Raw genomic sequence first — 45,525 nt, 5'->3', positions numbered from 1 at the left:
GGAGCGGGCGGCGGTTGCGCGACCGCCTCGGCCGGCCGCGCGGCCTTGGGCAGACTGAAGAAGCGCTCGAACATCTCGTCGAACAGCGGCAGATCGCGCACGTCCTTGATCAGGGTGCTGCGCAGCACGGTTTGCACCACGTCCCGGTCGTCCAGCGCGACCCAGGCCAGCGCCCGCATCGCGTCCAGCGATTCGGCCGGCGAAATCCGCACGCCCTGCTTTTTCAGCAGGAAGACGAACCGGTTGATGACGGCGTCCATGAGGTTTAGCTGGCCCGGCCGTCGGTGCGGCCGCGATAGCTGGTGAAATACTGCGCGCTGTGCTCTTGGCGGCGCTGTTCCAGGGCGCTCGCGTCGGTCTCGACCGGTTTCGGCGGCGGCCGCAACGGCAGTTCGGCGACTGGGGCCGTCGCCGGCGCTTCCCTGGACTGGAGCGGTTCGGCGATCCAGGTGAGTTGGTCGTTGACCTGCTGGGCGTCGCGCTCGTATTTGATGAGCAGATGCAGGGTTTCCTCCAGCAGCGCCGGGGTCAGGGTCTCGGCGTTGAGCAGCACCAGGGCCTGCGCCCAGTCCAAGGTTTCGCTGATGCTGGGGGCCTTGCGCAAATCCAGCGCCCGCAACCGGCGGATCACCGCCACCACCTGCGCCGCCAGGGTCTCCTGGAGCGCCGGCACCTTCATCCGCACGATTTCCAGCTCGCGTTGCTCGTCGGGGTAGCCGATGAACAGGTGCAGACAGCGGCGCTTGAGGGCGTCGCTCAGATCGCGGGTGTTGTTGCTGGTGATGATGACGTAGGGGATAGTCTTGGCTTTGACGGTGCCCAATTCCGGCACCGTGACCTGAAAATCGCTCAGCACTTCCAGCAGGAAGGCTTCGAACTGCTCCTCGGCGCGGTCCAGTTCGTCGATCAACAACACCACCGGCGTCGGGGAGTCGATGGCCTGCAGGATCGGGCGGCGCACCACGAAATGCTCGGAGAAGAACACGTCCTCGTGCAGGTGCAGCTGCTCGACCGCCGCGTGCAGATCCTCGGTCCCCTCGAACAGGCGGCCGATCTTGTCGCGCAGGATCTGGGTGTAGAGCAGTTGCTTGCCGTATTCCCACTCGTACAGCGCCCGCGCTTCGTCCAAGCCGCCATAGCATTGCAGCCGGATCAGGGAACGCCCCAGGGCGGCGGCCACCACCTTCGCCAGTTCGGTCTTGCCCACGCCGGCCGGGCCTTCGATCAGGATCGGCTTTTGCATTTGCAGGGCCAGAAAGGCCACGGTGGCCAGCTTGCGGTCGCAGAGGTATTGCTGCTCGCGCAACTGCGCGATGGTCTGCTCGATCGATGCGAACATGCGCCACTCCAGACCCGGACCCGCCAGCCGTCGGCCGGGGGTCCGGGTCAGTCAGGGAACTGCCCGGTGATTCAACTATAGCCGGTGCAAGCCGGACTAGTAGCTGCCGACCAGGGAATGGCGAACGACGGGCGCGACCGACTCGTAGGTGCATTCGCGGCCGTTGCCCGGCGTCGAGGCGTCGCCCAGCACGTGCTTGGTGATGCGGTCCACGTCGCGATCGACGTTTTCGGCGGCGATCTTGGTGCTGCCGATCTCGGCGTAACGGCCGGTGCCCATCCGCGACTTGGTGTAGGGGCCGATGCTGGTAAAGTTGGCCGGGATGTTGAGGTCCTTGCTCAACCGAATGGCGGCTTCCACCGCGCGCTCGGCGGCGGACACGTCCGACAGGCCGTCCACGTTTTCGCCCATCGCCTTGGCCAGATCGCGGAACCGCTTGTAGTTGGCGGTCATGTTGAACTCCCAGACCCGGGGTAGGCCGATGGCGTTGTTCAGGCCGTGGTGCGAGTCGTAAAAGGCGCTGACCGCGTGGGAGATGGAGTGGATGATGCCGAGGCCGCCGCTGTTGAACGCCTGCGCCGAGATGTAGGAGGCGTACATCATGTTGGTGCGCGCTTCGTAGTTCAGCGGCTCGTACACCGCGCGGCGCAGGTTTTGCGCCACCAGCTTGACGCCCAGCAGCGCGCTGCCCATGCTCGGCAGGAAGTCGATGCGGGAGACATAGGGTTCGGAGGCGTGGGCCAGCACGTCGAAGCCGCAGAAGGCGGTCAGATCCGCCGGCATGGAGAAATGCAGGACCGGATCGTTGATGCTCAGGCTAACCGGCACGTTCTCGTCCAGGCCCAGCCATTTGTACGGCGCTTTTTCCGAAACGGTGTCGGTGATGACGTAGGCGAAACTGGTTTCGGAGCCGGTGCCGGCGGTGGTGTTGATGGCGATGTGCGGCGGGTTGTTGGGGTTCTCGGACTTGTTGTAGCCGTCGAACTCGTTGATGTTGCGGCCGTCGTGGGAGACCACGACCCGCGCGCCCTTGGTGGCGTCGGTCACGCTGCCGCCGCCGACCGAGACGAAGCTGTCGCACTTCTCGCGCTTGTACAGGTCGGCGATGTCCATGACGTTGTAGTCCTTGGGGTTGGACTCGATCTGGTCGTAGACCACGACATCGACGTTACGGTACTTGAGCTTGCCGACGATATCCTCGACCAAGCCGGTGCCGCGCAAGCCGGAGGTGGCGAGCACGCAGCGCTTGAAGCCAAGCTTGTTGGCTTCCAGTCCGACCATTTCGTAAGCGCCAGGGCCGAGCAGCCCGCGCGGGATGCGATGAAATTCCTTGATCGGGAACTGCCAAAGTTTATGAGCTTCCACGGTTGAACCCTCTGCCTTTGATGACTATGAGCGGATCACGCATCCGCATTATTTTTCTCCGGCAAGCAGGGAACTACTTACCGGGATGTTCAGGCCACACCTGAATGTCCCTGTTTGAGCAAAGAAAGTGCCATGTTTAATGTGAATATTATTTTTTTATAACATGTTATTTTTTATAGTTAATTAAATTATTAGGAAAGCGATGTAGTCGGTTGGATCAGAAATTGCGCAAGGTGGCCGTGCAAAAACGTGACATGCATTGTGCCAAAAATGACGCACTTTGGCGCATTGTTCTTAGAGGTTACGTTACATTCATTGCTGACAAGTAAGCGCTTCGATAGGTAGGCGATCAATGACTGCGGCCGCTTGGCGGCGAATTTCATCACGACGGAGACGGGCTTCTTCCAAAGAAACGCCTGGGTAAGCGCCCAGCGCTAGCAGTTGCTCACGATTGGCAAACCGATACCGCGCTCGCCACAGCTTGGCGCCACTGGCAGTGATCAGCAAAAACAAGCCCTTCTCATCAGCCAGCTTGACCGTTGAGGGGGTGGAATTCCGAAAAGACTTTATAGCTGAATCAGTTAGGGCCATTTTGCGGGTACGCTATTCTGGCGTTGGAGGTCATACCCTCAAATGTACCCGCACGCTTGCGATGTGGCCAGTGCCATCCGAAGGCGTCCGATACGTTCCGATAGGCAACAAAAAACCCGCTAAATCGCGGGCTTAGATTTTTATTCTGGACTTCCTTAGACATCCTCGGAACCTCATATGGTGGAGGCGGGGGGAATCGAACCCCCGTCCGCAAATCCTCCGCCCTTGGCACTACATGCTTAGCCTAGTCTTTGCTTTAACCTTTCGCAATCCGACCGGCAGGACGGCGAACGACGGTTCCGGTTAGTTTTAGCGCCTCTCCCCCGGACAAGTTCGGCGCGAGCTTATGTTAGGTCGACCCCTGAAGCGTCCCGAAGGACTCCGGACCTCACAAGCAAGTTCCGGTCAGAGGCTAGCAGCCCTCAGGCCGCCAGTGCGTAGCTATCGTCGTTGGCGACTATAGTTTGCAGCCAGTTTAACGAGGTGAGCTGCATCCTCGACATGCGCCTCAGGTTTTGCAATCCACGTCGAAACCGGATCGCCCCCATGAACTAAATATGATAGCGCGATGACGTGAAAGTTCCCAGCCGTTCAGCGTTCCCGCATCAGGCGCTGCTTGTCCCGCTCCCAATCACGATCTTTTTCGGTCGCCCGTTTATCGTGCTCTTTCTTGCCGCGCGCCAAACCGAGTTCCAGCTTGGCGCGATTGTGCTTCCAATACATCGCCAGCGGAATCAATGTATAGCCCTTGCGTTCCACCGATCCGATCAGCCGGCCAATCTCTTCTTTGTGCAGCAGCAGTTTTCGGGTACGAGTCGGGTCGGCTTCGACATGGGTGGAGGCCGAGACCAGCGGTGAGATATGGCAGCCGAACAGGAACGCCTCACCGCTACGTAACAGCACGTAGCTTTCCTTGAGGTGGGCGCGGCTGGCACGCAGGCTTTTAACTTCCCAACCCTGCAAGGCCAAGCCGGCTTCATAGCGTTCTTCGATGAAATATTCGTGATACGCTTTCTTGTTGCTGGCGATCTGATGGTTTGTGGTTGTTTTCTTGCTCATGGTCTGATTTTTTTGGCTGACCCGACGCGGGTGGCGCGGTATGCCATTCTTGAGGATAGATGCGGATTCCACCACACTTAGCCGGCTGGAGCCTAATAACAAATCGATAACGTCGCACCGGAGAACAATAGGTCGTGGCGAACGTCAAAAAAAGCGCCCTGGTGCTCTATTCGGCGGCAGACATGTATGCCCTGGTCGCCGATATCGAAGCGTATCCGCAATTTTTGCCCTGGTGTCGGTCGACGTCTATCCTAAGTCGTGGCGAGGACGAAGTGCGAGCGACCATCGAAATGGTGAAAGGCGGCGTTCATAAATCTTTTACCACCTGCAACCGGATGCAGAAGCATAAAATGATCGACATTCGCCTGTTGGAAGGCCCCTTCAAACACCTGGAAGGTTATTGGCGCTTCGAGCCGCTGCGCGCGGATGCCTCCAAGGTTTCTCTGGATATGGAATTTGAGTTTGCCAATCCCCTGGTGCGGATGGCTATAGAACCGATTTTCAAACAAATCGCCAACTCGCTGGTAGACGCCTTTTGTAAGCGGGCTATGGACTTATATGGCACACGCTCCCTCTGAGCCAGTAGTCATCCGGGTGGAAATCGCCTACGCGCGTCCTGATGAGCAAGTCATTCTCCCGGTTGATGTGCCGGAAGGTACCACCCTGGAGCAGGCCATCTGCCAATCACGTATCCAGGAACGATTTCCAGAGATTCAACTTCAGACCGCTAAGGTGGGCATATTCGGCAAGCTCGGCAAACTCTCAGCCACGGTTCGGCCCGGCGACCGGGTAGAAATCTACCGGCCCCTGCTGGCCGATCCCAAAGAGGTGCGCAAAAAACGAGCCGCAGAAGGCAAGCGCACCCGCAAGGGCGGCGGCGATTTGGAGCCGGATGCGACCTAGTTTTTGGCACTGTCGCTGTTTTGCGGGCTATCGTCGATCCGTTCGAGCGTGTCGCCAGCAAAAAATAAGGTAACTCGACGCTGTTCGGTGATTTTGGTGCCCTTGCCGTATTGGTAGTAATAATCCCAGCGGCTCTGATGGAACGGGTCGGTGACCAGTGGCGTACCCAAGGTGCGCTGTATTTGTTGTTTGCTCATACCGGGATGCAATTGGGCGACGAGCGCGGCATCAATGTAGTTGCCCTGACGGACAGGTGGCGTGTAGAAGCTGGGAATGACGCTTTGGCAGCCGGCCGTCAGGACCAACGACAGGATGCCGGCGGCACGCAGGAACATATAAGACATGGAAGGGAGGTCCGGGTTGCTGGTTGGTCTGCGTCACATCATAGCGTACAACCGCAGTCTGTGGGTAAGCGCAACACCTTTTGGAGAGCGCCGCGTGGGTTCCAAACAACTCAAGCAAGCCGGTTTGAAAGTGACCTTGCCGCGCATGAAGATCCTCGACATGCTTCAGCAGCAGGATAGTGGCGGACATTTGACCGCTGAAGCCATCTACCGATCCCTGGTCGATTCCGGTGAAGAGGTAGGATTGGCGACGGTTTACCGGGTGCTGACCCAGTTCGAAGCCGCCGGCTTGGTCAAGCGCCATCATTTCGAGAGTGGCCAGTCGGTGTTTGAACTGGATCAAGGTGAGCACCACGACCATATCCTCTGCTTGGAATGTGGGCGCATTGAGGAGTTTTGCGATGAGGAAATTGAGCGACGCCAATCGGCCATCGCCGAACAGCGAGGATTCGAATTGGCACAACATTGTCTAATCTTATACGGGCATTGCAGCCGTGCCGATTGTCCCCATCGCCTGGTAGAGGTTGGAGACGCGGATCGGTAGCCGATTTTGGGCGGGGGTTAGGATGAGAGTCTGTACGGAAACTGATCCCCTTTCTGTAGCAGAGGGGTCAGCGGTGAGGGGAGAGATATATGGCATCGATAAAACCACAAACAATAGCGGTGCTCAGCGTATCGGCGGGCGCAGGCCATGTCCGCGCGGCACAGGCCCTGCAAGCGGCGGCTGAGCGTTGCTATGAAGGCGTCCGGCTGATCCATATTGATGTGATGGAACTGGTGTCGGGGCTTTTCCGCAAGCTCTACGCCGAAACCTATATCGATATCGTGGAACACCATCCGGCCTTCTGGGGCTATCTCTATACCCTGACGGATCGGGAGAAGGCCAATTCACCGATGAGTCGCTTGCGAGCGGCCATTGAGCGCCTGAATACCCGTAAGCTGGATCGGGTACTGCGCGATATTGCCCCCGATCAAGTGATTTGTACCCATTTTTTGCCGGCACAACTCTTATCCCGCGAACTGGGCAAAGGCGATTTTCAGCAGCCAGTGTGGGTCCAGGTCACTGATTTCGATATTCATGCGCTGTGGGTTCAGCCGCATCTCGCCGGTTATTTCGCCGCCAGCGACGAGGTGGCATGGCGCATGATTGAGCGCGGTATCCCCCGATCTGCCATTCATGTCACCGGCATTCCGATCATGCCAGCCTTTGCGGAGCGCCAATCGCGTAGCCATTGCGCCGCTGAGTTGGGGATCGATCCCAGCCGAACTACTTTGTTGATGATGTCGGGCGGGGCGGGAGTTGGCGGCATTGAGCGATTGGCTGAACGCCTGCTGGGGCTGGAGCTGGATTTTCAAATCGTGGCGCTAGCCGGGCGCAACGAGATGCTGTTAGCGGAACTACAGGCCATTGCCGCGCGCTATCCCGGCCGACTTTATCCGCTGGGTTTTACGCGCACTATCGAGCGGGTGATGGCAGTAGCTGATCTGGCGATTACCAAACCCGGCGGCTTGACGACTTCAGAATGCCTGGCGGTTGGTTTGCCGATGCTGGTCATTTCCCCGATCCCAGGCCAGGAGGAGCGCAATGCTGATTACTTGCTGGAGAATGGCGCCGCGCTCAAAGCCTGTGACGAGGGCGCGCTGACCTATCGGGTCAATCGATTGTTGTCAGAACCGAGCTTACTGGATCGCTTGCGCACCAACGCCGCCGCGCTGGGGAAACCGGATGCAGCGCGGACAGTGTTGGATATCGTGCTGGGAACTGCAACGCACTGGCCCTCATGAGTCGGGCTGGCCGCGTCGGCCGACGGATGGCCTGGCTGCTTTTATGGGTGATCGTGCTGGCCGGTTTCTTCGCCATGGTGGAAATTCAGATCGAAGGCGGGCAAGGCTGGGCGGCCGGATTGCCGACTTGGCGAATTGAGCAGCATTGGCTGTTGGATCTGTTTTGGGGCGGTCGTCCGATGACCGGCTATCACGCCTGGGTCTTTTCGTTCATGTTTCTGGCCTTTCATCTACCGCTGGCGATGTTGGGCCGCTTTTCATGGCGGTTGGAGGCCCGCTGCTTGGGTGGGGTGATGGTGTTTTGGGTGCTGGAGGATGGCTTTTGGTTTGTCTTGAATCCGGCCTACGGGTTAGCCGGTCTAACACCCGGGCGGGTTGCTTGGCACAAGCATTGGTGGCTGGGGTGGCCGAGCGATTATTACCTGTTCGGCGCGGTCGGTTTGCTGCTGATTGGTCTTTCCTATCAGCGGGGTATCCGCAGCGCCTGCTGAAATCTGGCAGATTTAAGCAGAGGCCGGCGTTGTGGTAGCCGCCTTCTCGACCATTTCCTGGGCGTGGGCGAGGGTATTGGCGGTCAATTCCAACCCGCCGAGCATTCGGGCGATTTCAGTCACCCGTTCCTCCATCGCCAACCAGCGCACTTCGGTGTGGGTATTTGCGCCGTCGGTCTGCTTTTCAACCTTGAGTTGCTGATGGGCTTGCGCGGCGACTTGCGGCAGGTGGGTAACGCACAGCACTTGTCGGCCCTGACCGAGCGCCCGTAATTGCCGGCCAACCACTTCCGCCACCCCACCGCCGATACCCGTGTCCACTTCATCGAAAATCAACGTCGGAATCCGCGCAGCGTGTGCGGCAATGACTTGGATGGCCAGGCTGATGCGCGATAACTCCCCGCCGGAGGCGACTTTGGCCAACGGCCGCAGCGGCTGGCCAGGATTGGCACTCACCTGAAATTCCACATTTTCGGCGCCGGTGGCGGTTGGTTTATCGAGCACGGTCAACACGGTGGCAAAGCGTCCGCCGGGCATTCCCAGCCCTGCCAGTGTTTGCGAAATCCGCTCATCCAGTTCATGCGCTGCGACCATCCGCCGTTCACTCAACTCCCTGGCGTGGTGCCGATAAGCGGCGAGGGCGTCTTTTACCGCCTGCTCCAGGGTTTCCAGGCGCGTTTCGCTGTGTTGCAACGTGTCCAGTTCTGTTTCGAAACGCACCCGCAACGCCGGTAATTCTTCGGGCGTGATCCGGTGTTTGCGAGCCAGTTGATGGGCGGCGGTCAGGCGTTGCTCGACCCGTGCCAGATGCGCGGGATCGAGGTCAAGATCCTGCACGTAACCGCGTAGTTCACCGGCCGCTTCCTGAATCTGAATCACAGCGGCGTTGAGCAATTCGCCGATGGGTCCGAGCCGAGGGTCTAGGCGTTTTAACGATTCCAGATCGTGCAGGCTGTGGTTCAGCCGATCCGTGAGCGTATCGCCGTCGCCGTCCGTTAGGGTCGTCAACAGCCGTTGGCCGGTTTCCAGGAGCTGACTGGCGTTGGCTAGCCGCCGCTGATCGGCTGCCAGTTCCGCTACTTCACCTTCGGCCAGATTAAGAGCTGTTAACTCCCGCAAGTGATAACCCAAGATGTCGCTGCGTGCGTCGCGTTCGGTACTGGCTTGCCTTAACGCTTGTAGCTCCTGTCGGCGCTCGCTCCAGGTTTGGAAGGCGCGAGCCAGTTCGCTGACCAGCGCTAGATGGCCGGCGTGATGGTCTAGCAGTTGCCGTTGACTGTCGCGGCGCAACAGTGACTGGTGTTCGTGCTGGCCGTGGATGTCCACCAGCAGTTCCCCCAGGTCTCGCAGCGCTTGCGCCGGCTGGGGGACGCCGTTGATGTAGTTGCGCGAGCGGCCGTTGCTGGCGATCACCCGGCGCAAGTGACATTCCCGCTCCGTATCGAGATCGCGCTCGGCCAGCCAGGCGCGCGCGGTCGGCAATTGTTCAAGATCGAATACAGCACTGATATCGGCCCGTTCCGCCCCTTGGCGCACCGTGCCGCTGTCCGCTCGGTCACCCAGCAGCAAGCCAATGGCATCGACCAGGATGGATTTGCCGGCACCGGTCTCACCGGTTACCGCCGTCATGCCGGTTGCCAATTCCAGTTCCAGGTCTTCGACGATGGCGAAATCGCGGATGCGCAGTTGGATGAGCATAGGCGGCTTAAGGGAAGGTCGATGCGTCTGGGCCAAGGCCCCAGCGCAACTTAGCCCGTAGCAATTTGAAATAATCGTGGTTGACGGGATGGATCAGCCGCACTTTACGATCCTTTTTTCGGATCACGATGCGGTCACCCGGCTCAATGGCCAAGCTGACTTGGCCATCGCAGGTAATCTGGGTTTGTGTGCTGTTGGCAGCGTTTAGCACGACTTCGATGACACAATCGGCTTTGACCACGATGGGCCGGTGGGTCAGGGTGTGAGGGCAGATCGGTACTAAGACCACCGCCTCCAAGCCCGGATGGATGATCGGCCCACCGCCAGCCAGTGCGTAGGCGGTCGAGCCGGTCGGTGTGGAGATGATCAAGCCATCGGCCCGGTAGGTGTTGACGAAGCGGCCGTCGAGAAAGGTATCGACCTCAATCATCCGAGCCACCTCGCGCTTGTGGACCACCACGTCGTTGAGGGCATCGGTCTCACTGGCAATGCGGCCTTCGTGAATCACTTGCGCGTGCAGTAAGGAGCGGTGAGCCTCGCGGAATTGGCCGGCTAATACGCGATCCAGGCTATGGGGGATTTCACCAGGCGAGACGTCAGCCAAAAAGCCCAAACGACCGAGGTTAACTCCGAGGATAGGGACTTCATAATTGACCAGCGAGCGAGCGGCGTTGAGCATAGTGCCGTCACCGCCCATAATGATCGCTAAGTCACACTGCTCGCCGATGGTGGTGCGGCTGGCGACTTCCAGGCCGTTATCTGGGATCAGGCGAGCCGAGCTTTCATCAAGCAGGACCCGCAGCTCGCGCTGGCGTAGATGAGCGGCGATCTGGTTGAGGGTTTCTGCGACATGAGGATCGCCGAACTTACCGATAAGACCGATGGTATGGAAAACCGGGCTGGGCATCGTTTCGCGCTGGCTGGTTGATATCGGCAACTTATCATTTTCCGACAGATGGCGCCAAGCGGAAAGCCGCATTGGATTCCGTTCAAATCCAACCTGTCAGATCCTAGAACGAGGGATGAGAGCAGTCTGTACACACCCTCAAATTAATTGATTTTTTTCACAATTTTGATTATTATTTTATACATAGATAATTTATTTTTGACAGTTAATGAGGGTGGATTAAAAGAATTAACCTCTTAAACTGCTTTCATATTAAGCAAGCTCTTGTAGTAGGAGATGGAGCGAAATGAAGCCCATACGTCGACTTGAGTGGCATGAGGTCGCCGGGGTCCCTCACGGTACTTTCAAAATTGTCTTATTATACATAGGACTAGCGGCTTCATGGCTACTCGTGGCTAACGGGTTGGCCGGTTGGCTGTTGGGCGGTTCGGGGCTTGGCGCCGGCCGTATTTTTTGGGGCGGTTTCTTACTCATCGCTGGCGTTGCATTGTGGTTCGCGTGGAGCCGACGGCGCTTGGCGCGCAAAAGAGCAGCCGTTAGCGACCTGCCATCGGCCGTCACCCTAGAGCGGCCGGCGATCTCTCCCCCGGTTGGGATGACTATAGGGGAGGGCGTGTGGGCGGACATCATCAATCAGGCAAGTCGGCCGCTGTTAACTTTGCCGTTTCTGGTTTTGACTGTGGTTATCACGGCGCTGGTCATCATCGGTATCTCTTACACCGCGCATTATGGCCGCCAAAAAGAAGGGCTACGACTACAAGCGATTGCTGACCTGAAAATCGACCGGATTGCGACGTGGCTTTGGGAGCGTGAGAAAGACGCGCAATTTATCCGTAGTAACCGACTTTTTGCCGAACTTTACGGACGTTGGCACGATAGCGGTGACATGGCGAGTCTGGATCAATTACGGAAACAGTTGCGTAATTACCAAAGAACCTATGCCTGTCAGAGCATTTTGGTACTGGATGAAAACGGCCAGGAGATGCTGAGCACCGAGCCGGTGTTGCCACGCATCTCTACACATTTGCGTGATACCGCTCGGCTGGCAATGGCCCAAGGCCAAGTGTTGGTCACCGACTTGTATCACGATGCTCATGATCTGTCGGCTACCCATTTAGACTATGTAGTGCCGATGCAGGTGTCCAGTAATTCCGTCGGCGGAGCGATTATCCTGCGGATCGACCCAAGCACGACCCTCTACCAGATGACCCAATCCTGGCCGTTTCCCAATGCGAGCGGAGAGGCATTGATCTTTCGGCGGGATGGCGACCAAGCCCTCTATCTTAGCGAGCTACGACGTCGGCCCGGCGATAAAGCGCAATTGCGAATCCCTGTCACCGATAAGTATACGCTAGGGCCGCGGCTGCTGCGGGGCGAACTGAAGTTGGGTGCCATTGTGGATGCGCGCGATTACCAAGGCGTGCCGATCATTGGGGTGGTCAAAGCGATTCCGCTCACCGACTGGTTTCTTATCGTCAAGTTGGATCGGGAGGAGATGTACGGGCCAGTCCGTGAAGATGCCACCTGGGTTACCCTGCTTGGGGCGATGGGATTGCTCATCGCCGCCATCACGGTCTTTCTGGTGGACCAGACCCGGTCGCTACGGTTGTCCGTACTGGAACATCGCCAGCAGGGGGAAAAGCTGCAAGCCCTGCAACAACTCGCCGAGCAGCGCAGCCGCTTGCAGACCTTGTTTGAGCACTCGCGCGATGGAATCGTCATCTTGGACGGAAGCGGTCGGGTCAGCGAAGCCAATGGCCACCATGCCGAAATGTTGGGCTATTCGCTGGCGGAAATGCGAGATCTATCGGTCGCCGATTGGGATAGCGGTTGGAGATCGGAACAAGGCGCCGGGCCGACTGCTGAGGCTAGTCGTACCGATGGTCACTTTGAAACCCGCTATCGCCGCAAGGATGGCAGCGTATTTGATGTTGAGGTGGTTGCTACCAGCGTCGAATGGGCCGGGCAAAAGCTGATGTTTTGGGTATGCCGGGATATCAGCGAACGCAAACGGATCGAAGCACAACTGCGCAAGCTGTCCTTGGCGGTCGAACAAAGCCCCAACAGCATCGTGATTATGGATGTGAACGGGCGGATCGAATATGTCAATGCTGCCTTTACGGTAATTTCCGGCTATGCCCCCGAGGAAGCCCCAGACCACAATCCCTATCTTATTGGCCCTGACGGGACGGCCACATCAACCCATGTCGCCCTTTGGCAGCGGTTAGCCCAGGGAGAAACCTGGCAAGGACAGTTTCAGAACCGGCGCAAGACCGGGGAGGAATACGACGAATTTGCCCGGCTTAGCCCAATCCGTCAGCCCGGTGGACGGCTGACCCACTACTTGGCCATTGGTGAGGACATTACCGATAAGAAGCGCTTAGCAATAGAGTTAGATCGGCATCGGCATCATCTGGAAGAACTGGTGCATCAGCGCACGTTGGAATTGGCCGCCGCCCGGGATGTGGCCGAGTCCGCCAACCGAGCGAAGAGCCTGTTCCTGGCCAACATGAGCCACGAGATCCGCACCCCGATGAACGCGATCATGGGGTTAACCCACCTGCTACAGCGCAGCGCGCGCGATCCGGACCAGCGTGAGAAGCTGAAAAAGGTCGGAGATACCGCACACCATTTGCTGCAAATCTTGAACGATATACTGGACTTATCCAAGATCGAAGCTGGAAAGCTGGTGTTGGAACGAATCGAATTCGAACTCGACACCGTGTTGAACAACGTCTGTTCCCTGGTTGCTGAGAGAGCAAAAGCCAAGGAACTGGAGTTGGTGGTCGAGATCGATCCACACCTGTCGTGCGCACGGGTTCTGCGTGGTGATCCCACCCGATTGACCCAACTGTTGCTGAATTATCTGGGCAATGCCGTCAAGTTCACCGAACGGGGTTCGGTGACGCTACGTGGCCGAATCCAGGAGGAAAACGCCGCTGAGTTACTGCTGCGCTTCGAGGTCGAAGACACCGGACCTGGCATCGCCCCTGATGTGCTGTCACGATTGTTCGCTATGTTTGAACAGGCGGACGGTTCCACAACGCGCCGCCATGGCGGAACCGGCCTGGGGCTGGCCATCAACCAGCGGCTGGCCCGGTTGATGGGTGGCGAGGCTGGCGCTACCAGCGTCTTCGGTGTCGGCAGCACGTTTTGGTGCACGGTACGAATCGGCAAGAGTTCTCGACCGCCGACGCGGCGCCTGATGAGCGCCAACCTGCGAGAGCGCCGAGTGTTGGTAGTCGATGATCTGCCCGAAGCGCGTTTGGCTTTGAGCGACATGCTACAGGCGATGGGGATGCGAGCTGATATTGCGCAATCGGGGGTCGTCGCTCTCTCGGTGATTGCCGCCGCCGACGCGCGCGGTGAACCGTTCGATGTGGTGTTGCTGGACTGGCGGATGCCTGAACTGGATGGTTTGGCGACAGCCCAGCGTTTAGCGGAACTGACGTTAGCCCGCCCGCCGCTCCTGTTACTGGTCACTGCCTACGATGATATGGAGTTGCGCGAAGTTGCCCGGCAGGCTGGGCTGCGCGCCGTCCTGGCAAAACCCATCACTCCTTCAGCCTTACACAATGCCTTGTTACAAGTGGTATCCGAACTGCCACCGGCTGTGATAGCTGCTCATTCGATTCCAGTAGCCGGGCTGGCGGTTGGACCTGCGACTGTGGTTGCAGATACGCCGCCCGCTGCAATCAGCCAGCCATCCCAACAATCTCCCCGCCTCTTGTTAGCGGAAGATAACCCCCTCAATCAGGAAGTGGCATTGGAACTGTTGCGTGGCGAGGGTTTTGTGGTGGATTTGGCTGAAAATGGCCTTCAAGCGGTGGAGAAAGCGCGAGAGACCGCCTATGCGTTGATTTTGATGGATGTTCAGATGCCGGAGCTTGATGGTTTGGCGGCGGCGCGGGCTATTCGCCAGTTACCGGGGTGTGAGCGAGTCCCCATTTTAGCGATGACCGCCAACGCATTCAGTGAGGATCGTGCCCGTTGTTTGGCCGCCGGTATGAACGAACACCTCGCTAAACCGGTCGAACCCGATATGCTGCTGGCCACGGTTCGGCACTGGTTATTCGGCGAGGATAAGCGGCCAATTTCGGCCACTCGCGCGCCAGTCGTTGCCGATAGTGCTGCTCAGCCGCTTGCGCAACTAGCCGCTATCCCCGGCTTGGAGCCGCGTTCGGGTCTTAGGCGGGTCAATAGTCGGCTTGATGCCTATTTGCGCGTCTTGCGGCATTTTACGGCTGCGCACGCGACGGATCTGGCCGAGCTGCACCGGCACTTGGTGGCGGGTGATCTGAGTGAAGCCCGGCGGTTGGCGCATACCTTGAAAGGGGTTGCGGGCACGCTGGGTGCTGTTCATCTGCAAGGATTGGTGGCAGAACTGGAAGCCGCCATTGGCGGTGGCCAGCCGCTGCAGGCGTTGGAGCCGCTGATCGAGCGGGCCAGCACGACTCAGAACAGCTTGACCGCTGCCTTGGGCGACGTGTTAGGGACATCGGCGCCGGAGGTGCTAGAGGTAGAGACGGTGGATTGGCGGCAAGTTGGGCCGATCCTGGTTCGGCTGGAGGCACTGCTGGTCGAAGATGATGTTCGCGCCAACCAAGTGTTCCGAGAAGCCGCGCCGCTACTGCATACTGCTTTGGGCGCCGTCGCAAGCAAGCTGGAACAGCAGCTTGAAGGCTTTGAGTATCAGCTCGCTCTGGAGATTCTACGGGGTTGGATGGCTGCCCATCCACAGGTAGGTGACGGGCCAGATGATGAATAACTGATTGATTTTAATGTCTTGATTGTGCATTATGGCACGCTGGATCGAAATTCTCCCATGGGTTTGACTTTTTTGGTGGACTGACGGATGAGTCAACGAGTACCTGGACTTAAGCTGATAAATTCGTGATACCAGGAGAAGCGCTGCGCTCATCTGGCGGATTGGGTTGTCGAATAAGCCGGCAATGATGGATTTTTAGAGGTTTTTGTTGATGCGTCTGGCCGCTGTTTTTGCCTGTTGCTCGCGTCTTTGCACTGTCTTGGAGTGCTTCAGCGGTATTCGGATCGTCTCACCTTGGGGGAAATTGTCGGTATGTATAACAACAAGGAATCCGTTGTAGGACCTCATCCCAATCTTAATGATCGCACCCAGCATTTGCTGAAAGTGCTGGTGGAACGTTATATCCGTGACGGCCAGCCGGTCGGGTCTCGCACGCTGGCGCGTGACGCCGGGTTGGATTTGAGTCCCGCGACGATCCGTAACGTCATGGCCGATCTGGAAGATCTTGGCTATCTCCATTCCCCGCACACCTCGGCCGGTCGGGTGCCAACCGCGCGCGGTTATCGCTTGTTTATCGACGCATTGCTCCACGTCCGACCCTTAGATGATCGGGAGGTGGACGTTTTACGACAGCAGATCGACCAACCCGCCCGTAATGGTGTCGAATTGGCTCGCTCGGTGTCTGATCTGCTCTCTGGGGTGACTCGGTTAGCCGGCATCGTTATGTTGCCGCGCCGAAAGGTCGTCACCCTGCGCCATGTGGAATTTTTGCCGCTGTCGGAGGGTCGGGTCCTGGTCATTCTGGTGTTGAACACCCAAGAGGTGCAAAACCGTATTATTCAGACCCGGCGACCTTACAGCGCTGTCGAGTTGCAGCAGGCGGCCCATTACTTGAATGAGCAGTTCGCCGGTCGGGATATTCAGCAGGCTCGGCAAGCCTTGCTGCGAGATTTGCGGGAAACGCGCGACCGCCTTGATCATTTAATGCAAACCGTCGTCGAGATTGCCGAACAGACCTTCGAAGCGGAGGCCGAAGATTATGTCGTCGCTGGCCAGACGCATCTCATGCGCTGCACCGACTTATCCGATCTGGACAAACTGCGTCTCCTGTTTGAAGCATTCAACCATAAACGAGATTTACTCCATCTATTCGACCAATGTTTACACGCTGAGGGTGTGCAGATCTTTATCGGCGATGAGGCAGGTTTCGAAGTGCTGGAAGGGTGTAGCGTGGTGACTGCTCCCTATACCGTGGAAGGACAGGTATTAGGGGTTCTTGGCGTCATCGGCCCGACACGGATGGCCTATGATCGGGTGATTCCGGTGGTTGACGCGACGGCCAAGCTGCTGGCGGCGGCACTCAACGAGCAGGGAAATTAGAACAGGCATCAGCACTTCCTGTTCCGCCGACCATTCCTTCTGCAATCGCCTGACGAGCGTTTAATCCCAATCCATGATCATTGGCTGATTAGCTGTGGTCAGAACCCTTGAATTTCCATCCTCACATCCCCACTTCTCCGCTATCAGGGGTGGCAACGGCTGCCCCGACCGATTCGATTTGGCATGGAGAAGACGATGAATCCAACCGAACCTACCCCTTATCCCGGTGTTGGCCCGGGGAGTGTGGCAGCCAATGCAGCCGCCTCCCCACCTCAGCCCGCGCCTAACCCGGCCGCTGCCCTTGATGATGTGGAAGCCGACGCTGTGGCCAGCCGAGAGGAACTTGACACGCTGCAACGCGACCTGGATCAGGCGCTCGCCAAAGCCGACGAGCACTGGAAACTATATCTGAGCGCTCATGCGGAGATGGAAAACCTCCGCAAGCGCACTGAGCGCGATGTGCAAAATGCGCATAAGTTTGCTTTGGAGCGTTTCTTCGGCGAACTGCTGCCGGTGCGCGACAGCCTGGAAATGGGGCTGGCGGCGGCCCATGACAGCGTGGATATCGTTAAATTGCGCGAAGGGGTCGAGTTGACGCTCAAGCAATTGGCGGCGGCGATGGACAAGTTCGGCGCCCGTGAAGTGAATCCGGTCGGCGCGAAATTCAATCCGGCCGAGCACGAGGCGATGGCGATGGTGCCGACCGCGCAAGCCGAACCCAATAGCGTGGTGCAGGTGATCCAGAAGGGCTATACCCTGAATGATCGGCTGATCCGCCCGGCCAAGGTGCTGGTGGCCCAGGCGCTCCCCAAGACCTAAAGGCCACGGGTGTGCGCCGTCAGCATTGAAAATTTACTCCGTTGCCCCCACATCGGCTGGCAGGCAACCTGTGCAAATGAATTCCCTGAGTTTTAGGAGAGCGTGGCAATGAGCAATATTATCGGTATCGACCTGGGTACGACCAATTCCTGCGTGGCGGTCATGGAGGGCGGCAAGCCCCGCGTCATTGAAAACAGTGAAGGCGACCGGACCACGCCCTCGGTGGTCGCCTTTATGGAAGACGGCGAAATCACCGTCGGCCAGCCTGCCAAGCGGCAGGCGGTTACCAATCCGCAGAATACCCTGTTCGCGGTCAAGCGCTTGATCGGTCGGCGATTTAATGAGCCGGAAGTGCAGAAAGACAACGACCTCGTGCCGTACAAAATCGTCAAGAACGACAACGGCGATGCCTGGGTCGAGGCGCGCGGCAAGAAGATGGCGCCGCCGGAGATTTCGGCGCGGGTGCTGATGAAGATGAAGAAGACGGCCGAGGATTATCTCGGTCATCCGGTCACCGAGGCGGTGATCACGGTGCCGGCCTACTTCAACGACAGCCAGCGCCAGGCCACCAAGGACGCTGGCCGCATCGCCGGTCTGGAAGTCAAGCGCATCATCAACGAGCCGACGGCGGCGGCGCTGGCCTTCGGTATGGACAAGTCTTCGACCAAGGATCGCAAGATCGCGGTCTACGACCTGGGCGGCGGTACGTTCGACATTTCCATCATCGAAATCGCCGAGGTCGATGGCGAGAAGCAGTTTGAAGTGCTCTCGACCAATGGCGATACTTTCCTGGGCGGCGAGGATTTCGACAAGCGGATCATCGACTACCTGATCGAGCAGTTCCAGAAGGAGTCGGGCATCAATCTGGCCAACGATCCACTGGCGCTGCAACGGCTGAAGGAAGCCGCCGAGAAGGCCAAGATTGAGCTGTCATCCAGTCAGCAGAGCGAAATCAATCTGCCGTACATCACAGCGGATGCCAGTGGCCCGAAGCATCTGAATCTGAAACTGACTCGCGCCAAGCTGGAATCGCTGGTCGAGGATTTGATCGACAAGACCATCGCGCCCTGCCGTACCGCGTTAAAAGATGCCAACCTGGGCATCGGCCAGATTGATGATGTGCTGCTGGTCGGCGGTCAGACCCGGATGCCGAAGGTGCAGGAGAAAGTACGCGAGTTCTTCGGCAAGGAGCCGCGCAAGGATGTGAACCCGGATGAGGCGGTCGCGGTGGGTGCGGCGATTCAGGGTGGCGTGCTGGGCGGTCAGGTGAAAGACGTGCTGCTGCTGGACGTGACCCCGCTGTCGTTAGGGATCGAGACCCTGGGCGGGGTGATGACCAAGCTGATCGAGAAGAATACCACCATCCCGACCAAGGCCAATCAGGTGTTCTCGACCGCCGACGATAACCAGACGGCGGTGACGGTGCATGTGTTGCAGGGCGAGCGCGAGATGGCCTCGGCCAACAAGTCGCTGGGCAAGTTCGACTTGACCGATATTCCGTCGGCACCGCGCGGCGTGCCGCAGATCGAAGTGACCTTCGATATCGACGCCAATGGCATCCTGCATGTGTCGGCCAAGGACAAGGCAACCGGCAAGGAAAACCGCATTGTGATCAAGGCCTCGTCCGGTTTGTCCGAGGCGGAGATCAAGCGGATGGTCGGCGATGCCGAGGCCCACGCCGAGGAAGACAAGAAGTTCCACGAGCTGGTGAATGCGCGCAATCAGGCCGAAAATCTGATTCACAGCGCCGAGAAGACCTTGCGGGATCTGGGCGACAAAGTAGAAGGTAGCGAACGGTCGGCTATCGAAGCGGCGATCAGCGATTTACGCACCACCGCCAAGACCGACAACAAGAGCGCTATCGAAGCCAAGACCCGGACCCTGGGCGAACTGTCCGGCAAGATGGCAGAGCGGCTGTATGCGCAGTCTGGCGGGCCAGAAGGGGGGCCTGGTGGTCCCCAGGGTCCAAGCGGCGGCCACAAGCCGGCCGATGATGGTGTAGTGGATGCCGAGTTCGAGGAAGTTAAGAAGTAAGCGCCTCGAACCGTTAAACTCTTTATCCGGGAGGGCGAAAGCGCTCCCGGATTTTTGGTTTTTAACCAGGCCCGCTTTTTTATCGACATCCGCAGCGGAAGATTATGTCCAAGCGCGATTATTACGAAATTCTTAATGTGGCTCGTAACGCCAGTGAAGCCGATATTCGACAAGCCTATCGGCGGTTGGCAATGAAATATCACCCGGATCGCAATCCGGGCGATCAGGTAGCCGAGGATAATTTCAAAGAAGCCAAGGAGGCTTATGAGATCTTGGCTGATGCGCGCAAGCGAGCCGCTTACGACCAGTTCGGCCATGCTGGCGTGGATAACTCCGCCGGAGGCGGTTATGGCGGTTCCGCCGATTTGGGGGATCTTTTCGGCGGCGTGTTTCGAGATATTTTTGGCGGCGGGCGGGGTGGCGGTGGCCAGGGCTACCGAGGCTCCGATTTGCGCTACACCCTGGATCTGACCTTGGAAGAAGCCGTCTTTGGCACCACCGCCAAGATTCGTATTCCTACCTTGGTTAGCTGTGCCGGTTGTGCTGGCAGTGGCGCCAAGCCCGGCACCAAGCCCACGACATGCCCTACCTGTCGTGGGGTCGGCCAGGTGCGGATGCAGCAGGGTTTTTTCTCAATCCAGCAAACCTGTCCGCGCTGCCAGGGCCGAGGCACTATCATCCCGGAACCTTGCGAGACGTGCCGAGGCAGCGGGCGCGTGGAGGAACAGAAAACCCTATCGGTCAAGGTGCCGGCTGGCGTGGACAACGGCGACCGGATTCGGTTGGCGGGCGAGGGTGAGCATGGCGAACAGAGTGGTCCGCCAGGCGATCTTTACGTGCAAATCCAAGTGAAACCCCATCCGATTTTTAGCCGCGAGGAAAGCGATCTGTATTGCCAGGTCCCGATCAGTTTCACAGCGGCGGCTTTGGGCGGTGAACTGGAAGTGCCGACTCTGGATGGGCGGGTCAGCCTAAAGATTCCGGCTGAGACTCAGACCGGTAGGGTTCTGCGGATTCGCGGTAAAGGTGTAAAGCCGGTGCGCGGTGGGCCGACCGGTGATTTACTCTGTCGCATTAACATTGAAACGCCGGTCAATCTGACCAAGGAACAAAAGGATCTGTTGCAGCAATTCGCCGATACCATGGCGGCTGGCGGCAAGCGCCACACCCCCCAGGAAGGAAGCTGGCTGGATGGCGTCAAAAAGTTTTTTGAAGAAATGAAGTTCTAAAAGGCTTACTTGCTGGCAGTGGCTTGGATCGGGCGATTCTGTTTGAAAACGCTTCATCAGATCGCATAGTTGGGGGGCGCACCCGGTATCTCGATACTGGTCAACGTCGCCCCTTCGCATTGGACGGCGATGGCTTTGCCGATCCAATCGGTGCCGAACAGCGCGGTAAGACCGTCGGCCAACAAGCGTGAATCGGCCTGTAGCTGATGTCGATGGTGGCCGGCGTCCAGTACCAGGGTCGCGGTATCACCGTTGTCGATCACATCGGCAATGGTTCCAGCAATGTACATCATGGTGCGAATCTCTTCGGTTGAGCGGTGTGCCATTGAACTCCTTCCGTCTCTGGCGCGCAAGCTGAGCAAGTCTCGGTGCGGTCTTTTGGGCCGCTTCTGAAAAATTTTGCGGTATGGTGTGGTGGTTGAAGGAGTCAGCAAAGATGCTCTATCGCAATCCACGCGCACCTCGCCCGCAACCCGAACAAGCGGGGCGTGGCGAGAATCGTGAGCTATTTCGTCTCTTGGTAATCGTGGGCTTGCTGGTTGTGATCAGCGTGGTAACGATTGATCGTTTGACGGCCTGGCTTGCGCCCAAGCTGCCTTTCGCGCTCGAAGTCAGCTTAGCAGACAGCCTGTCCTTTAACGCTCTGGTGGAGGCTGAGGCGAGTCGCGTCCCACGGGATGTTGAACGGCGCCGCGCGGTGAACGCGGACCTTCAGCGGCGCAGTCAAAAGATCCTGCGAGTTCTGCAAGCGCCGCCTGATCTCACCATCACCCCGCATTATCTGGAAAGTGATACGGCCAATGCCGTGACCACGATTGGCGGCCATATCCTCCTGTTTGGCGGGCTGCTGGATAAATTACGCTATGAGGAAGAGCTGGATGCCATACTGGCCCATGAAATCGGCCATGTCCTTCATCGCCATGTCGTACAACATCTGAGCCGAGGTGTGACGACGGCTGTGGTGATCGGCTTGCTGGGTATTCGCAGCGCGAGTCTGAATCAGTGGCTGCTTGGCGATTTGCGGCAATTAGAACAATTGGCGTACAGCCGGGATGCCGAGCGCGAGGCTGATGAAACGGCGATCCTGGCCAGCCAGCGGCTTTATGGCGGCACTGCGGGGGTGGTGTCGGTATTCGATCTATTTAATCGCCTGCAACGCACCTCGGCGCTGGCCTGGACTCAGAGTCATCCCTTGCCGGCGGAAAGAGCGCAGCACGCGCGCGAACTTGACCGGGTAGGCCAGCAGCCCAGGCCGCTGACCCCACTCACCCCGCCGTTGAAGCTAAGCGCCCAAAATTACCGCTCGGAACGATAAAACGCTTCATAATGGGCGGCAAGCGGTCCGAGATCGTACTGATAAATGCCGAAAACACCCCGTAGCAGGGTGATTTTGACCTCTTTGCCGGGTGGTAACTGGCTCCAGTATTCCTTGGTGCTGGTGCGGGAGTAATACTCCAGCCGGAGAGGCGGCATGGTGGGGTCCAACGGTTTGAGCGCGCCACCTTTTTGTACGATATAACGGACGTGTTGCGGGCCATCGCTTAACAACGCATTGAGCCGTAAGACGCCGAAATACAATGCCAAGACGAGGACTGGGATCGTGAGGACGGTCATGACGATATAGGTACTGGCCACGGTCTTAGCCCGTATCGCGCGCCAACAGAGCAAACCCGCTGCCACGACGGACAGTGCCCAAAAGATTTCCCAAGGCGCCCCGACAGCATAGCGCCATTGCGGTGACAGGTAGCGGTCGCTGACGGCCTCAAAGAACACATACAGCACGATAGCAAACCAGGCGATGAGCCAATAACGGGAAAACCGGTGCTTGAACGCCTGCTGAGGTTCGATAACCGGCAACTCCGGGCCAGGCACATAGTGGAGCGGGCTGTCGGTTACGGTGCCATGTGCTGGCACGAGAGCGGTGCCATAAGCGAGCACTTCGACTTGAGTGGCTTCGCCACCGCGACTATTGGAAATGCGGCTGGTGATGATGCGTACATTAAATACCATCGTCGCGCCGCGTGCTTTGGCCTCTTGCTTGAGGCGCACGATGGCGTGACGGCGACCGCGCTCCATGAGCTGTTCGTAGGCGCTATAATTGCCCCCGACGATTTTTCGTAAGCCGGCGAGAAAGAGCCGGAAATAATCCGAGCCAATGACGGCGCTGCCGCTGACGAGTATGGGGTCCAACGGGTGCTCGGATACGGGGGGATAGCGGGTGGCGAAGATCAGCACATCGGTAACGGCGTCTTCCTCATTATCCAGCAAGCGCAGGTGCGCCCGTTCATTGCGGCGTCCGCGCCAATAGCCGACCGCAATCAGGACCAGGAAAAGGCCCAGCTTGAGCAGGAATTCCATCGTGGGCGCTTATTCCAGGATAACGGCGGTGCCGTAAGCGAGGATTTCAGCGGCTCCCATAGTGACCGAGGTGGTGGTATAACGGATATTCAGGACTGCGTTGGCGCCGATCTCTTGCGCTTGCACCACCATGCGGTCGGTGGCCTGCTGGCGGGCTTCGGTCAGCAGGGCCGTATAGGCTTTCAGTTCGCCGCCCACGACATTTTTCAGGCCGGCCATGATGTCGCTGCCCACATGTTTACTGCGCACGGTGCTCCCTTGCACGATGCCCAGATGCTCCTTGATCTGCCGACCGGGCACCGTTTCGAGATTACTTAACAGCATAAAGGCCACCCCAACCGCCAATAGATATCGTCGCCCGCAGAGGTATCGCGGATCATTCGCTCAAGAAACTATACGCAATGCTGCCCAAAACGCCAAAGACTACCTATCGGAAAGACTACACGCCGCCCGCCTATAGCATTCCGGTGGTCGATTTGCGCTTCGAGCTGGCTGAGGAATTTACCCTCGTTCATGCACGGCTGCGGGTGGTTCGGGCTGCGGCCATGCGACCGAGCACGCCGTTGCTGCTCAATGGACAAGGGCTTGAATTGCTCATGTTGACTGTGGATGGGGCAACGCTGTCGCCGGATCAGTATCGGCTGGATGAGCAGGGGCTGACCTTACTTGATCTGCCGCAGTCTTGTGAGATCGCCACGCTCGTGCGAATTCGGCCGCAAGACAATACGACCCTAGAAGGCTTGTACCGCTCCAGCGGTCTTTTTTGCACCCAATGTGAGGCGGAGGGGTTTCGCAAAATCACCTATTTCCTGGATCGCCCGGATGTGATGAGCGTTTTTACCACGACGCTGATCGCAGAACGGACCCGTTATCCGGTACTGCTCTCCAACGGAAATCGTGTGAGTGGCGGCGAATGGGAGGATGGCCGCCATTGGGCGACCTGGCATGATCCGTTTCCCAAGCCTTGCTATCTGTTTGCCTTGGTCGCTGGCCAATTGGGTGTGCTTGAGGATGTTTTTATTACCCGTTCCAGGCGAAAAATCGATCTGAAAATTTACGCCGAGTCTCAGCATCTGGATCAATGCGGTCATGCGATGGCGGCGTTGAAGCAGGCACTGCGCTGGGACGAGCAGCGTTTCGGCCTGGAATACGATCTTGATTTATATCAGATCGTCGCGGTCGGTGATTTCAATATGGGGGCGATGGAGAACAAGGGCCTCAATATCTTTAATACCAAGTATGTCCTCGCCAAGCCGGAAACGGCTACCGATGCTGATTACCAAGGTATTTTGGCCGTCATCGGCCACGAGTATTTCCATAATTGGACCGGTAACCGGGTGACCTGCCGCGATTGGTTCCAACTCAGCCTCAAGGAAGGGCTGACCGTGTTCCGCGACCAGGAGTTTTCCGCCGATCTCGGTTCGCGTGGCGTCGAGCGGATCGAAGATGTCAGGATCTTGCGTGCTAGCCAGTTCCCGCAGGACGCCGGGCCGATGGCGCATCCGGTGCGCCCAGATTCTTACATCGAAATCAATAATTTCTATACCGTCACTGTATACAACAAAGGCGCCGAGGTGGTGCGGATGCTCCAGACGCTGCTGGGCCGGGAAGGCTTCCGGCGCGGTATGGATCTTTACTTCCAGCGCCACGATGGGCAAGCGGTAACTTGTGATGATTTTGTCGCCGCGATGGCCGATGCCAATCAGGCGGATTTAGCCCAATTCCAACACTGGTACTCGCAAGCCGGTACCCCCGAATTGCGGGTGAGCGATGCTTACGATGCTGCTTTGGGCGAATACACCCTCACGGTGTGCCAATCGTGTCCGTCACCGGAGCAGCCAGACAAAAAACCCTTTCATATCCCGCTGGCGCTCGGTTTATTGGATGCTGATGGGCATGATTTACCGCTGCAACTGGCAGGTGAAATCATGCCGGGCGCTACGACTCGCGTTTTGGAACTGCGCGATCCGACCCACATTTTTCACTTCGTCGGCGTGCCGGTCCGACCGATACCCTCTCTGCTGCGCGGGTTCTCCGCGCCAGTCAAGCTGGTCATCGCTGAGAGTGATGAGGATTTGCGGTTCCGGTTAGCCCACGATAGCGACGATTTCAATCGTTGGGATGCTGGCCAGACCTTAGCGATTCGCATGATGTTGGCCTTGATCGAAGATCGCCACCAAAATCGTACCTGGGTGCTCCCACAATCCTTCAGCGCTGCCTTTGGGCAGATGTTGGATTCTGGCGCTGATCCAGCCTTGGTGGCGCAGGCTTTGACCTTACCGGGCGAAGCCTATTTGGCGGAGCAGATGGCGGTGGTGGATGTGGAAGCGATCCACGCCGCGCGCACGTTCATGCGGCGGGTGCTGGCCGAGCGGTTGCACCAATCGTTGTTGACGACCTACCGCACCCTGCACGATCAGGACCGGGGCGCTTATCGGCTGGATGTCGCTGCCATGGCTCGCCGGGCCTTGAAAAACGTGTGCCTGGACTATTTGATGCGGATTGATGATGCGGCCGCACGGACATTGTGTCTTGAACAGTTCCGCGCCGCCGATAATATGACCGACCAGTTCGGCGCCTTAACTGCGCTGGCCGATTCGACCGGCCCGGAGCGGGGCGAGGCGCTAGCTGCTTTTTATCAGCGTTGGCAGGGTGATGCCTTGGTTGTCGATAAATGGTTGAGTTTACAGGCGACTGCTAGTCGACCTGGAACGTTGGCGGCGGTAAAAGATTTGATGGCACACGAGGCCTTTAGCTTACGCAACCCCAATAAGGTCCGAGCACTGATCGGCGCCTTTTGTCAGGCGAATCCACTGCATTTTCATGCAGCGGACGGGGAGGGCTATACTTTCTTTGCCGATCAAGTCTTGGCGTTGAATGTGCTCAATCCTCAAATCGCCGCGCGATTAATGACGGCTCTAAGCCGCTGGCGCCGATTTGATACAGTACGTCAGGACAAGATGCGTGGCCAATTGGAACGAATTCTAGCCTCTCCCCAATTGTCGCCCGATGTCTACGAGATCGCTTTCAAGACATTGGAAAAGGCCTAATGGTGGCCTTAAAAAATTGTTGCACTGCAAAATAACTGTTGACTCGCACGAGAGAAGGATGCACAATAAACCCATCAATGTTGCGATGCACAATCAGTGGTTATCTTAGTTTGTTAACGTGGAGAATACGTAATGTCAACGAACAATCCTTTCAACCCATTTGCCAATGTCGATCTGGGCAAATTTGATATGACCAAGCTGTTCAGCGATGTCAAAATTCCTGGTTTTGACATGAAAGCGGCGATGGATGCACAGCGTAAAAATATCGAAGCGCTGAATGCTGCTAATCAAGCGGCCGTTCAAGGGATGCAAGCCGTTGCGCAACGGCAGGCTGAAATCCTCAGCCAAGCGGTCAGCGAGATTTCTACTATTGCTCAGCAGCTTGCCAGTGCGAGCAATAACCCGCAAGAGCTGACCAGCAAGCAAGCGGAAGTTGCGCGTAAGGCGTTTGAACAGGCCCTGGCGAATGCCCGTGAACTCGCTGAAATCGTCAGTAAGTCCAACACCGAAGCGTTTGCGATTATCAACAAGCGTGTTTCTGAAAGCTTGCAGGAACTGAAGGCGCTGGTCGCCAACAAGTAAAAACGCGCTAAGCTGCAATTTCCGGGCAAGCCATGCGGTATTATAGCCGCCATGGTTTGTCCGTTTTTTGCTGTTGGTTGTGCATCTGCTGTCCCTGTGGATGCAATGCGGGTAAAATGGTTAATCTATCGACAAACCACCATAACAATGCGAGGAGTGATGCATGGCCGAGCAAAAAAGTAGCACCGATCTCAAGCTGCCCGAACTAAAAATGCCTGATCCCAAAGAGATGGCCGATCTGTTTTCTCACATCGCCGAGAAAAGCCAGGTTATCGTCAAGGAATTCTTGAACCGCCAGAAAAACGATGGCGCGTTTGATTTGCAAGATCAGCTCAGCTTGGGTAAGTCCTTTATGGAACTGACCCAGAAGATGCTGGCCGATCCCGCCAAACTGGCCCAAGCGCAGGCCAATCTTTGGCAGAACTATCTGGATTTGTGGCAGAAAGCCGTTCCCGCAATGCTCAGTGGCCAGCCACTGGACGCCGTGGTGCGCGAACCGAAAGGCGACAAGCGCTTTAAGCACGATGATTGGAAAGACAACGTGCTGTTTTCGTACATCAAGCAGTCCTACCTGATGGCCGCCAACTGGATTCAGGACATCGTGGGCGACGTGGAAGGGCTTGATGACAAAACCAAGAAGAAGGTTGAGTTTTATACTCGTCAGTTTGTCGATGCGATGTCACCGACCAATTTTGCGTTGACCAATCCCGAAGTGCTGCGTACGACCATCGAATCGGGTGGCCAGAATCTGATCAATGGCTTGAAGAACATGCTCGACGATCTCGAGCGTGGCAAAGGCAAGCTGAATATTCGGATGACTGACCTCAATGCCTTCGAGCTGGGCAAGAACATTGCCATCACCCCCGGCAAGGTCATCTTCCAGAATGGGATGATCCAGCTCCTTCAATACGAAGCCAGCACCCCCGACGTCCACAAGAAACCGTTTTTGATTTTCCCGCCCTGGATCAACAAGTTTTACATCATGGATCTGCGGCCGAAGAATTCGTTTGTGAAATGGATTGTCGATCAGGGCTTTACGGTGTTTTTGATGTCCTGGATCAACCCAGATGAGAAGATGGCCGACTGGGAATTCGAAACCTATCTGCGCGATGGACCCCTGGCGGCACTGGATGCCATCGAGCAGGCGACCGGCGAGTCGGAAGTCAATGCGCTCGGTTACTGCTTGGGCGGTACGTTGTTGGCTATCACCAACGCCTATCTGGCGGCCAAAGGTACTCCACGCATCAGCTCCGGCAGCTATTTGACCACCATGATCGATTTCTCCCAGCCGGGTGAGTTGGGCGTGTTCGTCGATGAAGAGACCATCGCCTCGCTGGAAAAACGCATGGCGGCTAAGGGTTACATGGAAGGTTCGGAAATGGCGAGCACCTTCAGCATGTTGCGTGCTAACGATCTGATGTGGTCGTTCTTCATCAACAATTACCTGCTGGGCAAAGATCCGTTCCCCTTCGATCTTTTGTACTGGAACTCGGATTCGACCCGGATGCCAGTGAAGATGCACAGCTTCTATCTGCGCAACTTCTATCAGAAGAATCTGCTGAAGGATGCCGGTGGGATCTCGTTGTTGGGCACGCCGATTGACATGACCCAGGTGAAAGTGCCGGCCTATTTCCTCTCCGGTATTGAAGATCATATCTCGCCGTGGGCTTCCAATTACATGGGCAGCCGCTTGTTCAGCGGCCCGGTCAAGTTCGTCCTGGCAGGTTCCGGCCATATCGCCGGTCCGATGAACCCGCCATCGGCCAACAAGTATTTCTACTGGACCAATGCTAAGCACCCCGCCGATGCGGAAGAGTGGCTGAAGGAAGCCAAGCAGACCGAGGGTTCCTGGTGGCCGGATTGGAGCAAGTGGCTGGCTAAGCTCTCAGGTGAGAAGGTGCCAGCTCGGGTACCAGGTACCGGTAAATTGCCGGTGATTGAGGATGCCCCTGGCTCTTATGTCAGGATGCGCCTCATCAAATAAAGCTTGACCGTGAGTTTTTAACTGGCAAAACGGCCGCCATGCTCGTGATGGTGGCCGTTTTTTTAGAGGATCGGGTTATGAGTAAATTTGTGGAGTGGTCAAATCAATTGAGTATGGGCATTGAGGAGATCGATGCTCAACACTAGGTGCTCGTCGATTTATTGAACCAGATCCACGATGCAATCCAGCATCACCATGGCACGGAGGCGACGCGGAGTATCGTGATAAAACTGGAAGAGTACACCCGGGTCCATTTTGCGGTCGAAGAGAGCCTGATGCGGATCTTGCATTATCCTCATTACGAGCCGCACAAGAAGGAACACGACAAGCTGATCAAGCAATTGGACGAGTTGCGGGAAAAGCTGGAAACCGGTAAGCCTCAATCAGTTTCGAACTGGCTCATTTTCTCAAAGTCTGGTTGACCAAGCACATCATGGATGTGGACAAAGCCTATGCGCCGCATTTTATGGCACAGGGCATCCGCTCGGAATTACCCAAAAGATCCTCTGGGTGGACAAGTTGAAGGATTCGCTCAGCCGGAAGCCATGAGTCGGGCGGAGTGAAAAAAAGTAGGGTGAAACAAAAACCGGCTGTTTTCACCCAGCCGGTTCGAGTGAGATCAGGGGGCGGGAAACCGCCCCTTTTCATTTTAAGTCACTCAAACTCAATGATGGCCTGATCGACTGCCAGGCTATCGCCGGGCGCTGCCATGATCTTGGCCACCTTGGCGTCCTGATCGGCGCGCAGCACGTTCTCCATCTTCATGGCTTCGATGACCGCCAGTTCCTCGCCGCCCTTGACCTCCTGGCCCACCTGCACCGCAACCTTGGTCAGCAGCCCTGGCATGGGCGACAGCAGGAATTTGGACAGATCCGGTGGTGCCTTCTCCGGCATCAGCGCCTGCAAATCGGCCAGACGCTGCGATAGCACCATCACATCCGCCTGTGAACCCCAGTGGAACAGCCGATAGATCATATCGCGGCGTTCCACCTGGATGCAGATATCGGTGCCGTTCAGGGTGCCCTTGAACAGCGGGTAGCCGAACTGCCATTCGCTGCGCACCTGATAGGTTTCATCCATGTAGACCACATCGTAGCCGCCTGGCGCGGGATCGACATGCACCGGATGTTGCCGGCCATTCATCAGCACCACCCAGTCGTTATTGACCTTACGCTCATGGCCTTTCAACTGGCCACTGGTCTGCGCGGCGCGGTCCATATAACGGCGATGGATGAACGCCGCCACCGAGAGCAGCAGCGCCGGATCATCATGCGGAACGTCGGTGGCGTGGAAGCCGTTCGGGTATTCCTCGGCGATCATATTGGTGCTGATTCGCCCGGTCATAAAACGGGTATGCACCATCAGGGCCGCCAGGAAGCTGATGTTGTGCTGGACGCCACGGATGAAGAATTTATTGAGCGCATCCCGCATGTGCGAGATGGCGCGGTCGCGGGTCGCGCCGTAGGTGATCAGCTTGGCGATCATCGGGTCGTAATACATCGACACTTCGCCGCCTTCGTAGATGCCGGTATCCACCCGCACCACGTCGCTTTCTTCCGGTGGCATGTACTTGACCAGCCGACCGATGGAGGGCAGGAAGTTGCGGAACGGGTCTTCGGCGTAGACACGCGCTTCAATCGCCCAGCCCTTCAGCTTGACTTCTTCTTGGGTGAAGCTCAGCTTTTCCCCCGCAGCGACCCGGATCATCTGCTCCACCAGATCCAGGCCGGTGATGTATTCAGTGACCGGGTGTTCGACCTGTAAGCGGGTATTCATCTCCAGGAAGTAGAAATTGCGCTTGGAGTCAACGATAAATTCAACCGTGCCAGCAGATTGGTAATCCACCGCGCGAGCCAGCGCCACCGCCTGTTCACCCATCGCTTTGCGGGTTTTTTCATCCAGGAACGGGGAGGGTGCTTCTTCGATAACCTTCTGATGACGGCGTTGCAGCGAGCATTCCCGTTCGCCCAGATAGAGGATGTTACCGTGACTGTCGCCCAACACCTGAATTTCAATATGGCGCGGCTCCTCGATGTATTTCTCGACGAATACGCGGTCGTCGCCAAAGGAGGAGCGGGCTTCATTGGTGGCGCGCTCGAAGCCGTCCACGCATTCATCGTCATTCCAGGCGACGCGCATCCCCTTGCCGCCACCACCAGCGCTCGCTTTGAGCATCACCGGATAGCCGATGCTGCGGGCGATCTCCAGGGCATGGTCGCCATCCCTGATAATATCGGTATAGCCGGGTACGGTGCTGACCCCGGCTTCCTTGGCCAGAATCTTGGAGGTGATCTTGTCGCCCATCGCATTGATGGCTTTCACCTTCGGGCCGATGAAGACGATCCCTTCCTTTTCCAGCGCTTCGCAGAAAGCTGGCCGCTCCGACAAGAACCCATAACCGGGATGCACCGCTTCCGCCCCGGTATCTTTGCAGGCTTGCAGGATGCGGTCGATCAGCAGATAGCTTTGCGCTGTGGGTGGCGGGCCGATCAAGACGGCTTCGTCAGCCATTTCAACGTGTAAAGCGTCCTTATCCGCTTCGGAATAGACCGCGACCGTTTTGATGCCCATTTTTCGGGCGGTTTTGATGACGCGGCAGGCGATTTCGCCACGATTGGCAATGAGAATTTTCTTAAACATGCGTCAGCCCCTTACAGCGGAATGTTGCCGTGCTTGCGCCACGGATTTTCGAGTTCCTTATCGCGCAACATCGCCAGAGAGCGGCAGATGCGCTTGCGGGTGCCGTGGGGCATGATCACGTCATCGATAAAGCCGCGATGGCCGGCGATGAACGGGTTGGCGAATTTTTTGCGGTATTCCTCGGTGCGCTCAGCGATCTTGGCCGCGTCGCCGATGTCTTGACGGAAGATGATTTCCACCGCGCCTTTGGGTCCCATCACCGCGATTTCAGCAGACGGCCAGGCAAAGTTGACATCGCCGCGCAGGTGGGCCGAACTCATCACATCGTAGGCACCGCCGTAGGCTTTGCGGGTAATCACGGTGACTTTGGGCACGGTGCACTCAGCGAAGGCATACAGCAACTTCGCACCATGCTTGATGATGCCGCCGTACTCTTGCGCGGTGCCGGGCATAAAGCCGGGCACATCGACGAAGGTGATGATCGGGATGTTGAACGCATCACAGAAGCGCACAAACCGCGCTGCTTTGATCGAGGATTTAATATCCAGGCAACCCGCCAGCACCATGGGCTGATTGGCGACGATGCCGACCGGCCAGCCATCCATCCGGGCGAAGCCGGTGATGATATTTTTGGCGTTTTCCGGCTGGACCTCGAAGAAATCCACATCGTCCACGACCTTCAGGATCAGTTCCTTCATGTCGTAGGGCTTGTTGGGATTATCGGGAATCAGCGTATCCAGCGAATAATCTTGCCGATCCGCCGGGTCTGGCGTAGGCCGGAACGGGGGTTTTTCCTTGTTGTTCGGCGGCAGGAAGTTGATGAATCGGCGCAGCATCAGCAGCGCTTCGATATCGTTCTCGAAGGCCCGGTCGCAGACGCCGGATCGAGTGGAATGAGTGATGGCGCCACCCAGCTCCTCGGCAGTCACTTCTTCATGGGTGACGGTCTTGACCACATCTGGGCCGGTCACGAACATGTAGGAGGTGTCTTTGACCATGAAGATGAAATCGGTCATCGCCGGTGAATAGACCGCGCCGCCAGCGCATGGTCCCATGATGACGGAAATCTGCGGAATGACCCCGGAGGCCATCACGTTGCGCTGAAAGACGTTGGCGTAACCGGCCAGGGAGGCAACGCCTTCCTGAATGCGCGCGCCGCCGGAATCGTTCAAGCCGATCACCGGCGCACCGACTTTGATGGCATGATCCATGATCTTGCACATCTTTTCAGCGTGCGCTTCCGACAGCGAGCCACCGAACACGGTGAAATCCTGGCTGAACACGAACACGAGCCGACCGTTGACAGTGCCGTAGCCGGTCACCACGCCATCGCCTGGAATTGTGGTGTCACCCATGCCAAAGTCGTTGCAGCGGTGTTCGACGAACATATCCCATTCTTCGAAGCTGTCCGGATCAAGCAACACTTCAATGCGCTCGCGGGCGCTGAGTTTACCCCGCTTGTGCTGCGCATCAATGCGGCGTTGCCCTCCGCCGAGACGGGCAGCCGCGCGTTTTTGTTCTAATTGGTTGATGATGTCATGCATAAACACTCTCTCCTTAGTGAAGCAGGTGCCGGTGGCGGACCAACGGCACCAAAAGCCTGGGCAACAGGGCCTCGGAGCCAGGAGAACCGGCTGCTGAGGGGGGATAGGGAGGGACGCCCACAGTGAGCGTGCGGCGCGAACGCGGTAAATCAGGTCGCTTGGGAGGCAAGTTGTGTGGTTGCCAGTGTAATTTTTTATCCAATTCCTTGATTATTCTCATTTTTATGGACTTTGGATCGGGTTGTGATAAAGTCACGAACCACCGGTATCAGGTCTGACAATTATAATAGGGTTTTTAGTCGTTTTAGCAGCGGTGCGCCGATATTTTCGCGTTGAGCCGCACCGCCCATTCCCGGTTGCCACGAGTCGAGATGAACATAGCGCACAACAGCTTGGTGCTTTACAAAAGTGGCCCCGCCCGTGTCACCGCAATCGGCGACAAATTGGAGATCGTGTTAATTGATGGGCGGTCGCTGCGGGTCCGTCCCAAGGACGTGGTATTGCTGCATCCGGGTCCGCTGGCTGATCTGCGCGAGTTGGTAGCTCCCCCCGGCGAGATCGAAGCGGCTTGCGAGCTGCTGGCCGGTAGCCAGACCACCCTACCCGAACTGGCGGAGCTGGTCTATGGTGCCTATACCCCAGGAACTGCGTGGGCCGCTTGGCAGTTGGTGGATGAAGATTTGTATTTTCGGGGGCCATTGGATGCCATTGATGTCCGCCCGCTGACGGAAGTGGTGCCAGAGCAGGCGGCGCGGGCGGCGAAAGAAACTGAGCGGCGCGCATGGGCTGGGTTTTTACAGCGGGCACGGTTAGGCCAGTGCGCGCCGGAAGATGCGCCATATCTGCGAGAGATCGAAGAGGTTGCCTGGGGCCAACGCGAGCAAAGCCGAGTGCTTCAGGCGCTCGATTGGGAGCAAAATCCACAAAACGCGCACGCTGCGTTGCTCAAACTGCGGTATTGGGATAGCGGGATGAATCCCTATCCATATCGAATCGGGGTGCCGATGGTGCCGGCAGCGGCGGAATTGCCTGCGTTACCCGATGAACCACGCCGTGACTTGACTGGTTTGCCAGCGTTTGCCATTGATGATGAAGGCAATCTCGATCCTGATGATGCGCTGAGCCTGGATGGCGACCGGCTGTGGGTGCATGTCGCCGATGTTGCCGCCTTGGTGCAACCGGATTCTCCCGCCGATCTGGAGGCACGCGCGCGCGGCGCGACACTGTATCTGCCAGAGCAAACGATCCCGATGTTGCCGACGGCTGCGGTTGACCGGCTGGGCTTAGGCTTGGCGGACGTTTCGCCGGCGCTGTCGTTTGGCTTGCAGTTGGATGCGAGCGGCCAGGTAACGGGCCTCGACATCGTGCCCAGTTGGGTACGGGTGCAACGATTGAGCTACGCCGAGGTCGATCAGCGCCTGGCTGAAGAGCCGTTTTGTGCGCTTTACGCATTGGCCGAACGACATCAGGCTCGTCGGCGAGCGAATGGTGCCGTTTTTATCGACTTGCCGGAGATCAAAATGGCGGTAGCCGATGGGCGGGTCGCCATTGAACCGCTGGCGCGGTTGCGCAGTCGCACGTTGGTGGCTGAGGCCATGCTGATGGCCGGTGAGGCAGCGGCCCGCTTTGCGCGCGAGCGGTCGTTGCCGTTTCCCTACACTACGCAAGAAGCAACCTCGACGCCTGATCCGGCATCGACGGGTTTGGCGGCAATGTATGCGTTGCGGCGCACCCTGCGGCCGCGCCAGCATAGCAGCCAACCGAGTCCCCATAACGGGTTGGGATTGGAAATTTACACCCAAGTGACCAGCCCGCTACGCCGCTATCTGGATCTGGTAGCACATCAGCAATTGCGGGCGTTGGCGGTGGGTAGTGCCACGTTGAGTGGTCAAGCGATCATTGAACGGATTGCTGTCTCGGAAACGGCGGCGTTGGCGGTACGGCGGGCGGAACGCTTATCCCGTGAACATTGGACATTGGTTTACCTACACCAGCACCCCGATTGGCGAGGTGAGGGGGTGCTAGTCGAGAAACGACTACCGCGTTCCACCGTATTGCTGCCGGCGTTGGCGCTGGAGGCACGGGTCAAAGTGGCCGACAGCGTGCTACTGGATCATGTACTTACGGTGCGGCTGAATGGGATCGACTTGCCGGAGCGGGCCGCTTACTTCAAGGTGGGTTGAACAGACCTGTACATCGACTGGTAGCACGGTCTCAAAAACGCCGCAAACCTCAGCATAAGCCAGTTCCATTCAATATTGAACCGGTAGAAATACGTTTATCGCGAGTTCAGTAGCACGAGTTCAGGTAGCTGTATCACCTACACTTAACCGGGTTCTCCCAGCCTTGGAGTATCACACCGGATGGCTCACGACAATGAATTCACGCTGATGAAAGAACGGCGGTTCCTGCCGTTCTTCATTACCCAATTTCTCGGCGCGTTCAACGATAACGTTTTCAAAAACGCCCTAATTATTTTGATCGCGTTCCAGGTGGCCGCTACGGACTCGGCCCGAGCCAACCTGTTAATCAATCTGTGCTCTGGGTTGTTTGTCTTACCGTTCTTTCTCTTCTCGGCGACCGCGGGTCAACTGTCTGACAAGTATGAGAAATCGCGTTATATCCGCTGGGTCAAGGCCCTCGAAATTGGCATCATGTGTGGCGCGGCGGCGGGTTTTCTACTCAATAGCGTGGCCTTGTTGCTGGCGATGCTGTTTATGATGGGTTTTCATTCCACGCTGTTCGGCCCAGTGAAATACAGCATTTTGCCGCAACATCTCAAACCCCAGGAGCTGGTGGGCGGTAATGCCTGGATCGAGATGGGTACCAATATGGCAATCCTGCTCGGCACCATGCTGGGCGGGATTCTGATTGCTTGGCGGAACGGGCCTCTCTGGGTGTCGGTCGCAGTGATCCTGATCGCTGTCTGTGGGTTTCTGAGCAGTTTGACGATTCCACAGGCCCCGCCGGCAGCACCGAATTTAAAAATCAACTGGAATCCCGTGACCGAAACCTGGCGGATCTTGCAATTGACCCGCCAGAATTTCACCGTATTTCAGTCCGTATTGGGAATTTCCTGGTTTTGGTTTTTGGGCAGTGTTTATCTGGCGCAACTGCCGAATTTTACCAAGTTGACCCTGGGTGGTAGTGAGCATGTCGTGACGTTGCTATTGACGCTCTTCGCCGTCGGTATCGGTATCGGTTCGCTGTTGTGCGAGCGCTTATCGGGACGGATGGTGGAAATCGGTTTGGTACCTTTTGGTTCTATTGGCCTGACGGTGTTTGGGATTGATCTCTTCTTCGCCACACCGTCGTCTCCTGTGCCGAGCAGCGCTTTGTTGGATGTCGGGGCATTTTTGATGCAGCCGGGCAGTTGGCGAGTGCTGCTGGATATCGTGCTGATCGGTATTTTCGGGGGTATCTATATCGTGCCGCTCTACGCCCTGGTGCAACAGCGCAGCGAACCGACCCAGCTTTCTCGTGTGATCGCCGGCAACAATATCCTTAACGCTATTTTTATGGTGGCGGCGGCGCTCATTGCTGTGGTGATGCTCCATCAGGGCTTAACCATTCCGCAATTGTTGCTGGTGATGGCAATTTTCAACGCAGCGGTCGCGATCTATATCTTCACGTTGGTCCCCGAATTCCTGATGCGCTTTATGGTGTGGATTTTGGTCAATGTGGTTTATCGGTTGCGGACTGAAGGGCTGGACCGGATTCCAGAGCAAGGGCCGGCGCTGGTGGTATGCAATCATGTCAGTCTGATGGATGCATTGGTAGTGAGCGGCTGTTGTCGGCGCCCGATTCGTTTTGTCATGGATTATCAAATTTTCAAGAACCCGCTATTGAACTTTGTCTTCCGCACCGCAGGTGCCATTCCCATCGCTTCGGCGCGCGAAAATCCGGAAATCCTGCAACGTGCTTACCAGCGAGTCGCCGACTATCTGCGAGACGGTGAAGTGGTGGGTATCTTTCCAGAAGGGCGCTTGACGCCGGACGGCGAGATCGGGCCTTTCAAGTCCGGTATCGAGCGCATCCTTAAACAGACACCCGTTCCGGTGGTACCGATGGCCTTGCGTGGTTTGTGGGGCAGTTTCTTCAGCCGCCGCTACGGGAAAGCGATGAGCGGTTTTCCGCGCCGATTTTGGTCACGAATCGAGCTGGTGGTCGGCGAAGCGATACTGCCGGAGCAGGCAACCTCTGCGGTTCTGCGCGAGCAGGTCGTGGCGATGCGGGGCGATTGGCGTTGAATCCATTGAGGAGAACGTGATGGCGTCGGAAAAGTCATGGGTAGCCGCTGCGGGCCGATCTACCAAGCGATGGCGGCAACGTGGCGAGGTGCCGATTTGGGTGATCATTGGACTGGGATTAGTGGGCGGATTGGGTTTGTATTGGTATACCACACCCCGTGCCGCCCCGGCCTGGGTCCGTGGTTGGCTACCGACTGCGGAGCCTCCGGGGCAGAACAAACCGCTTTATCGCTGGCAAGATGCCTATGGGCGGGAACATGTCACCGACAAGCCGCCGGTCGGTCGGCCCTACCAAGTCGTTATTTCGCCACTGGATGCCAATGTGCTGCCCAGTTCGCCGAAGCGGGGAGAGGACCAATAGAAGCATCTGCCGGTTGCAGGGAAAGGAAAGGGGAGCATCGCTAGCGAAAAACCGCCATCAAAGGCGGTTTTTGTCCGGCGGCACATGAATCGCGGTGTACGTGCTTAGGGCGCGTCTTTTTTCGGCTGTTTGGCCTGGATGGCGAGCTTGTTCAGATCCTCAACGCTCATTTTGTCGTCGTAAATCCCAGACCCGACTTGAATGTCAGGTTTGAAAGAAACTTCCGCGCTGTGGACATAGGAGATCTTGCGGGAAGATTTGGCTTCGCCCGGTTTCGGCCACCAGTATTCAACCCAGCCGCCGTCAGCATTATCCCCAGCCTTGCACATATCCTTGAACAGGAAATGTTCCTTGTCATCCTTCATTTGCAAGATCGGCTTGCCGACCATATCGGGCCGCAACGGATGGGCGATCATCACATTGTCCCGACAGCTATAGACGAACACATAGCTGTCTTTCCATACCCAACGGGAATCCTTGTTGTTGTTGAAATCTGAGAAGCCCGCTAATCCTTTGTCTTTCAGATACTGCACGGCTTCATGGACTTTAGTGATGACTTCATCAGGTGTGGCGGTGCCGGGATCGGCAGCCCCCACCCACGTCGGCGCTGCGCTGCAAACCAAGGCAAGGCCGACGAAACTGAACATTATTTTCCGCATTTTGAAACTCTCCAGAAATTTGGTGGCAAATGACCCAACAGATTCATGATCTGGTTTTTAGGATACCCACGGCTTATACATGGGCAAAATGACCCGGCCATAAAGGCCATTCAAAATGATGCCCGCCAGCATGTACCAAGCCGCCAAAGCGCAAATCATCAATTCATAGCCGGCGACCACGGTCAGACCAGGATAACCAAAGTGTGCCAGATCCAGCAGGATGAAGCCGATCAGCAGCGTGGTAAAGGTAAAGGCCATCGCCCCGTGAATGCGCAGTGAACCGACCCAGAGGATGACGGTGAACAAGGTCCACGCGATCAGAAACCAGCCGACATCCTCGGTACCCGCCTTGAAAATGTCGAACTTGTTACCTAACAGCATGAAACACAGGGAAATCCAGAATGCCCCATAGGAAGTGAAGGCGCAATAACCGAAGTTATTTCCGGTCTTTTGTTCCTGCAAGCCGGCGATCAGTTGGGCCAGGCCGCCGAAAAAGAGGCCAAGCCAAACGACCGGGCCGATGCTGGGCATCCAGCCGACATTATGAAATTGCAGGACCAACGTGGTTAGACCGAAGCCAGCCAGGCCGATCACTGCCGGATTGCCAAGGGGGGGTTGTTGCTCTGACATCTTGATTCAATCTCCCGTAGTTTTTTTGCCGTATGGTGATTCCCTTAGTTGGGGTTCGTGTGTGGTAAATACGGCTTTTATTACTTTAACATCATGACAAGCCAGAGAGAAATTAAACGGGCCTAATTGTAGAGTAAGAATGACTCGGCAAAATCAGGAATTTTCCTTGCGTGAGGCTCGTTTGCGTTCATGTTCCAGTAACAGTTTCTTGCGCAGGCGGATAGATTTCGGCGTCACTTCCACCAGTTCGTCGTCGTCGATGAATTCCAGCGCCTGTTCCAGGCTCAAGCGTACCGGCGGGGTCAACAGGATGTTCTCGTCCGATCCAGCGGCGCGGATATTGGTCAACTGCTTGGCTTTGAGCGGGTTCACCACCAAATCGTTGTCGCGGGAATGGATGCCGACGATCATGCCTTCATAAGCCTCATCGCCGGGACCGACCATCAACCGGCCACGCTCTTGCAAGTTAAAGAGCGCGTAAGCGAGCACCTTGCCGGTGGAATTCGCAATCAATACCCCGTTGATCCGTGCGCCGATAGCCCCTTTTTTCATCGGGCCGTAACGGTCAAAAACGTGATAAAGCAAGCCAGTGCCGGATGTGGCGGTCAGGAATTCGGTTTGAAAGCCGATTAAGCCACGCGCCGGAATCAGATAATCCAGCCGCACCCGGCCCTTGCCATCGGGCTGCATATCCAGCAGATCACCGCGCCGTTCGCCGAGCTTTTCCATGATGGGGCCTTGATGCTGTTCCTCAATATCGACGGTCAATTGTTCGTAAGGCTCGCAGGCTTCGCCGTCCATCTGCCGCAGGATCACCTCCGGGCGCGACACCGCCAGCTCATAACCTTCGCGCCGCATGTTCTCGATCAGGATCGACAGATGCAATTCACCCCGGCCGGAGACTTTGAATTTATCCGGGTCGTCGGTGTCTTCGATCCGCAGCGCCACGTTGTGAATCAGTTCCCGATAGAGCCGCTCGCGCACCTGACGGCTGGTGACGTACTTTCCTTCCCGGCCAGCAAACGGCGAGGTGTTGACCTGAAACGTCATGCTCATGGTGGGTTCGTCCACCTTCAGCGGCGGCAGCGGATCGACAGCCGTCGGGTCACAGACCACATCGGAAATGCCCAAGCCATCAATACCGGTGAAGGCGATGATGTCGCCCGCTGAGGCTTCGGGAAATTCAATCCGCTCCAGCCCCTGAAAGCCGAGGATTTGCAGGATGCGGCCATTGCGGCGGTTGCCGTTCGGGTCGAGGATCGTGACCGGTGTATTGGTCTTGATCTTACCGCGCCGGATACGGCCGATGCCGATGACGCCGACGTAACTGTTGTAATCCAGCGAACTGACTTGCAGTTGAAAGGTTCCGGCGGGATCGACGTCGGGCGGGTTGACATGATTGATGATGGTCTCAAACAGTGGGGTCATGTCACCTTCGCGCACGGTCTCCTCCAAGCCCGCATAACCGTGCAGCGCCGAGGCATAAATCACTGGAAAATCCAGTTGTTCATCCGTCGCGCCCAGGCGGTCAAACAGATCGAAGGTGCGATCCAGCACCCAATGTGATCGGGCGCCAGGTCGGTCGATTTTGTTAATGACCACGATAGGGCGAAAACCCATCGCGAAGGCTTTCTGGGTGACAAAGCGGGTTTGCGGCATCGGGCCATCTACTGCATCGACCAGCAGCAGCACCGAATCCACCATCGACAACACCCGCTCGACCTCGCCGCCGAAATCGGCATGGCCTGGCGTATCGACGATGTTAATGTGATAGTCGCGCCAGTACAGAGCGGTGTTCTTGGCTAAAATGGTAATGCCGCGCTCCCGTTCCAGGGCGTTGGAATCCATCACCCGTTCGGGTGGCGCGGCTCGGTCGCCGAGCGTGCCGGATTGTTGCAGCAGTTTGTCAACCAGGGTGGTCTTACCGTGGTCAACGTGGGCGATGATGGCGATGTTACGAAGTTTTTCAATCACGAGACGGCTCTGTCGGGGTGAGGCGGGGTAGGCATTATAGCGAAGCCGCCAGAACGACGAAGCCCCGCACGGAGCGGGGCTTCGGCTGGTTAGGTGGGTGGAATCTGTTTTATTGTGCAGCCGCGAATTTTTTGACCATCGTGGCTTGTGGCCCTTTGGGACCGACTTTAACCTCAAACTCGACTTTTTGGTTTTCTGCCAAGGTTCGGAAACCCTGACCCTCGATCACGGAATAATGCACGAATACGTCATTACTACCGTCCTCCGGGGCGATGAAACCGAAACCTTTCGCTTCGTCAAACCACTTCACAGCACCAGTAGGCATTAAGAAAACCTCAAGACAAGCTATTTTTCTGCCGGGCGAGCGGTTGTGCCAGTGCGTTACAGGAACGTTAGCAGCCGAGAGCCGACGTCGGGCATTGTGAGGTCTTCAGCCTCTGCCCGTGGCGAAAGTACGGTAAAGCATTCCATTCCGCAAGCAAATTTTGTGTGCTTTTGCACACGCTTAGTGAAAAAATGCGTGCCGATTTGAAGCTGGCTCAGTTTCGATTATTGCCTATCTATATTTTGAGTGATTGTGTGGAACCCCTTTTCCTTGCTCTAAAAATGCGATTGATGGATTGTGCAAGCCGTGATCGTAGCGGATTTACTGGCCGCTTGCGCGGCTTGCACCAGCGGGCGCGCGATGGAAAACCAGTAGATCGTGGCTTGGAACAGCTTCGTGCCGACATTGAGGCGTCTATCGTGCGTCTGCAAGAACGCCGCGCCGCGTTGCCCGCACCGGAGTTTGATGACAGCCTGCCGATCAGCGCCCACCGCGGGGCTATCGCCGCCGCGATCCATGAGCATCCGGTGGTGGTGATCTGCGGGGAGACTGGTTCCGGCAAAACCACCCAGTTACCGAAAATCTGCCTGTCACTGGGACTGGGTGTGGCGGGTTTGATCGGCCATACCCAGCCGCGCCGGATCGCCGCCCGCTCGGTAGCGGCGCGGATTGCGGCCGAACTGAAAACCACGGTCGGTGGCCAGGTCGGCTACAAGGTGCGCTTTTCCGACCGCACCGGGCCACAGGCTTTCATCAAGCTGATGACCGACGGCATCCTGCTGGCGGAAACCCAAGGCGACCGCCTGCTGGAACAGTACGAGGTGATCATCCTCGACGAAGCCCACGAACGTAGCCTCAATATCGATTTCCTGCTGGGCTATCTGAAGCGGCTGCTGCCCCGGCGGCCCGATCTCAAGCTGATTATCACCTCGGCGACCATCGACCCGACGCGCTTTTCCCGCCATTTCAACGACGCGCCGATCATCGAAGTGTCCGGCCGCAGCTATCCGGTCGAAATTCGCTATCGGCCGTTGATCGCGGTAGATGAGGATGAGCGCGACCGCGATTTGCAGCAGGCGATTCTGGATGCGGTGGATGAAGTCTGGCAGGCCGGGCCGGGCGATATTCTGATTTTTCTGTCCGGTGAGCGCGAAATCCGCGAAACGGCGGAAAGCCTGCGCAAGCACCATCCGCCCAATACCGAAATTCTGCCGCTGTACGCTCGTTTATCGGCTGCTGAACAGAACCGGGTGTTTCAGCCGCACGGTCGGCCCCGAATCGTGTTGGCGACCAACGTGGCGGAAACCTCGTTGACCGTGCCCGGCATCCGCTACGTGATCGACCCCGGCACGGCGCGGATCAGTCGCTACAGCCCACGCGGCAAGATTCAGCGTTTACCGATTGAGAAGATTTCCCAGGCCAGCGCCAATCAGCGCGCTGGCCGCTGTGGGCGGGTGATGGCGGGCGTCTGCATCCGGCTGTACGCCGAGGACGATTATCAGGCTCGCCCGCCCTTTACTGATCCCGAAATTCTCCGCACCCATCTGGCGGCAGTGATTTTGCAGATGAGCGCGTTGAATCTGGGTCGGCCGGAAGATTTTCCCTTTGTCGAGCCACCGGATTCGCGCCAGATCAGCGATGGCTTCCGGCTGCTGTTCGAGTTGCAGGCAGTGGATGAACAGCGGCGCATTACCGAGCTGGGTCGCCAACTGGCCCGATTACCGCTCGATCCGCGCTTAGGCCGGATGTTGTTGGCCGCGCGGCAGGAAGGTTGCTTGCATGAGGTGCTGGTGATCGTGGCGGCGCTGGCGGTGCAAGACCCGCGCGAGCGGCCGCTGGAGCGTCAGCAAGCGGCGGATGAGAAGCATCGCCGCTTTCGGGACGAGCACTCCGATTTTCTGGCGTTGCTCAAGTTATGGGAGTACTACCACGACCAAGCCCGGCAACTGTCCAAAAATCAATTGCGTAACCTATGTCAGGCTGAGTTTCTGTCCTTCGTGCGGCTGCGAGAATGGCACGACCTGCATCACGAATTGCTCGGTCTCACCACCGAAATGGGAATGCGGCTCAACGAAGAAGCCGCGCCTTACCCCAACCTGCATCGGGGGTTATTGACGGGCTTACTCGGTCATCTTGGTTTGAAGCAGGAAGAAAACGCCTATCTCGGCGCGCGGGGTCGCAATTTTTATTTGTTCCCCGGTTCCGGGCTGTTCAAGAAACGACCACGCTGGGTGGCGGCGGCGGAACTGGTGGAAACCAGCCGCCTGTACGCTCGCACCGTAGCCCGCATCGAGCCGGAATGGGTGGAAGGTCTGGCTGAACACTTGCTTAAGCGCAGCTACGCCGAACCGCATTGGGAAAAGCGCTCGGCCCAGGTGGCGGCGCTGGAGCGGGTTACGTTGTACGGGCTGCCGCTTATTGCCAACCGGCGGGTTAATTACGGCCCGCTCGATCCGGCGCTGGCGCGAGAAATTTTTATCCGCCACGCCTTAGTCGCCGGTGATTTTCATTGCAAAGCGCCTTTTTTTCAGCACAACCGGGAATTGCTGGCCGAACTGGAAGAATTGGAAACGCGCGCGCGCCGCGATCTGACGGCGGATGAGGAAAGCCTCTATCGCTTTTATGATGAGCGCATCCCCGAAGGCATCTACAGCGGCCCGGCCTTTGAGACGTGGCGCAAGCAGGCGGAGCGGGAGAAGCCGCGCCTGCTGTTTCTGGACCGGGCAACGCTGCTGGCAGCAGCCGGGCCAGTCAGCGACGCTGAACGCTTTCCCGATCATCTTGATCTCGATGGCCTGCAATTACCGCTAACTTATCGCTTTAGCCCCGGTGCCGACGATGACGGGGTGACGCTGACCGTACCGCTGGCGGCGGTCAATCAGGTTGATGCCAAGCGTTTGGATTGGCTGGTGCTGGGTTTGCGAGCCGAGCGGATGGCGGCGCTGTTAAAGTCCTTGCCGAAAGCGGTGCGGCGCAACTTCGTGCCAGTGCCGAATTATGTGCAAGCCTTGCTGGAGGTGATCGAACCCGGTGCGCGGAGTTTGACGGAGGCGATGACCGAACGTCTGGAGAAAATGACCGGAGTGCGAATTCCCGAAGACGCCTGGAACCCCGCTGCGGTGCCGGTACATTTGCGGATGCGGGTGCAAGTGGTCGATGTGGATGGCCAGGTGCTGGCGGTCGGGCGCGACTGGGCTACGATTCAAGCCGAACTGCGCGGCGAAGCTCGCCATCGCTTCGCCGCGCTGCCGACCCCGGAATTCGAGCGGGAACGCTTGCGGGACTGGGATTTCGGGGAATTGGCGGAAGACGTCAGCTTCATGCGTAACGGGATTCAGCTACGCGGTTATCCGGCCTTGGTCGCTGAAGCCGATGGTACGCTGTCCTTGCGCCTGTTGGATTCATTGGTACGAGCGGAAGCGGCAACGCGGGTTGGCTTGCGCCGTTTGCTCAGTTGGCGGTTGGGTGCGGCTTACAAGCAATTAGCGCGTGATTTGCCAAAGTTGCAGCAGATGACCCTGCATTACCTTGGCTTGGGCGTCCAAGAGGCGCTACGCGAGGATTTGTTAGCGGCGATTTTGGATCGTGCATTTCTTAATGATCAACCATTGCCGCGTGAACGGGCCGCGTTCGAAACTCTGCTAGAACGCGGCAAAACGCGATTGGCTGCGGTGAGGGTTGAGATTTGCGAGAGCGCCGCTGCAATTCTCGCCGCCTATCAGGAGGTGCGGCGCTTGTTGAACAATGATTCGCTGGGTGGGGAAGCGATAGAGGATATTCGCAATCAGTTGGCGTCCCTGATCTATCCGGGTTTTATCAACCAGACACCACCGGAATGGCTACCACACTTACCGCGCTATCTGCGCGCTATCCATTTACGGTTACAAAAGCTCCGACAGGCGCCAGACAAGGATCGCCAGCGCAGCAGTGACATCATACGCCTATCAGCACTCTGGCAACGGCAGGCCGAACGCAATGCCCTGGGCGAAAGGTACGATCTGGAATTGATACGCTTTCGCTGGTTGTTGGAGGAATTGCGGGTTTCACAATTTGCCCAGGAATTGAAAACCGTCATGCCGGTGTCGGTCAAGCGGTTGGAGGAGCATTGGGCCAGAGTCCGTCAGAATTGAATGGCGTCGCTGGCATTCTGATGCCTAATGTGAATCACCATCCCTGTTGTATCAGAGCGGTTTGTATGGCTTAGCGCCGGAATCGCTCGTAAGCACCTATCAGGTGATTGGTGGTATTCAACAGCACAGTCAACGGTCTACCCATGGCTTCAAAATCCATTCCGTCAAGCCAGTTCTTCAATTCCAATCCCAGCGCAGTATCACCTTCCATGACGACCCGTCGGTTGAAGAATAAGGTATCGGAATCCTCGCGGCGGGTGGCCAGCGCCATAAAGTCGTAGATCGTTCCGCTGATCGATAAATCCGGCTTTTCGCTGCTCTGGCAG

Annotated in this window: 36 protein-coding genes, 1 other RNA gene and 1 pseudogene (1 of these 38 running past the window's edge); 19 read left to right on the top strand and 19 right to left on the bottom strand. The window is 57.4% G+C overall.

The features are described 5' to 3' along the window. The 6 genes and pseudogenes from BN873_RS13900 to smpB form a co-directional block, all read right to left on the bottom strand. Window positions 1-260, bottom strand: a pseudogene (locus BN873_RS13900) (hypothetical protein); the annotation flags it as partial. A gap of 5 nt (window positions 261-265) precedes the next feature. Further along, a complete protein-coding gene (locus tag BN873_RS13895) occupies window positions 266-1,339 on the bottom strand; it encodes an AAA family ATPase (protein ID WP_071244240.1) in 1,074 nt (357 codons plus the stop codon). Between the two features lie 96 nt (window positions 1,340-1,435). Continuing rightward, on the bottom strand, window positions 1,436-2,704 hold the full coding sequence (locus BN873_RS13890; RefSeq protein WP_048674722.1) for an iron-containing alcohol dehydrogenase: 1,269 nt from the start codon (window positions 2,702-2,704) through the stop codon (window positions 1,436-1,438). Between the two features lie 312 nt (window positions 2,705-3,016). Beyond that, window positions 3,017-3,295: an Arm DNA-binding domain-containing protein gene (locus BN873_RS13885; RefSeq protein WP_082161296.1), complete on the bottom strand. Its 279-nt coding sequence runs from the start codon at window positions 3,293-3,295 to the stop codon at window positions 3,017-3,019. Window positions 3,296-3,473: 178 nt separating this feature from the next. Beyond that, window positions 3,474-3,841, bottom strand: a transfer-messenger RNA (tmRNA) gene (gene ssrA / locus BN873_RS19100). 45 nt (window positions 3,842-3,886) lie between these two features. After that, window positions 3,887-4,354 (bottom strand): SsrA-binding protein SmpB, encoded by a 468-nt coding sequence (gene smpB, locus BN873_RS13880; protein WP_048674792.1) that lies wholly within the window; start codon window positions 4,352-4,354, stop codon window positions 3,887-3,889. 134 nt (window positions 4,355-4,488) lie between these two features. Here smpB and BN873_RS13875 point away from each other — a divergent pair, with 134 nt between their 5' ends. Both BN873_RS13875 and BN873_RS13870 read left to right on the top strand, forming a co-directional pair. After that, window positions 4,489-4,932, top strand: a complete 444-nt coding sequence (locus BN873_RS13875) for a type II toxin-antitoxin system RatA family toxin (RefSeq protein WP_048674715.1) — start codon at window positions 4,489-4,491, stop codon at window positions 4,930-4,932. After that, a complete protein-coding gene (locus tag BN873_RS13870; RefSeq protein ID WP_048674713.1) occupies window positions 4,913-5,257 on the top strand; it encodes an RnfH family protein in 345 nt (114 codons plus the stop codon). The genes BN873_RS13875 and BN873_RS13870 overlap by 20 nt, the downstream gene beginning before the upstream one ends. Here BN873_RS13870 and BN873_RS13865 read toward each other — a convergent pair. Further along, a complete protein-coding gene (locus tag BN873_RS13865) occupies window positions 5,254-5,601 on the bottom strand; it encodes an outer membrane protein assembly factor BamE (protein ID WP_082161295.1) in 348 nt (115 codons plus the stop codon). The genes BN873_RS13870 and BN873_RS13865 overlap by 4 nt on opposite strands. A 94-nt stretch (window positions 5,602-5,695) precedes the next feature. Between BN873_RS13865 and fur the strand changes: the two genes are divergently transcribed. From fur to BN873_RS13850, 3 genes are all read left to right on the top strand, one after another. Then, window positions 5,696-6,145, top strand: a complete 450-nt coding sequence (gene fur / locus BN873_RS13860) for a ferric iron uptake transcriptional regulator (RefSeq protein WP_048674711.1) — start codon at window positions 5,696-5,698, stop codon at window positions 6,143-6,145. A gap of 89 nt (window positions 6,146-6,234) precedes the next feature. Continuing rightward, on the top strand, window positions 6,235-7,386 hold the full coding sequence (locus BN873_RS13855; protein ID WP_048674709.1) for an MGDG synthase family glycosyltransferase: 1,152 nt from the start codon (window positions 6,235-6,237) through the stop codon (window positions 7,384-7,386). Then, a complete protein-coding gene (locus tag BN873_RS13850; RefSeq protein ID WP_048674707.1) occupies window positions 7,383-7,877 on the top strand; it encodes a hypothetical protein in 495 nt (164 codons plus the stop codon). The genes BN873_RS13855 and BN873_RS13850 overlap by 4 nt, the downstream gene beginning before the upstream one ends. Window positions 7,878-7,889: 12 nt before the next feature. On the opposite strand, the gene recN is transcribed toward BN873_RS13850, so the two are convergent. Together recN and BN873_RS13840 are read right to left on the bottom strand one after the other, a co-directional pair. Then, a complete protein-coding gene (recN, locus tag BN873_RS13845; RefSeq protein ID WP_048674705.1) occupies window positions 7,890-9,575 on the bottom strand; it encodes a DNA repair protein RecN in 1,686 nt (561 codons plus the stop codon). A gap of 7 nt (window positions 9,576-9,582) precedes the next feature. After that, a complete protein-coding gene (locus BN873_RS13840; RefSeq protein ID WP_242434442.1) occupies window positions 9,583-10,512 on the bottom strand; it encodes an NAD(+) kinase in 930 nt (309 codons plus the stop codon). A 256-nt stretch (window positions 10,513-10,768) separates the two neighbouring features. Between BN873_RS13840 and BN873_RS13835 the strand changes: the two genes are divergently transcribed. The 5 genes from BN873_RS13835 to dnaJ all read left to right on the top strand — a co-directional run bounded on the left by BN873_RS13835 (window position 10,769) and on the right by dnaJ (window position 20,712). Further along, a complete protein-coding gene (locus BN873_RS13835; protein ID WP_082161294.1) occupies window positions 10,769-15,250 on the top strand; it encodes a response regulator in 4,482 nt (1,493 codons plus the stop codon). Between the two features lie 312 nt (window positions 15,251-15,562). Continuing rightward, window positions 15,563-16,630: a heat-inducible transcriptional repressor HrcA gene (gene hrcA, locus BN873_RS13830; protein WP_048674699.1), complete on the top strand. Its 1,068-nt coding sequence runs from the start codon at window positions 15,563-15,565 to the stop codon at window positions 16,628-16,630. 195 nt (window positions 16,631-16,825) lie between these two features. Next, on the top strand, window positions 16,826-17,449 hold the full coding sequence (gene grpE, locus BN873_RS13825) for a nucleotide exchange factor GrpE (protein WP_053085366.1): 624 nt from the start codon (window positions 16,826-16,828) through the stop codon (window positions 17,447-17,449). Window positions 17,450-17,557: 108 nt separating this feature from the next. After that, complete coding sequence (gene dnaK / locus BN873_RS13820; RefSeq protein ID WP_048674696.1) at window positions 17,558-19,483, top strand: molecular chaperone DnaK; 1,926 nt, start codon at window positions 17,558-17,560, stop codon at window positions 19,481-19,483. A 104-nt stretch (window positions 19,484-19,587) separates the two neighbouring features. After that, window positions 19,588-20,712 (top strand): molecular chaperone DnaJ, encoded by a 1,125-nt coding sequence (gene dnaJ, locus BN873_RS13815; protein ID WP_048674693.1) that lies wholly within the window; start codon window positions 19,588-19,590, stop codon window positions 20,710-20,712. A gap of 56 nt (window positions 20,713-20,768) precedes the next feature. Here dnaJ and BN873_RS13810 read toward each other — a convergent pair whose 3' ends face one another. Continuing rightward, a complete protein-coding gene (locus tag BN873_RS13810) occupies window positions 20,769-21,038 on the bottom strand; it encodes a hypothetical protein (RefSeq protein WP_048674691.1) in 270 nt (89 codons plus the stop codon). Window positions 21,039-21,148: 110 nt separating this feature from the next. Here BN873_RS13810 and BN873_RS13805 point away from each other — a divergent pair, with 110 nt between their 5' ends. Continuing rightward, the gene (locus tag BN873_RS13805) at window positions 21,149-22,027 is read left to right on the top strand and encodes a M48 family metallopeptidase (protein WP_048674689.1); all 879 of its coding nucleotides are present in this window, start codon (window positions 21,149-21,151) and stop codon (window positions 22,025-22,027) included. Here the strand turns inward: BN873_RS13805 and BN873_RS13800 are convergent. Both BN873_RS13800 and BN873_RS13795 read right to left on the bottom strand, forming a co-directional pair. Next, entirely contained in the window at window positions 22,009-23,070 is a 1,062-nt protein-coding gene (locus BN873_RS13800) for a YbjQ family protein (protein WP_048674686.1), read from the bottom strand. The genes BN873_RS13805 and BN873_RS13800 overlap by 19 nt on opposite strands. A gap of 9 nt (window positions 23,071-23,079) precedes the next feature. Further along, window positions 23,080-23,394, bottom strand: a complete 315-nt coding sequence (locus BN873_RS13795; protein ID WP_048674780.1) for a YbjQ family protein — start codon at window positions 23,392-23,394, stop codon at window positions 23,080-23,082. Between the two features lie 77 nt (window positions 23,395-23,471). Between BN873_RS13795 and pepN the strand changes: the two genes are divergently transcribed. The 4 genes from pepN to BN873_RS21005 all read left to right on the top strand — a co-directional run bounded on the left by pepN (window position 23,472) and on the right by BN873_RS21005 (window position 29,108). After that, on the top strand, window positions 23,472-26,120 hold the full coding sequence (gene pepN, locus BN873_RS13790; RefSeq protein WP_048674683.1) for an aminopeptidase N: 2,649 nt from the start codon (window positions 23,472-23,474) through the stop codon (window positions 26,118-26,120). Between the two features lie 189 nt (window positions 26,121-26,309). Continuing rightward, entirely contained in the window at window positions 26,310-26,702 is a 393-nt protein-coding gene (locus BN873_RS13785) for a phasin family protein (protein WP_242434441.1), read from the top strand. Between the two features lie 163 nt (window positions 26,703-26,865). After that, the gene (locus BN873_RS13780) at window positions 26,866-28,686 is read left to right on the top strand and encodes a PHA/PHB synthase family protein (RefSeq protein WP_048674677.1); all 1,821 of its coding nucleotides are present in this window, start codon (window positions 26,866-26,868) and stop codon (window positions 28,684-28,686) included. Between the two features lie 146 nt (window positions 28,687-28,832). After that, entirely contained in the window at window positions 28,833-29,108 is a 276-nt protein-coding gene (locus BN873_RS21005; protein ID WP_242434440.1) for a hemerythrin domain-containing protein, read from the top strand. Between the two features lie 232 nt (window positions 29,109-29,340). Here BN873_RS21005 and BN873_RS13770 read toward each other — a convergent pair whose 3' ends face one another. Both BN873_RS13770 and BN873_RS13765 read right to left on the bottom strand, forming a co-directional pair. Beyond that, on the bottom strand, window positions 29,341-31,326 hold the full coding sequence (locus BN873_RS13770; protein WP_048674671.1) for an acetyl-CoA carboxylase biotin carboxylase subunit: 1,986 nt from the start codon (window positions 31,324-31,326) through the stop codon (window positions 29,341-29,343). An 11-nt stretch (window positions 31,327-31,337) separates the two neighbouring features. Continuing rightward, window positions 31,338-32,870: an acyl-CoA carboxylase subunit beta gene (locus tag BN873_RS13765; RefSeq protein WP_048674668.1), complete on the bottom strand. Its 1,533-nt coding sequence runs from the start codon at window positions 32,868-32,870 to the stop codon at window positions 31,338-31,340. A 371-nt stretch (window positions 32,871-33,241) separates the two neighbouring features. On the opposite strand from BN873_RS13765, the gene BN873_RS13760 reads away from it, so the two are divergent. The 3 genes from BN873_RS13760 to BN873_RS13750 all read left to right on the top strand — a co-directional run bounded on the left by BN873_RS13760 (window position 33,242) and on the right by BN873_RS13750 (window position 37,481). Then, window positions 33,242-35,053, top strand: coding sequence for an RNB domain-containing ribonuclease (locus BN873_RS13760; protein ID WP_048674665.1), 1,812 nt, complete (start codon window positions 33,242-33,244; stop codon window positions 35,051-35,053). Window positions 35,054-35,233: 180 nt separating this feature from the next. After that, window positions 35,234-37,120 carry an MFS transporter gene (locus BN873_RS13755; RefSeq protein WP_048674663.1) on the top strand — a complete coding sequence of 629 codons (1,887 nt, stop codon included), beginning with the start codon at window positions 35,234-35,236 and terminating at the stop codon, window positions 37,118-37,120. A gap of 19 nt (window positions 37,121-37,139) precedes the next feature. Beyond that, on the top strand, window positions 37,140-37,481 hold the full coding sequence (locus tag BN873_RS13750) for a DUF4124 domain-containing protein (protein ID WP_048674661.1): 342 nt from the start codon (window positions 37,140-37,142) through the stop codon (window positions 37,479-37,481). Window positions 37,482-37,585: 104 nt separating this feature from the next. Here BN873_RS13750 and BN873_RS13745 read toward each other — a convergent pair whose 3' ends face one another. The 4 genes from BN873_RS13745 to BN873_RS13730 all read right to left on the bottom strand — a co-directional run bounded on the left by BN873_RS13745 (window position 37,586) and on the right by BN873_RS13730 (window position 41,069). Beyond that, window positions 37,586-38,140, bottom strand: coding sequence for a cache domain-containing protein (locus BN873_RS13745; protein ID WP_048674658.1), 555 nt, complete (start codon window positions 38,138-38,140; stop codon window positions 37,586-37,588). A gap of 57 nt (window positions 38,141-38,197) precedes the next feature. Further along, a complete protein-coding gene (locus BN873_RS13740; RefSeq protein ID WP_048674655.1) occupies window positions 38,198-38,770 on the bottom strand; it encodes an acetate uptake transporter in 573 nt (190 codons plus the stop codon). A 153-nt stretch (window positions 38,771-38,923) separates the two neighbouring features. Continuing rightward, entirely contained in the window at window positions 38,924-40,744 is a 1,821-nt protein-coding gene (typA, locus tag BN873_RS13735; RefSeq protein ID WP_048674652.1) for a translational GTPase TypA, read from the bottom strand. A gap of 109 nt (window positions 40,745-40,853) precedes the next feature. After that, window positions 40,854-41,069, bottom strand: a complete 216-nt coding sequence (locus tag BN873_RS13730) for a cold-shock protein (RefSeq protein WP_048674650.1) — start codon at window positions 41,067-41,069, stop codon at window positions 40,854-40,856. 254 nt (window positions 41,070-41,323) lie between these two features. On the opposite strand from BN873_RS13730, the gene hrpA reads away from it, so the two are divergent. Further along, window positions 41,324-45,199: an ATP-dependent RNA helicase HrpA gene (gene hrpA, locus BN873_RS13725; protein ID WP_242434439.1), complete on the top strand. Its 3,876-nt coding sequence runs from the start codon at window positions 41,324-41,326 to the stop codon at window positions 45,197-45,199. A 70-nt stretch (window positions 45,200-45,269) separates the two neighbouring features. Here the strand turns inward: hrpA and ubiT are convergent, their stop codons facing one another. Continuing rightward, on the bottom strand, window positions 45,270-45,525 hold the 3' end of the coding sequence (gene ubiT, locus BN873_RS13720) for a ubiquinone anaerobic biosynthesis accessory factor UbiT (RefSeq protein WP_048674648.1). 257 nt of this gene lie beyond the right edge of the window; the window shows 256 of its 513 coding nt (coding positions 258-513); the start codon falls outside the window, past its right edge; it ends in the stop codon at window positions 45,270-45,272.

This window comes from Candidatus Competibacter denitrificans Run_A_D11 (assembly GCF_001051235.1).
Taxonomy (GTDB): domain Bacteria; phylum Pseudomonadota; class Gammaproteobacteria; order Competibacterales; family Competibacteraceae; genus Competibacter_A; species Competibacter_A denitrificans.
The sequence above is the reverse complement of the archived record's forward strand: the minus strand, read 5'-3'. Positions and strand labels throughout refer to the sequence as shown.

What these genes read in the sequence shown, in the direction of transcription:
- BN873_RS13895 (WP_071244240.1), bottom strand. Translation starts at nt 1,339, where the DNA reads ATGTTCGCATCGATCGAGCAGACCATCGCGCAGTTGCGCGAGCAGCAA.
- BN873_RS13885 (WP_082161296.1), bottom strand. Translation starts at nt 3,295, where the DNA reads ATGGCCCTAACTGATTCAGCTATAAAGTCTTTTCGGAATTCCACCCCC.
- smpB (WP_048674792.1), bottom strand. Translation starts at nt 4,354, where the DNA reads ATGAGCAAGAAAACAACCACAAACCATCAGATCGCCAGCAACAAGAAA.
- BN873_RS13870 (WP_048674713.1), top strand. Translation starts at nt 4,913, where the DNA reads ATGGCACACGCTCCCTCTGAGCCAGTAGTCATCCGGGTGGAAATCGCC.
- BN873_RS13865 (WP_082161295.1), bottom strand. Translation starts at nt 5,601, where the DNA reads ATGTCTTATATGTTCCTGCGTGCCGCCGGCATCCTGTCGTTGGTCCTG.
- BN873_RS13855 (WP_048674709.1), top strand. Translation starts at nt 6,235, where the DNA reads ATGGCATCGATAAAACCACAAACAATAGCGGTGCTCAGCGTATCGGCG.
- BN873_RS13850 (WP_048674707.1), top strand. Translation starts at nt 7,383, where the DNA reads ATGAGTCGGGCTGGCCGCGTCGGCCGACGGATGGCCTGGCTGCTTTTA.
- recN (WP_048674705.1), bottom strand. Translation starts at nt 9,575, where the DNA reads ATGCTCATCCAACTGCGCATCCGCGATTTCGCCATCGTCGAAGACCTG.
- BN873_RS13835 (WP_082161294.1), top strand. Translation starts at nt 10,769, where the DNA reads ATGAAGCCCATACGTCGACTTGAGTGGCATGAGGTCGCCGGGGTCCCT.
- hrcA (WP_048674699.1), top strand. Translation starts at nt 15,563, where the DNA reads ATGTATAACAACAAGGAATCCGTTGTAGGACCTCATCCCAATCTTAAT.
- grpE (WP_053085366.1), top strand. Translation starts at nt 16,826, where the DNA reads ATGAATCCAACCGAACCTACCCCTTATCCCGGTGTTGGCCCGGGGAGT.
- dnaK (WP_048674696.1), top strand. Translation starts at nt 17,558, where the DNA reads ATGAGCAATATTATCGGTATCGACCTGGGTACGACCAATTCCTGCGTG.
- dnaJ (WP_048674693.1), top strand. Translation starts at nt 19,588, where the DNA reads ATGTCCAAGCGCGATTATTACGAAATTCTTAATGTGGCTCGTAACGCC.
- BN873_RS13810 (WP_048674691.1), bottom strand. Translation starts at nt 21,038, where the DNA reads ATGGCACACCGCTCAACCGAAGAGATTCGCACCATGATGTACATTGCT.
- BN873_RS13805 (WP_048674689.1), top strand. Translation starts at nt 21,149, where the DNA reads ATGCTCTATCGCAATCCACGCGCACCTCGCCCGCAACCCGAACAAGCG.
- BN873_RS13800 (WP_048674686.1), bottom strand. Translation starts at nt 23,070, where the DNA reads ATGGAATTCCTGCTCAAGCTGGGCCTTTTCCTGGTCCTGATTGCGGTC.
- BN873_RS13795 (WP_048674780.1), bottom strand. Translation starts at nt 23,394, where the DNA reads ATGCTGTTAAGTAATCTCGAAACGGTGCCCGGTCGGCAGATCAAGGAG.
- pepN (WP_048674683.1), top strand. Translation starts at nt 23,472, where the DNA reads ATGCTGCCCAAAACGCCAAAGACTACCTATCGGAAAGACTACACGCCG.
- BN873_RS13785 (WP_242434441.1), top strand. Translation starts at nt 26,310, where the DNA reads ATGACCAAGCTGTTCAGCGATGTCAAAATTCCTGGTTTTGACATGAAA.
- BN873_RS13780 (WP_048674677.1), top strand. Translation starts at nt 26,866, where the DNA reads ATGGCCGAGCAAAAAAGTAGCACCGATCTCAAGCTGCCCGAACTAAAA.
- BN873_RS13770 (WP_048674671.1), bottom strand. Translation starts at nt 31,326, where the DNA reads ATGTTTAAGAAAATTCTCATTGCCAATCGTGGCGAAATCGCCTGCCGC.
- BN873_RS13765 (WP_048674668.1), bottom strand. Translation starts at nt 32,870, where the DNA reads ATGCATGACATCATCAACCAATTAGAACAAAAACGCGCGGCTGCCCGT.
- BN873_RS13760 (WP_048674665.1), top strand. Translation starts at nt 33,242, where the DNA reads ATGAACATAGCGCACAACAGCTTGGTGCTTTACAAAAGTGGCCCCGCC.
- BN873_RS13755 (WP_048674663.1), top strand. Translation starts at nt 35,234, where the DNA reads ATGGCTCACGACAATGAATTCACGCTGATGAAAGAACGGCGGTTCCTG.
- BN873_RS13750 (WP_048674661.1), top strand. Translation starts at nt 37,140, where the DNA reads ATGGCGTCGGAAAAGTCATGGGTAGCCGCTGCGGGCCGATCTACCAAG.
- BN873_RS13745 (WP_048674658.1), bottom strand. Translation starts at nt 38,140, where the DNA reads ATGCGGAAAATAATGTTCAGTTTCGTCGGCCTTGCCTTGGTTTGCAGC.
- BN873_RS13740 (WP_048674655.1), bottom strand. Translation starts at nt 38,770, where the DNA reads ATGTCAGAGCAACAACCCCCCCTTGGCAATCCGGCAGTGATCGGCCTG.
- BN873_RS13730 (WP_048674650.1), bottom strand. Translation starts at nt 41,069, where the DNA reads ATGCCTACTGGTGCTGTGAAGTGGTTTGACGAAGCGAAAGGTTTCGGT.